Source organism: Lacrimispora sp. BS-2, from assembly GCF_040207125.1.
Classification (GTDB): domain Bacteria; phylum Bacillota; class Clostridia; order Lachnospirales; family Lachnospiraceae; genus Lacrimispora.
Window position 1 is genome coordinate 3,225,788 of the sequence record NZ_CP157940.1, and the last position, 57,671, is coordinate 3,283,458.

51 protein-coding genes, 3 rRNA genes and 1 other annotated feature (2 of these 55 running past the window's edge) are annotated in these 57,671 nt (G+C 46.3%); of the genes, 10 read left to right on the plus strand and 44 right to left on the minus strand.

Annotated features, from left to right (window positions below; all coding sequences use genetic code 11):
- The 7 genes from ABFV83_RS15105 to ABFV83_RS15135 all read right to left on the minus strand — a co-directional run.
- Positions 1 to 595: the start of a phospho-sugar mutase gene (locus ABFV83_RS15105; RefSeq protein WP_349944944.1), read on the minus strand. Its footprint begins 1,142 nt before the window's first position; 595 of the gene's 1,737 nt are visible here — the first part of the coding sequence; the start codon lies at positions 593 to 595; its stop codon lies beyond the left edge, outside the window.
- A gap of 129 nt (positions 596 to 724) precedes the next feature.
- Positions 725 to 1,705 carry a spore coat protein CotS gene (locus ABFV83_RS15110; RefSeq protein ID WP_349944946.1) on the minus strand — a complete coding sequence of 327 codons (981 nt, stop codon included), beginning with the start codon at positions 1,703 to 1,705 and terminating at the stop codon, positions 725 to 727.
- A 93-nt stretch (positions 1,706 to 1,798) separates the two neighbouring features.
- Positions 1,799 to 3,016, minus strand: coding sequence for a CCA tRNA nucleotidyltransferase (locus ABFV83_RS15115; RefSeq protein WP_349948936.1), 1,218 nt, complete (start codon positions 3,014 to 3,016; stop codon positions 1,799 to 1,801).
- Positions 3,017 to 3,054: 38 nt separating this feature from the next.
- Entirely contained in the window at positions 3,055 to 4,488 is a 1,434-nt protein-coding gene (gene proS, locus ABFV83_RS15120) for a proline--tRNA ligase (protein WP_349944948.1), read from the minus strand.
- Between the two features lie 151 nt (positions 4,489 to 4,639).
- Positions 4,640 to 4,846 (minus strand) — a binding site (T-box leader).
- Positions 4,847 to 4,919: 73 nt separating this feature from the next.
- Positions 4,920 to 6,023: an AI-2E family transporter gene (locus tag ABFV83_RS15125; RefSeq protein WP_349944949.1), complete on the minus strand. Its 1,104-nt coding sequence runs from the start codon at positions 6,021 to 6,023 to the stop codon at positions 4,920 to 4,922.
- A 100-nt stretch (positions 6,024 to 6,123) separates the two neighbouring features.
- The gene (locus ABFV83_RS15130; protein WP_349944951.1) at positions 6,124 to 6,825 is read right to left on the minus strand and encodes an RluA family pseudouridine synthase; all 702 of its coding nucleotides are present in this window, start codon (positions 6,823 to 6,825) and stop codon (positions 6,124 to 6,126) included.
- 8 nt (positions 6,826 to 6,833) lie between these two features.
- Complete coding sequence (locus ABFV83_RS15135) at positions 6,834 to 7,571, minus strand: nitroreductase family protein (protein ID WP_349944953.1); 738 nt, start codon at positions 7,569 to 7,571, stop codon at positions 6,834 to 6,836.
- 202 nt (positions 7,572 to 7,773) lie between these two features.
- Here ABFV83_RS15135 and ABFV83_RS15140 point away from each other — a divergent pair, with 202 nt between their 5' ends.
- Positions 7,774 to 8,421 carry a hemolysin III family protein gene (locus tag ABFV83_RS15140; RefSeq protein WP_349944955.1) on the plus strand — a complete coding sequence of 216 codons (648 nt, stop codon included), beginning with the start codon at positions 7,774 to 7,776 and terminating at the stop codon, positions 8,419 to 8,421.
- 49 nt (positions 8,422 to 8,470) lie between these two features.
- Here the strand turns inward: ABFV83_RS15140 and ABFV83_RS15145 are convergent, their stop codons facing one another.
- From ABFV83_RS15145 to ABFV83_RS15220, 16 genes are all read right to left on the minus strand, one after another.
- Positions 8,471 to 8,716 carry a GIY-YIG nuclease family protein gene (locus ABFV83_RS15145; protein WP_089991903.1) on the minus strand — a complete coding sequence of 82 codons (246 nt, stop codon included), beginning with the start codon at positions 8,714 to 8,716 and terminating at the stop codon, positions 8,471 to 8,473.
- A 301-nt stretch (positions 8,717 to 9,017) separates the two neighbouring features.
- A complete protein-coding gene (locus tag ABFV83_RS15150) occupies positions 9,018 to 10,589 on the minus strand; it encodes an SPOCS domain-containing protein (RefSeq protein ID WP_349944957.1) in 1,572 nt (523 codons plus the stop codon).
- Between the two features lie 120 nt (positions 10,590 to 10,709).
- Positions 10,710 to 11,408, minus strand: a complete 699-nt coding sequence (gene cysE / locus ABFV83_RS15155) for a serine O-acetyltransferase (RefSeq protein ID WP_349944958.1) — start codon at positions 11,406 to 11,408, stop codon at positions 10,710 to 10,712.
- A 152-nt stretch (positions 11,409 to 11,560) separates the two neighbouring features.
- Complete coding sequence (locus ABFV83_RS15160; RefSeq protein ID WP_349944960.1) at positions 11,561 to 11,992, minus strand: protease complex subunit PrcB family protein; 432 nt, start codon at positions 11,990 to 11,992, stop codon at positions 11,561 to 11,563.
- A gap of 66 nt (positions 11,993 to 12,058) precedes the next feature.
- A complete protein-coding gene (locus ABFV83_RS15165; RefSeq protein WP_349944961.1) occupies positions 12,059 to 12,265 on the minus strand; it encodes a GyrI-like domain-containing protein in 207 nt (68 codons plus the stop codon).
- Between the two features lie 91 nt (positions 12,266 to 12,356).
- Positions 12,357 to 13,238: an N-carbamoylputrescine amidase gene (gene aguB, locus ABFV83_RS15170; protein ID WP_349944963.1), complete on the minus strand. Its 882-nt coding sequence runs from the start codon at positions 13,236 to 13,238 to the stop codon at positions 12,357 to 12,359.
- A gap of 96 nt (positions 13,239 to 13,334) precedes the next feature.
- Entirely contained in the window at positions 13,335 to 14,429 is a 1,095-nt protein-coding gene (gene aguA / locus ABFV83_RS15175; RefSeq protein WP_349944964.1) for an agmatine deiminase, read from the minus strand.
- A gap of 27 nt (positions 14,430 to 14,456) precedes the next feature.
- Positions 14,457 to 15,578 (minus strand): carboxynorspermidine decarboxylase, encoded by a 1,122-nt coding sequence (nspC, locus tag ABFV83_RS15180; protein ID WP_349944965.1) that lies wholly within the window; start codon positions 15,576 to 15,578, stop codon positions 14,457 to 14,459.
- Between the two features lie 7 nt (positions 15,579 to 15,585).
- The gene (locus tag ABFV83_RS15185; RefSeq protein WP_349944967.1) at positions 15,586 to 16,854 is read right to left on the minus strand and encodes a saccharopine dehydrogenase family protein; all 1,269 of its coding nucleotides are present in this window, start codon (positions 16,852 to 16,854) and stop codon (positions 15,586 to 15,588) included.
- A complete protein-coding gene (gene speE, locus ABFV83_RS15190; protein WP_349944969.1) occupies positions 16,851 to 17,708 on the minus strand; it encodes a polyamine aminopropyltransferase in 858 nt (285 codons plus the stop codon). The genes ABFV83_RS15185 and speE overlap by 4 nt, the downstream gene beginning before the upstream one ends.
- Before the next feature lie 6 nt (positions 17,709 to 17,714).
- The gene (locus ABFV83_RS15195) at positions 17,715 to 19,187 is read right to left on the minus strand and encodes an aminotransferase class V-fold PLP-dependent enzyme (RefSeq protein WP_349944970.1); all 1,473 of its coding nucleotides are present in this window, start codon (positions 19,185 to 19,187) and stop codon (positions 17,715 to 17,717) included.
- 537 nt (positions 19,188 to 19,724) lie between these two features.
- The gene (gene spoIIID / locus ABFV83_RS15200; protein ID WP_054740364.1) at positions 19,725 to 20,000 is read right to left on the minus strand and encodes a sporulation transcriptional regulator SpoIIID; all 276 of its coding nucleotides are present in this window, start codon (positions 19,998 to 20,000) and stop codon (positions 19,725 to 19,727) included.
- Between the two features lie 217 nt (positions 20,001 to 20,217).
- Positions 20,218 to 20,529: a fibronectin type III-like domain-contianing protein gene (locus ABFV83_RS15205; protein WP_349944972.1), complete on the minus strand. Its 312-nt coding sequence runs from the start codon at positions 20,527 to 20,529 to the stop codon at positions 20,218 to 20,220.
- Positions 20,530 to 20,725: 196 nt separating this feature from the next.
- A complete protein-coding gene (locus tag ABFV83_RS15210) occupies positions 20,726 to 20,935 on the minus strand; it encodes a helix-turn-helix domain-containing protein (RefSeq protein ID WP_349944974.1) in 210 nt (69 codons plus the stop codon).
- Between the two features lie 2 nt (positions 20,936 to 20,937).
- Positions 20,938 to 21,117: a hypothetical protein gene (locus ABFV83_RS15215; RefSeq protein WP_349944975.1), complete on the minus strand. Its 180-nt coding sequence runs from the start codon at positions 21,115 to 21,117 to the stop codon at positions 20,938 to 20,940.
- Positions 21,118 to 21,242: 125 nt separating this feature from the next.
- The gene (locus ABFV83_RS15220) at positions 21,243 to 21,470 is read right to left on the minus strand and encodes a hypothetical protein (protein WP_349944977.1); all 228 of its coding nucleotides are present in this window, start codon (positions 21,468 to 21,470) and stop codon (positions 21,243 to 21,245) included.
- 319 nt (positions 21,471 to 21,789) lie between these two features.
- On the opposite strand from ABFV83_RS15220, the gene ABFV83_RS15225 reads away from it, so the two are divergent.
- Positions 21,790 to 22,821, plus strand: coding sequence for an HD-GYP domain-containing protein (locus ABFV83_RS15225; RefSeq protein ID WP_349944978.1), 1,032 nt, complete (start codon positions 21,790 to 21,792; stop codon positions 22,819 to 22,821).
- A gap of 72 nt (positions 22,822 to 22,893) precedes the next feature.
- On the opposite strand, the gene ABFV83_RS15230 is transcribed toward ABFV83_RS15225, so the two are convergent.
- From ABFV83_RS15230 to ABFV83_RS15255, 6 genes are all read right to left on the minus strand, one after another.
- The gene (locus ABFV83_RS15230) at positions 22,894 to 23,964 is read right to left on the minus strand and encodes a Gfo/Idh/MocA family oxidoreductase (RefSeq protein ID WP_349944979.1); all 1,071 of its coding nucleotides are present in this window, start codon (positions 23,962 to 23,964) and stop codon (positions 22,894 to 22,896) included.
- Positions 23,965 to 23,979: 15 nt separating this feature from the next.
- Positions 23,980 to 24,474 carry a low molecular weight protein-tyrosine-phosphatase gene (locus ABFV83_RS15235; RefSeq protein ID WP_349944981.1) on the minus strand — a complete coding sequence of 165 codons (495 nt, stop codon included), beginning with the start codon at positions 24,472 to 24,474 and terminating at the stop codon, positions 23,980 to 23,982.
- A 258-nt stretch (positions 24,475 to 24,732) separates the two neighbouring features.
- Positions 24,733 to 27,625: ribosomal RNA gene (locus tag ABFV83_RS15240) — 23S ribosomal RNA — on the minus strand.
- A gap of 469 nt (positions 27,626 to 28,094) precedes the next feature.
- A 5S ribosomal RNA gene (rrf, locus tag ABFV83_RS15245) occupies positions 28,095 to 28,212 on the minus strand.
- A 97-nt stretch (positions 28,213 to 28,309) separates the two neighbouring features.
- A 16S ribosomal RNA gene (locus ABFV83_RS15250) occupies positions 28,310 to 29,841 on the minus strand.
- The 16S, 23S and 5S rRNA genes sit together here, the layout of an rRNA operon.
- Positions 29,842 to 30,474: 633 nt before the next feature.
- On the minus strand, positions 30,475 to 32,043 hold the full coding sequence (locus ABFV83_RS15255) for a plasmid pRiA4b ORF-3 family protein (protein WP_349944982.1): 1,569 nt from the start codon (positions 32,041 to 32,043) through the stop codon (positions 30,475 to 30,477).
- A 387-nt stretch (positions 32,044 to 32,430) separates the two neighbouring features.
- On the opposite strand from ABFV83_RS15255, the gene ABFV83_RS15260 reads away from it, so the two are divergent.
- The 5 genes from ABFV83_RS15260 to phoU all read left to right on the plus strand — a co-directional run bounded on the left by ABFV83_RS15260 (position 32,431) and on the right by phoU (position 36,732).
- A complete protein-coding gene (locus ABFV83_RS15260; protein WP_349944983.1) occupies positions 32,431 to 33,336 on the plus strand; it encodes a phosphate ABC transporter substrate-binding protein in 906 nt (301 codons plus the stop codon).
- A 98-nt stretch (positions 33,337 to 33,434) separates the two neighbouring features.
- Positions 33,435 to 34,370 (plus strand): phosphate ABC transporter permease subunit PstC, encoded by a 936-nt coding sequence (gene pstC / locus ABFV83_RS15265; RefSeq protein WP_349944985.1) that lies wholly within the window; start codon positions 33,435 to 33,437, stop codon positions 34,368 to 34,370.
- The gene (gene pstA / locus ABFV83_RS15270; protein ID WP_349944987.1) at positions 34,363 to 35,271 is read left to right on the plus strand and encodes a phosphate ABC transporter permease PstA; all 909 of its coding nucleotides are present in this window, start codon (positions 34,363 to 34,365) and stop codon (positions 35,269 to 35,271) included. The genes pstC and pstA overlap by 8 nt, the downstream gene beginning before the upstream one ends.
- Complete coding sequence (gene pstB, locus ABFV83_RS15275; protein ID WP_349944989.1) at positions 35,268 to 36,032, plus strand: phosphate ABC transporter ATP-binding protein PstB; 765 nt, start codon at positions 35,268 to 35,270, stop codon at positions 36,030 to 36,032. The genes pstA and pstB overlap by 4 nt, the downstream gene beginning before the upstream one ends.
- Positions 36,033 to 36,069: 37 nt before the next feature.
- Positions 36,070 to 36,732 (plus strand): phosphate signaling complex protein PhoU, encoded by a 663-nt coding sequence (phoU, locus tag ABFV83_RS15280; protein WP_349944991.1) that lies wholly within the window; start codon positions 36,070 to 36,072, stop codon positions 36,730 to 36,732.
- A 183-nt stretch (positions 36,733 to 36,915) separates the two neighbouring features.
- Here the strand turns inward: phoU and nagA are convergent, their stop codons facing one another.
- The 5 genes from nagA to ABFV83_RS15305 form a co-directional block, all read right to left on the minus strand.
- Positions 36,916 to 38,055, minus strand: coding sequence for an N-acetylglucosamine-6-phosphate deacetylase (gene nagA / locus ABFV83_RS15285; RefSeq protein WP_349944992.1), 1,140 nt, complete (start codon positions 38,053 to 38,055; stop codon positions 36,916 to 36,918).
- A 288-nt stretch (positions 38,056 to 38,343) separates the two neighbouring features.
- The gene (locus tag ABFV83_RS15290; protein ID WP_349944994.1) at positions 38,344 to 40,608 is read right to left on the minus strand and encodes a HAMP domain-containing sensor histidine kinase; all 2,265 of its coding nucleotides are present in this window, start codon (positions 40,606 to 40,608) and stop codon (positions 38,344 to 38,346) included.
- The gene (locus ABFV83_RS15295; protein ID WP_349944996.1) at positions 40,580 to 41,293 is read right to left on the minus strand and encodes a response regulator transcription factor; all 714 of its coding nucleotides are present in this window, start codon (positions 41,291 to 41,293) and stop codon (positions 40,580 to 40,582) included. The genes ABFV83_RS15290 and ABFV83_RS15295 overlap by 29 nt, the downstream gene beginning before the upstream one ends.
- Positions 41,294 to 41,625: 332 nt before the next feature.
- Positions 41,626 to 42,570, minus strand: coding sequence for an HD domain-containing protein (locus tag ABFV83_RS15300; RefSeq protein ID WP_349944997.1), 945 nt, complete (start codon positions 42,568 to 42,570; stop codon positions 41,626 to 41,628).
- 48 nt (positions 42,571 to 42,618) lie between these two features.
- Positions 42,619 to 43,926, minus strand: coding sequence for a PDZ domain-containing protein (locus ABFV83_RS15305; protein WP_349944999.1), 1,308 nt, complete (start codon positions 43,924 to 43,926; stop codon positions 42,619 to 42,621).
- Between the two features lie 257 nt (positions 43,927 to 44,183).
- Between ABFV83_RS15305 and ABFV83_RS15310 the strand changes: the two genes are divergently transcribed.
- The 3 genes from ABFV83_RS15310 (at position 44,184) to ABFV83_RS15320 (ending at position 48,802) form a co-directional block, all read left to right on the plus strand.
- Positions 44,184 to 46,574, plus strand: coding sequence for an endonuclease MutS2 (locus ABFV83_RS15310; RefSeq protein WP_349945001.1), 2,391 nt, complete (start codon positions 44,184 to 44,186; stop codon positions 46,572 to 46,574).
- Between the two features lie 110 nt (positions 46,575 to 46,684).
- Positions 46,685 to 47,395 carry a response regulator transcription factor gene (locus ABFV83_RS15315; RefSeq protein WP_349945002.1) on the plus strand — a complete coding sequence of 237 codons (711 nt, stop codon included), beginning with the start codon at positions 46,685 to 46,687 and terminating at the stop codon, positions 47,393 to 47,395.
- Entirely contained in the window at positions 47,396 to 48,802 is a 1,407-nt protein-coding gene (locus ABFV83_RS15320) for a HAMP domain-containing sensor histidine kinase (RefSeq protein ID WP_349945004.1), read from the plus strand.
- A gap of 95 nt (positions 48,803 to 48,897) precedes the next feature.
- Here the strand turns inward: ABFV83_RS15320 and ABFV83_RS15325 are convergent, their stop codons facing one another.
- From ABFV83_RS15325 to ABFV83_RS15370, 10 genes are all read right to left on the minus strand, one after another.
- Complete coding sequence (locus ABFV83_RS15325; protein WP_349945006.1) at positions 48,898 to 49,392, minus strand: tRNA (cytidine(34)-2'-O)-methyltransferase; 495 nt, start codon at positions 49,390 to 49,392, stop codon at positions 48,898 to 48,900.
- A gap of 5 nt (positions 49,393 to 49,397) precedes the next feature.
- A complete protein-coding gene (locus tag ABFV83_RS15330) occupies positions 49,398 to 50,567 on the minus strand; it encodes an aminotransferase class I/II-fold pyridoxal phosphate-dependent enzyme (protein WP_349945008.1) in 1,170 nt (389 codons plus the stop codon).
- The gene (locus ABFV83_RS15335; protein ID WP_349945009.1) at positions 50,564 to 51,046 is read right to left on the minus strand and encodes an Lrp/AsnC family transcriptional regulator; all 483 of its coding nucleotides are present in this window, start codon (positions 51,044 to 51,046) and stop codon (positions 50,564 to 50,566) included. The genes ABFV83_RS15330 and ABFV83_RS15335 overlap by 4 nt, the downstream gene beginning before the upstream one ends.
- A gap of 119 nt (positions 51,047 to 51,165) precedes the next feature.
- The gene (locus ABFV83_RS15340; RefSeq protein ID WP_349945011.1) at positions 51,166 to 51,738 is read right to left on the minus strand and encodes an AIR synthase-related protein; all 573 of its coding nucleotides are present in this window, start codon (positions 51,736 to 51,738) and stop codon (positions 51,166 to 51,168) included.
- An 18-nt stretch (positions 51,739 to 51,756) separates the two neighbouring features.
- Complete coding sequence (locus tag ABFV83_RS15345; protein ID WP_349945013.1) at positions 51,757 to 53,247, minus strand: VanW family protein; 1,491 nt, start codon at positions 53,245 to 53,247, stop codon at positions 51,757 to 51,759.
- Positions 53,248 to 53,432: 185 nt separating this feature from the next.
- Entirely contained in the window at positions 53,433 to 54,140 is a 708-nt protein-coding gene (locus ABFV83_RS15350; protein WP_349945014.1) for a 3'-5' exonuclease, read from the minus strand.
- A 1-nt stretch (position 54,141) separates the two neighbouring features.
- On the minus strand, positions 54,142 to 54,819 hold the full coding sequence (nth, locus tag ABFV83_RS15355; protein WP_349945016.1) for an endonuclease III: 678 nt from the start codon (positions 54,817 to 54,819) through the stop codon (positions 54,142 to 54,144).
- Complete coding sequence (locus ABFV83_RS15360) at positions 54,819 to 56,579, minus strand: B12-binding domain-containing radical SAM protein (protein WP_349945018.1); 1,761 nt, start codon at positions 56,577 to 56,579, stop codon at positions 54,819 to 54,821. Before ABFV83_RS15360 ends, nth begins: the two co-directional genes overlap by 1 nt.
- 1 nt (position 56,580) lies before the next feature.
- Positions 56,581 to 57,075 (minus strand): dCMP deaminase family protein, encoded by a 495-nt coding sequence (locus ABFV83_RS15365; RefSeq protein WP_349945019.1) that lies wholly within the window; start codon positions 57,073 to 57,075, stop codon positions 56,581 to 56,583.
- Positions 57,076 to 57,128: 53 nt separating this feature from the next.
- Positions 57,129 to 57,671, minus strand: partial view of an L-threonylcarbamoyladenylate synthase gene (locus ABFV83_RS15370; protein ID WP_349945021.1) — the 3' end only. 546 nt of this gene lie beyond the right edge of the window; the window shows 543 of its 1,089 coding nt (coding positions 547-1,089); its start codon lies beyond the right edge, outside the window; its stop codon occupies positions 57,129 to 57,131.

Consider the following 57,671-nt stretch of genomic DNA (forward strand, 5'->3'; position numbering starts at 1 on the left):
ATTTGCCTGATTCCTTTGCAGCTTCCACAGTAATCGTCTTAACCGTTGAAATATCCGTAATATTTAAAACCTCTGCGGTCACCCCTTTGTCATGAGGAGGAGTAAACTGGGCACCATCCTCCCAGTATACCTTGTATCCGTTATATTCCGGAGGGTTATGGCTGGCCGTAATGTTGATGCCGGCAATACAGCCTAATTCCCTTACGGCAAAAGAAAGCTCCGGTGTCGGACGCAAAGATTCAAATTTATATGCTTTTATCCCATTGGCAGCTAAAGTAAGCGCCGCTTCCTCGGCAAATTCCGGAGACATATGCCTGGAGTCATAGGCAATAGCCACGCCCTTGTCGGCACCGCCCTGGCTTATGATATAATTTGCAAGCCCCTGGGTCGCTTTTCTTACTACATAGATATTCATCCGGTTTATTCCGGCGCCGATGATGCCTCTTAAGCCAGCGGTGCCAAATTCCAGATCCTGATAGAAACGCTCCTTAATCTCATTCTCATCATCAGCGATCCTCCGGAGTTCTTCCTTTGTCGCCTCGTCAAAATATGGATTTAAAAGCCATTCCTCATAAATACTCCTGTAATCTTTCATAAGCAAAATACTCCTTCCCTCCTTTTATGTTATGGTTATTATAAATCATAACATGGCAAAAGAAAAGCGTATTTCCATTATTTTGTATCCTAATTGAATCAAGCAGATATGCCTTCATATCCAGTCCTTTCAATTTTGAATCCTTGACAGGAAAAGATTCCGCATGGGCTGTTGAATCTCTAAATCCTTTAGCTTTTCAATATTCCGTGCGGGAATCCAGGCCTTATTGGCGTTATAATAAAAGTTGATCTGCTTCCAGTACTTTTCAGGATATAAAAACAAATAGTAAAGGCATATCCTGTCTGCATCCGAAAGAGGGAGAACCTTTGTATAGGTTTCCAGCATGGCCATACCAAGCTTTAAATTCCAGTCATGCTTTTCCATGGCCTTGCGCATGAAATGATACAGGTCCTCCATCTGCAGCCCCAGGTGCATGCGGTTGAATTCCACGATAGCCACATCATGAAAGCACATCAGGACGTGGTGCTGATTCAAGTCACCATGACACAAATACTCCTCTTCGTTCTCCCGGTTTTCATAAAAGCCTGCCATCCCTTTACAGGCTTCCATGGCCTGTTCGAAAAATATATCATAATTCCCCATGACACATAGTTCAAACTCAGACTTTTTTCTTTTATTCCGGATAAACGTGCGGGCACGCACCAGCTCCCTGTTATGGCGTTCCATTTCCTCAGCCGGCTGCTGTACCAAAATGGATCCCAGATTCCATTCCTCTTTAAAATCGATCCGCCGCAGCACTTTATGTAAAGAAGCAATTTGTTCGATGGCACATAATACCTCTTTGCTATCCTTCAAATTACATTCCCGATCCGCATACCAGTCTTTAACGATCCACCGGGTTCCATCCTCGGCACTGGAGAGGAGCTCACCATCTTTATTCCTGACGTAAGGATCCACTTTTAAGCGGCAGGTTTCTTTCATCTGTGAAAATACCTGATCTTCAAATTCCAGGCGCTTTAAGGTTCCTTTATATTCCCGAAGCAGTTTAAGCCCCTGATTCGTCTCACACAGCCAGGCGCCCCGGCCGCGTTTCACATCAAGAATTTCAAGCTCATACTGCGAAAGCACCTCTGTGTATTTCTCGTTCACAACCACCCCTCCAACTCTTAGCTCATCAGCTACTTCTAGGGTATGAAGAGGTGGAAAAAAATATGCAAAATCCGGCAGAAAGTTATACGTGCCTTAGCCTTGTTCCTTTAAAAAAAGTTGGGCTGATCTCATCAAATATTCCCTGTTATTGCATTCTGGATTTTCCAGAACAAGCTGGAACAGGCGGTTTAGGACTGCCCCCATTTCAGGCCCCGGCTTCATGCCCGCACCGATCAATTCCCTGCCGGTAACGGCCATGTCCTTTAAACAGATACAATCCCCATCCCTTAAGATTTCCTCCAAATACTGTTCCACCATTTTTAACCGGATCTTATAGGATGATTGGCAAAATACCTTCTGAAAGCACAATAGGTCCTGAAACAGCTCCGGGGAAAGTCTGCTCATGACTTCTCTGATGGCCGGCTTATGAGCTGGGATCTCTGTTTTCCACAGGCTGACCAGGGTCTTTGTCTGGTGGATTGTCTCATTATCCAGCTTTAAATCCCTAAGGATTCTCACCGCATCCTCAGATTCCTCCAGCCTTAAAAAACCGGACCAGCGCATGTGCTTTTTAAGAGGCAGCTCAGCTATTCTCTCCGCTTCAAAAAGACGCTTGCCGGCAGCCTCAAAATACTCTGAAATAAAAGGACCGATCCCATTTTCATATACATCCTTAAGCCTTCCCGGATGATCGGAAAGGAGAAGCTTTGTAAGCTCCACCTGAATCCGTTCCTTACTGACCTTAGCCATGTTGGGGGCTATGACGGAAATTGCAGCCCTTGTCTCCTCTTCCATGCCAAAGCCCAGCTGGGCGGAAAAACGGATGGCCCTGAGGATCCTTAAAGCATCCTCTGTAAACCGGTCCAAAGCGTTTCCCACACAGCGGATGACCTGGCCCTCCAAATCCTGGACCCCGTCAAATGCATCCACCAGCCCCTCCCGGTCGCTGTATGCCATGGCATTTATGGTAAAATCCCGGCGTCTCAAATCCTCCAGCAAGCTTCCCGTAAATTCCACAGACTTCGGATGGCGTCCATCTTCATACTCTCCGTCTATGCGGTATGTGGTCACTTCATATCCTTCATGATCAACAAGCACTGTAACCGTGCCGTGCTGGATTCCCGTATCAACCGTTCTATTAAAAATTTCCTTTACCTGTTCCGGCTTCGCTGAGGTCGTGATATCCCAGTCTTCCGGCTGCCGGCCTAACAGGCTGTCTCTCACGCAGCCGCCCACCACATAGGCTTCAAAGCCGCTGGTATTCAGTTGTTCCATGATTCTCCTTGCCGCCTCCGGAATCTGAATCTTTATCACTTCTTTTACCTCCTGTTTTTCTTATCCCGCCGTTTTTAATACGCTCTGCCCCAGTAAACCATTTTTACGGCAGGCTTTCCGCAGCATACGCAGGTATGGGCAAGCGTTTCCTGCTTAAAGGGCATACAGCGGGATGTTGCTCCTGTAAGTTCCTTGATCTTATCCTCGCATTCCTGGGAACCGCACCACATGGCTTTTACAAAGCCCGGCTTTTCCTCCACAGTCTTTACAAAGGTATCCATATCCGTTGCCTCGTACGTATGGCTGTCCCGATGCGCTTTGGCTCGTTCCAGCATATCCTTTTGAATGGCTTCCAGAAGCTCTCCCACCTTTGCATTTAATTCATCTAAGGATACGGTAATCTTCTCATGAGTATCACGGCGCACCAAAACAGCCTGGTTTTCTGAAATATCTCTCGGACCGATTTCCACACGTACCGGAATACCCCGCATCTCTGATTCACTGAACTTCCAGCCCGGGCTCTTATCGGAATCATCAACCTTTACTTTATAATTAGAAAGAATCTCTTTTAACTCATAGGCCTTATCAAGGACCCCTTCCTTCTGTTGCTGAACCGGAACAATGATCACCTGGGTCGGAGCGATCCTTGGAGGCAGTACAAGACCATTGTCGTCGCCATGAACCATGATGATGGCACCTATGAGCCTGGTAGTCATGCCCCATGAGGTCTGATGTACATACTGAAGCTTATTTTCCTTATCAGAATACTGGATCTCAAAGGCCTGTGCAAATCCGCTTCCAAAGTTATGGCTGGTTCCTGACTGAAGCGCCTTACCGTCATGCATCAAAGCTTCAATGGTATAGGTTGCCTCTGCTCCCGCAAATTTCTCCTTTTCGGTCTTCTGGCCCCGGATCACAGGCATTGCAAGGACTTCCTCACAGAAATCCGCATATAAATGAAGCATCTGCTCTGTTCTCTCTTCCGCCTCTTTGGCCGTTGCATGAGCGGTGTGGCCTTCCTGCCATAAAAACTCCCTGGAACGTAAAAATGGCCTGGTGGTCTTTTCCCAGCGTACCACGGAGCACCACTGGTTATAAAGCTTTGGTAAGTCCCTGTAGGACTGAATATCTCTGGAATAAAAATCACAGAACAGGGTTTCAGAGGTGGGTCTGACGCAAAGCCTTTCCTGCAGGGGCTCCAGGCCACCGTGAGTTACCCAGGCCACCTCAGGGGCAAATCCCTCTACATGGTCTTTTTCCTTTTGAAGAAGGCTCTCCGGAATAAACATAGGCATATAGACATTTTCAACCCCTACTTCTTTAAACCGTCTGTCAAGCTCGCTCTGAATATTTTCCCAGATGGCATACCCAGCCGGCTTAATGGCCATGCAGCCCTTTACGCTGGAATAATCAATTAACTCCGCCTTCTTTACAACGTCTGTGTACCACTGGGCGAAATCCACCTCCATGGATGTGATCGCTTCTACTAATTTCTTGTCCTTTGCCATAACAAATCTCCTTTCATCTCCCTGTCCACGCTCTTTGGACATCAAGGGATACCCGTAGGGTGTGTCTTCTTCCCCTTCCATGTTTATGGGTAATGGGGATACTTAAAGAACGGGTGTTTTCATAAAATCAAAAAGAGCCATTCGTTCCCTTAAAAGGGACCGAACAGCTCGGCGGTGCCACCCAATTTAGCCATGGAAATTCCATGACTCACTTTTTATCCGTTAACGCAGGAACTGCGCCGCAGTTTGCTGCGGGACTCCGAGGTAGGTTGGGTCATGAGAGGTATAAAGGCCTTCCAGCAAACGGCCTTCTCTCTGGGATACGTCATCACCTACTGGTCCTCTTCAACGTCATATTACTTCATTATATAAAAGATTGTATGGTTGATTTTACGTTATTTGCAAAAGTTTGTCAAGAGGGTCCGGCTGGCTCATTCCTCTGGCTCTGCCGTTTCCTTTCCATCATGATAGCACAAGAATTCATACACCTCTACAATATCTTCCACAATAAGTAAGCCGATAGGACCAAGAATAAATCCCAAAAGCCCAAAGAGCTGAAGTCCCACATACATGGAAGCAAGGGTTTCCAAAGGCGTTAGGCCAACCTTTCCTCCCATGATCTTGGCTTCTAAAATCTCTCTTAAAAAATAACAGATCACGTAAATGACGATCAGCCCGATTCCATATTTCCAGTTTTTATTGATCATGGAAAAAAGGGCCCAGGGAATGAACACTGTTCCGGTGCCGAAAATCGGAAGCGCATCCAAAAGCCCGATTCCGATTCCAAATAAAAAGAAATAGGGATTTCCCAGGAAAAACAACCCGGCCGAACAAACTACCATAGTAAACATCATGATAGCCCCCTGTGTCTTTAACCAGGCACTTCCCACTGTGGTAAGCCGTCTTCCCAGCATGGCATATTCAAAGCAGAACATGGAATTGTCCCGCCGTTCCCGTATATCATCCATTTCCTGAAGGGACAGGACCGTGGCAATAAGCAATATGATGATGATTACCGTTGCCTGGACGATCCATTTCATAACAGTCATGGAATTCACCATAAGAAAGGGCATGATCCTGCTTTTTATGGCAGTCTGGCCTCCCGCAATAATATCCCTTACTACTTCTACCGCATATCCGTCAGGCAGCTTTAAAAACCGCTCCGCAAAGGAACAGTTATCCATAAGCCAGTGATCCACGCCTTCCAGAATGACGGGAAGATTTTGAAGTAAAAGCCTGGCTTCCAAAAACAGCTTTCTTCCCCCCACGTAAAGAAGGATTCCAAAGGCAATCATAAAAAGTATGACCTCGACTCCTCCGATGACAGCAAGAGGAATGGAGATCACCTTACCCTTTACAATAAAGCGGGTCTTTTTTTCAATCCAAACAGCCGAAGGCCGAAGGGAAAGGGCAAATACATATGCAATCAAAAAGGGAATCACAAGGGGCAGCAGATAACGAAAACTTAAATATACTGCCCCTGTAACTCCCAATATTAATAATGTTTTCTTCAGTTTCCTGCTCGGTTTCACCATGGACTCACCTGTTTCTGATTTGTACTTCTTTTGTACAATCACTATTATGAGCCGTTTGGGAAGAAAATATTCGAAATCTGATTAGTAAAAAATTCCTTCTTTATGCCATTTCCGGCAATGAAAACTTCTCAAAGATTTCTCCCTTTGGTTTCACCGAAAAAGTCATCCATTTCTTTGTGACAGGATGGGAAAAAGATAAGCTGTAAGCAAACAATGCTATATTTCCGCCGGCAGCCCCTCTTTGAATACTGGGATTATACTTCCGGTCTCCCCACAGGGGTGTGCCGTGGCCCGCCATCTGCACCCGGATCTGATGGTGGCGGCCGGTTTTTAACGTAACCTTTGCCAGGCTGCATTCCTCATTTTCTATGTTTCTGTTTTCCACAACCTGATAATGGAGCTCTGCGAGTTTTGCACCTTTTATCCCCTTATCCACAATTTTGGAACAATTATTTTTTCCATCTTTCAACAAATAATCCACGTAGGCGCCAAAGTTTTCCACAGGTTTTCCACAAACCACTGCATAATAGATTTTCTCCGTTTGATGCTGGGATACCTGCCTGCTTAAAGACTCTGCGGCTCCTTTGGTCTTTGCATACACCATTACGCCTCCAACCGGCTTATCCAGCCTGTGGATAACTCCCACATAAGGCTCCCCTTGCTTTGGGGATAACGTGTTGATATGTTTCTTCACTTCGCTGACCATATCCGGCTCAAAGGATCTTGCGGATTGGGATTCCATTCCAACCGGTTTTTCCACCACCAGTATCTCTTCATCTTCGTATAATATGTTAAGATCCATATCTTCTTTTACTCCTTTTTCTTCCATGCAGCCATCATAGCTTCCACGGACCGGCTCATCTCGGCGCTGAAATCAGAATTCCATTTGCGTTTGCAAAATGCCTTTACCCAGCGCTCAAAATCCTCTTCCCTGCCCTGGGTCTTTTTAAGCTCCAGAGAAAATTCTTCAGGGCTTAAACGGCGGTAAGAATTCTCAAACACCACGGCCTCAGGCCTGAGCCGTTCCGGCTTTTTCCTCTCCTGCTGCTGCCTGGTGGGATATCCAAAGACCACCATTGCCGCCGGGACCGCATACTTTGGAAGGCCAAACAAGTCCCTGTGGACTTCATACTGCTCCATAATATCCCCAATGTAACAGGAACCAATGCCCATGGATTCAGCCGCCACAACCGCATTCTGGGCTGCTATAAGGGCATCATCGCTGGCCAGCAAAAGATCTCCCATTCCGGGATGGCGGACCTCTTCTTCATAATGGCAGAACAGCTCATACCACCTCTCATAATCTGCCACAAAAACCAGAACTAACGGTGCTTTTGCAATAAATGGCTGGTTGTCGCAGGTCACTGAAAGGGTTTCCTTCCGCTTCTGGTCCGTCACATCAATGATGGAATACAGAGTCATGTTTCCGGCCGTAGGCGCCTGAAGAGCCGCTTCTATAATAGCCGCCTTTTTTTCCGGTTCAATGGCACGGTCCTCATATACCCGGACAGATTTTCGTTCCATAAGCTCTTTTATCGTCTGATTCATGGGGCGGTTATACCTTCCTTCTCATAAATTTCAATTTATCTATTCATTATATTTTATTGTTCCAATTATGGCAAACCCCTTTTGTATTATATTTAAAAAAGCAGTTGCATTTTTTTCGTTCAGGGTGTATAGTATATAAAAATACAATACATAGTATTCAATACTACATTATAAGTTTCTATTTTCTACAAGGAGGGTTCCCATGAAAATTAAAATTAAAGATCCGGTCAGTGCCATCACTCATTTTATCGCCATGATCCTGGCGCTTATTGCCGCAATACCACTGCTTATTAAGGCATCAGCCGACGGAAGGCTCCATCTGGCCGCCTTAACGGTCTTTATCATCAGCATGGTCTTTCTTTACGCAGCCAGCACCATCTACCATACTCTTGATATCTCACCGAAAATCAACCGTCTGCTGAAAAAAATAGATCATATGATGATTTTTATCCTGATTGCAGGAACGTACACGCCAATCTGCCTGATCGTTCTGGGGGATAAGACCGGCTGGAGCCTATTGGCTCTGGTTTGGGGCATCGCTATTTCAGGAATTGTTATAAAAGCCTGCTTTATCATGTGCCCCAAATGGTTTTCGTCAAGCCTTTACATTGCCATGGGCTGGGTCTGCGTTCTGGCATTCTCAAAGATTACGGAAACCCTTTCATCTGCCGGATTTCTCTGGCTGCTTGCCGGAGGCATCATCTACACCATAGGCGGCATCATCTATGCCCTGAAGCTTCCTCTTTTCAATGCCAGGCATAAAAGCTTTGGTTCCCATGAGATCTTCCACCTTTTCGTCATGGGCGGAAGCTTATGCCATTATATCTTAATGTATCATTTTGTTGCATAACGCCGGAAAAACCGTCAGTCCCGCATACTCGCGGCATTGACGGTTTTTCTCATACAATCTCTCCCATCAGCTTTAACTTGTCCTTCCTGGAAAGCTTTTTAATGGCAGCTTCTCTGCGCATGGCTTCTTCCTTTGTGGAAAACTCCTCCCAGTAGGCCAGAACCACAGGTCTGCGGGCTTTTGTGTATTTGGCACCCTTTCCCTGGTTATGGGCTATTAAACGTTTCTCTAAATGGTTTGTCCAGCCGCAGTATAGGGTATCATCTGCACATCTTAAAATATAGGTATAATTCATGTTCTTTATTCTCCGGTATAAGGAAATTCAGGGTATGTAAACGGTAATAACGCCTTGCAATCACGTCACTACCGTCCAGGGTAACCTGTCATCTATCTAAAGCACCAGCTGGATGCGTTTTGGCGCCATCGATGGTTGAAGCTATAGCTTAGCTATAGTATATTATATAACAGGGCAAGCTGATATGTGAATAGCAATCTTTATCATACCCTTTTTTTTAAAAATCATTCAAACGCATAATCAATTATGCCAGGCAAAAGTGATACCTTCTGCCTGGCACTTCAATGAGGGAAATTTTCGTTTATGCCAATTCCTTTACAAGAATCAGCCGGTCGCCCGGTCTTACTGATTTGTCCGTCAATCCGTTGGTCGCTATGATAGTATCAATGGTCGTATGGAATTTTTTTGCAATATTCCAAAGGGAATCCCCAGGCTGCACAATATATCCCACGATTCCGGGAAGCTTCTGTAAGTTGTTCAAGTCCATGGGCGCTTCCGAAGCGTTTGTGATGATCTGCTCGCGGACCGGCTGCAAGGCCAGTAAGTCAAGGGAAATGGTCGATTTTACTTCAATGGTTCCTCCGCCCATCATAACGGCGCTAAGCTGCTCCAGGCCTGAATTCAGCTGGCAAACCGTCTGCTCATTGATTCCTGGGGCCTCAATCAGGAAATGGAAGGGGATATCCTCTACTGTAGACTGGATAGGCTGGGCATCGTCAGAGGTCATATAAAGGATCTGTACCTCTAAGACGCCTTCCACATGAAGTCCATCCTCCTTGACTTCCGTGTCATCGATTTTAACGATCCCTTCACTGTGGCATATCTGAAGGACCCGGTCCGCCTGATCCAGGCTGATCTTTTCTACAATCTTACACCTGCTCATATTTTTTGTCAGGATCTTATCAAAATAGACTTCCTCTGTCTGCAGCGTCAGTTCCCGATTGGTGGAATATAAATCGCTGAGCAGTTCCATATTCTCTTCCCTGTAAAGCTTCATATCCAGTTCAAGAGCCGAATCCACATCCATTTCCCGCATCTCACCGTCAGAATCCGGCTTTGCCTCTATATCCTTATGTATTATGTGGACCGTAATCAAAGGAACCATATCCTCGGTCATATCCGGAACATCCAGTTCCCCTGAGAACGGAATGCTTTCCTCCACCCACTGGATGGGTGCGCCTTCCCCTTCTCCCTGGTAAATAACAAAGACCATAAGTTCCCCGTCAAGGATCATCTTCCCATCCATGGGCCTGATGGCAACGCCTCTTAACTTCATTTCGGTCCATAAGATATGGTCAATGTTCGGCTTGTTTCCTGACAGGGTAATGGTATCCTTGATCCGGAATGTATCCTTGTGGCGGAGGGCAATGGATGCCACATCCAGATTGCGGCGGAGGGTTTCCACCATGGGTATATCTGTTACCGGGCCTCCCGTGTCCACTTCCACGGCAGCGTTTATATCGCAGGCAGTTTCCACCTTCACCTTAAGCGATACGATTGCCTTAACGCTCAGCTTCCTGGAATTAATGATCCCGGCATTTAAATCCTCAAGCTCCCACCCCAACTGGACAAAATCCTTTTCCTCCAGTCCTGGCACATTGATGGGCTCCTCAAAGTTAATGCTTCCTGAAAGGGTCTGAATCCCTCCTTCCGCTCCCCGGTAGAGGATCATGAAATCCATCTTGCCCCGGACCACGACTCGTTCTGTCTGGACCTTTACAGAATCAATGGTAATATCGCCGGAACTTAAAATAATCTGATCCACATCATCCATACTGTCCGGGACGATGAAGTCATCGTCAAGAGTTATCTGAGATGCGGCATATCCTTTCCAACGATTCATATGTATGTTTTTCTTCACCAGCTCCAACATAAAAAAGCACCTGCCTTACCTTCTTTATTCCTTTAAGAAAGTTTATGCAGGTGCATGTTTCATTATACTTTTTTTGTTATCATTCCCGGACTTCCTGAAATATAAGAGGCTTTTAGCCTTCTATTCCTCAATATTTTCCTCCAAAGAAGCCTCCGTCTGATGGGAATCTTCCTTTTCCCGGAAGGAAGACAGCTCTGTCTGCAGCTTAGACAGCATTTCTTCCAGTTCCCTGACCCGTTCCTCCATCTTGCAGTAGTGATCCATGGTCACCAGATTGCTTTCCCTCTTTGGAAGGGGTACGCCATCTATCTTAACCGGGCGGGCGGGAATTCCCACCGCCGTCACATTGCTTTCCAAAGGCTTTAAAAGCACGGCATTTGCCGCTATGGTACAATTATCCCCTACCTCAAAGGACCCCAGAATCTTAGCCCCTGATCCCACGGTCACATTATTTCCAAGAGTTGGATGGCGCTTTCCCTTATTAAGTCCTACGCCGCCTAAAGTCACTCCCTGGTAAATCGTACAATTATCCCCCACCACCGTAGTTTCTCCAATCACCACTCCGCAGCCATGGTCAATTAAAATCCCATGACCCAGCTGTGCGCCGGGATGAATCTCGATCAGTGTAAAAAATCTTGCCAGCTGGGAAATAAACCTGGCAATAAAAAACATCCTGTGCTGGTAAAACCAGTGGGCAAAGCGATGCCAGATCAGTGCATGAACTCCCTGATAGAGCAAAAGCACTTCAAGCTTGCTTCTGGCCGCCGGATCCCGCTCTTTTACTGCCGTAACATCAAGCCATATATCCTTTAATATCATATTACCCTTCCTCTTCTCCTTACAGCCTATTCCTGTTTGAAGTAGTATATCATATGACGGCTTAAGAAAAAAGGGGAATTTTATGTTTTATTACCGCAAAAACAGCCGTCCCGCTTTTACTGTCTGCGAAACGGCTGTTTCATTTTTCTCTCCTACTGAAACACCACCGGAAGCTCCGACATCTCCGTTCTGATAACGATGAAGGGATAAGAGGCTTCCGTCCCCGTGACCTCTCCCTTTTCCGGTCCGATCAGTTCCGTGTTCAGGACAATGGAATTATCTGTCAGATAAAGATCATTTACTGCGATGCTATATCCCCCGCTTGCCTGCTTTCCGTGACCGACCACTATGTAAAGGTTCTTATCATCGCTGTAGGTCAGCTTAAAGGGCGACTGCTGCTTCTCAGCAATGATCTGTTTAAGTTCCTGCGGAATATCCGCGTCAGCTACCACGGTAAATTCCAGATCCCGCACTTTATCACCATTATCCTTGTTTAAGTTACACCCGCTCAAGGTACGTACCACCAGTACCCACATGGCCAGGCTGAAAAAAATCATCCATTTTCTGCTAAACAGTCTCTTCATAGCACACTCCCCAACTTATTTATTATTACTATATATATGGGGAACTAACGGATTTTATGAAGGGATTTACACCTTTTTACGGACCGGGATCCAAATTTCGCTCCTATATTCCTCAGAGGTGATATCCCCCTCAGGATACCATTCCAGCTGTGGTCCGTCCGTCATCTCATAGCCGGAGGATGGAAACCACTCTGTAAAGATCCGTTTCCATATATTCTGCTGCCCCTCCGGCAGCCTGCCCACGCATTCAAAGATCACGTATTGGCCGGCCAATCCACGCTCTTACCTCCCGCTCTCTTTGATAGCCTCAGTATAATATAGCTTCCGGATATTATGGCAACTTTCCCTGCACAAAAAAGCGGGTTTAAGATTTTCCAGTGATTTCCCCGTACATCTTAGGCCTGCGGTCACGGAAAAGCCCCCAGTTTCTCCTGTCAGCCATCATCTGGTCAAGGTCAAAGGAAGCGCATATCACGCCTTCTTCCTCCCTGTTCATAGAAGCTATGACAGCCCCGGTATTGTCCGTAATAAAGGATGAGCCATAAAATTTAAGGGAAGAACTTTGATTCCCATTGGATTCACATGGAACAACAGATTCCACTCCAATCCGGTTTGCCGCAACGACCGGAATGATATTGGAAGCAGCATGTCCCTGCATGCAGCGTCTCCAGTGCTCCATGCTGTCACAGTCCAGGATCGGTTCGCTTCCAATGGCAGTAGGGTATAAGATCAGCTCCGCTCCCTGTAAAGCCAAGCACCTTGCTGTCTCCGGAAACCACTGGTCCCAGCAGATTCCTACACCTATTTTCCCGTACATGGTATCAAATACCCGAAAACCGGTATCCCCGGGAGTGAAATAAAATTTTTCCTGATAATAATGGTCATCAGGGATATGAGTCTTCCGGTATATCCCAAGATTTGTCCCATCTCCGTCAAGGACTGCCACCGAGTTGAACATGGTATTTCCTGATTTCTCATAAAAGCTGACAGGAAGAACCACTTGAAGTTCGGCCGCAATCCTGGCGAAATGCTTTACAGCCTGGTTCTCCTCTGCCGGTTCTGCGTATTCATAAAAATCATACTGCCTCTCCTGACAAAAGTATTGCCGTTCAAACAGCTCCGGAAGGAGAATGACCTTTGCCCCCTCCCCTGCTGCCTGCCTAACCAGTCTTTCCGCATTTGCAATATTCTTCTGAACGTCATCGCAGCACCTCATCTGAACTGCTGCCACTGTTACCTCTCTCATGAAAATCTCCTTCCGGTATGGTTTCTATAGGGCGGATGCCGGACGTTCATAATTCGGCGGTATTCTGTCCGCTAAATTATGAATGGCATGGCTTAACTACAACGGGATTTGTTGTGTGATGCAGTGAATATTTCCGCCTCCCACAATAATATCTCTGGCATACACCGGATAGATTCTTCTCTCAGGGAAGCATTCCCCTAATATCCGTACTGCCTCTTGATCATGGACATCTCCAAACTGGGGAACAATCACCCCTTTATTGGATATGTAAAAATTCACATAGCTGGCAGCCAGGCGCTCTCCTGCCTCCCTTTCATCCTCTCCCGGCTCAAAGGAAAAGCCTGAAAGCTCCTCTTTTGTAATGCAGACCGGTTCTTTGGGTATGGGAAGCCTGTGAATCTTAAAATACCTTCCCGCTGCATCCGTCTCCTGTTCCAGTATCCTCAAATCAGCCAGGGACATTTCATACTGGGGATCATCCTTATCATCCGTCCAGGCTAACACAACTTCCCCCGGCCGGACAAACGCACAGACATTATCCACGTGCTCATTGGTTTCATCCTGATAGATGCCTGCTTTCAGCCAGATGACCTTAACAGCTCCCAGATAGCTTTTCAGCTGTTCTTCAATCTGGATTTTAGAAAGAGACGGATTCCGCCCGGCGCTTAAAAGGCAGGCTTCCGTCACTAAAATCGTGCCTTCCCCATCGGAATGAATGGAACCTCCCTCCAGGACAAAATGCCCTGCATCATAAACCGGATAGCCGAACCGCTCACAGAAACGCCCTGCAAGAAGGTCATCCTTTTTCCAGTCAGGATACAGCCCGTCAAAGGTTCCTCCCCAGGCATTGAACCGCCAGTCGATCCCCCTGACTTTCCGTTCCTTATTGACCACAAAGGTTGGCCCCACATCTCTTGCCCAGGCATCGTCAGATTCCATGACAACCACCTGGATCCGGTCCGAAAGCATCTCCCTGGCGCTTTCCTTCACATCCGCCTCTGCCAGCATGATCACCTGCTCGCTGTCTGCAATGGCCTCCGCGATCCTGGCAAAAGCCTCCCTGGCCTTTCCTGCCCCAAAGGGCCAGGAGCCGGGCCGTTTGGGCCAGATCATAATACAGCCCCAATGAGGCTCAAATTCTCCCGGCATGTAAAATCCGTCTGCCGCCGGAAGGCTTTTTAATTTTTCCATAGTTTGTCTCCTAATGAATCAAGTGTCCTAGGCCAGCCTGTTCTTAAAGTCCTCATAGCCGAACCTTTTTATGACACGGCAGTCTCCCCCTTTATCCATGATGGCAATGGCAGGAAGGGGCATCCCGTTAAAGGTATTGTTCTTCACCATGGAATAAATGGCCATATCCATAAAATACAATTTATCCCCGGGCTTTATTTCCCTGTCAAAGGAATAATCTCCGATCACATCCCCTGCCAGACAGGTACAGGAAGACAGCCGGTAGGTAAAGGCCTTTTCACCCGGTTTCCCGCTGTCCTTTAAGGGCGGCCGGTAGGGCATTTCCAGCACATCAGGCATATGGCAGGCTGCAGATGCATCAAGGATCAAAGTCTTTATCCCGTTTTCCACCACATCCATAACCTCTGTCACCAGGTACCCTGCATTTAGTGCCACCGCCTCCCCAGGTTCCAGATAAACCTGCAGGCCATATTTCTCCTGCATTCTCTTAATGCAGGCTTCCAGCAGCCCGATGTCGTAATCTTCCCTGGTAATATGATGTCCTCCGCCCATGTTCAGCCAGGACAATCCGGATAAATACTTCCCGAATTTTTCCTCCACCGCATCCAGGGTCTTTTTTAAATCATCGGAATTCTGCTCACACAAGGTATGGAAATGGAGCCCTGATATCCAGGGCAGCCATTCCTCCTTAAAAGAATCAATGGAAACGCCAAGTCTTGAGCCGGGAGCGCAGGGATCATAGATTTCATGGCCCTCCTGGGTGGAGCACTGAGGATTGATCCTGATGCCGGCACTTACCCCATTTAACCCATCCTTATACTTCTCAAGCTGTGAAAAAGAATTAAATACAATGTGATCACAGATCTCTACCAGCTCTTTAAAGTCCTCTTCCTTATAGGCAGGGGCAAAGACGTGGTTTTCAAGCCCCATCTCCTCCCTTCCCAGCCTGGCTTCATAAAGCCCGCTGGCCGTAGTTCCGTCAAGATACCTGCTTATAAGACGGTACTCTGCAAAGCAGGAAAATGCCTTCTGGGCCAGAAGGATCCTGCACCCGGTATTTTCCTTTACCTGCTTTAAGATTTTTAAGTTCTTCTCCAGTCTGGCCTCATCGATCACATAACATGGGGTCTTAAGCTCTTCAATCCTCATTCTTTTCCTATCTCCATACCGTAACAGTTTCCGGGTCCTCACATACCACCCACGGAAGCCCCCATTTGTTTAAAGCCTCCATATAGGGATCCGGGTCAAACTCTTCCACATTAAATACTCCCGGCTTCTTCCACTGGCCGGTTAATACCATCAGGCTTCCGATCATGGCCGGAACTCCGGTGGTATAGGAAATCGCCTGGGATTCCACCTCTTTATAGCATTCCTCATGGTCGCATACGTTGTAGATGTAAATGGTCTTTTCCTTTCCATCCTTTACTCCTGTAAAGATACAGCCAATATTGGTCTTTCCTTTGGTTCTGGGACCAAGAGAAGCCGGGTCCGGAAGAAGGGCCTTTAAAAACTGGATGGGCACGATTTCCTGTCCGTTAAACTCTATGGGAGAAGTAGAAAGCATGCCTACGTTTTCCAGGCACTTCATATGAGTTAAATAGCTCTGTCCAAAGGTCATGAAGAAACGGATCTTCTTTACACCGGGAATGTTCTTAGCCAGGGATTCGATCTCCTCATGATGAAGCAGGTACATGTCCTTTTCCCCTACCTCAGGGAAATTGTATCTGGATTTGATCTCCATTGGCTCTGTCTCGATCCAGCGGCCATCCTCCCAGTAAGAACCGTTAGAGGATACTTCCCTTAAGTTGATCTCAGGGTTAAAGTTGGTTGCAAAAGGATACCCATGATCCCCTCCGTTGCAGTCTAAAATATCAATGGTATGAATCTCATCAAAATAGTGCTTTAAGGCATAAGCAGAAAATACGCTGGTAACTCCAGGGTCAAATCCGGTTCCAAGCAGTGCAGTGATACCTGCCTTCTCAAAACGCTCCTTATAATCCCACTGCCAGGAATAATCAAAAAGGGCGGTAAACCCAAGTTCTTCACAGCGCTTCTCATAGATTGCTCTCCACTGCGGATCATCGGTATTCTCAGGCTCAAAGTTGGCGGTATCAATATAATCCACCCCTGCTGCCAGGCATGCATCCATAATGGTTAAATCCTGATAGGGAAGAGCCACATTTAACACGGCATCCGGCTTATAATCCTTTATAAGGGCAATCACCTCTTCCACCTGATCCGCATCAACCTTAGCAGTCTCAATCCTTGTTTTTGTTGTTCCCGCAAGCCTATTCTTTAAGGCATCACATTTCTCCTTTGTTCTGCTTGCAATACAGATGTCTGTAAACACCTCGCTGTTCTGACAGCATTTGTGGATTGCCACAGAGGCAACCCCTCCACAACCGATAATTAATAATCTGCTCATTCTTTTTCCTCCTCTTTCAGTAAATCTTCCACGTATTTAGGCAGCATGAAAGCTCCCGTATGAAGATTCGTTGTATAATACCAGGTTTCAATTTTTAACTGATTCCATAGTTCAGGCTTAAAATCATTGATGGGATGATACTTTTTTGAAGCAAACCCAAACAGCCAGTACCCTGACGGGCAGGTGGGAATATGGGCCTGATAAACACGGCTTATTGGGAAGGAACGGAATACCTTCCGGTGCATGCTCCGACAGGCCGCCTCATCCTCATCGTAAAAAGGGCTTCCATGCTGATAAACCATGATGCCGTCGCTTCGCAGCGCCTTGTAGCAGCTTCCGTAAAATTCCTTGGTAAAAAGCCCCTCCGTATGTCCGAAAGGATCCGTGGAATCATTGATGATAAGGTCATACTGTTCTTTTTTGCTTCTTAAGAAACGGAGCCCGTCATCGTAATAGACCCTGACCCTGGGATCATTAAGGCCACAGGATACCTCTGGAAAAATATCCCGGCACACATCCACAAACAGCTTATCCGTCTCAACCACATCTATGGACTGAATAAACGGGTACTGCAAAAGTTCCTTTGCCACCCCTCCGTCGCCTCCGCCGATGATCAGCACATCCTTTACATTGGGATGGACTGCCATGGGAACATGTGTTACCATTTCATCGTAAATAAACTCATCCTTTTCTGAAAAAACAATATCTCCATCCAAAGACACAAACTTTCCAAATTCCTGGGAGTCGAATACGTCAATTCTCTGGTACTCACTTTCACCGGAAAAAAGCTGTTTATCGATCCGCACAGAAAGCTTTACATTGGAAGTGTGAAATTTTGAAAACCATATCTCCATCTTTTCCTACCTCTCCCTTTCCTGGACCTGCTCCTTTAATACCATCAGCCGTTCCACTGCCGGATCCTCTGTTCCCTGCATGGAGCAGCCTATTTCCCTGGCATAAATGATGTACTCCACCACCTCTTCCGTAATCATCTCCCCCGGCGCCAGAATGGGAATTCCCGGCGGATAGCACATGACAAACTCGCCGCTTATCCTTCCCGCAGATTCTCCCACCGGTACGGATACCTTTTGGGAATAAAATGCTTTCTGAGGCGTTACCGCCACTTTAGGAGCTATATATTCTCCTGACAGCATTCCTGTCCGGTCCTTTTTATAAAGGCGTTCAATATCTGCCAATGCTCCCACCAGACGTTCAATATCCTGGATCCGGTCGCCGATGGAAATATAGGCAAGAAGATTACAGATATCCCCGAATTCAATCTGGATATCATATTCATCCCGGAGAAGGTCATAAACTTCAATTCCCGCCAGCCCATTTTCCAGCGTGTAAACGGAAAGCTTTGTCACATCGTAATCAAAAATACTGGTTCCATTGATCAGATCCCTTCCATAGGCATAATAACCGCCGATGGAATTGATCTCTCCCCTGGCGTACTCCGCCATTTCCACCACCTTTGCAAAGGACTCTTCCCCCCGCAGAGCCAGGTTCCTTCTGGATATGTCAAGGCTTGACAAAAGCAGGTAAGAAGCGCTGGTGGTCTGGGTCAGGTTTATGATCTGACGCACATAATCCCCATTCACTCCCTTGTTTAAAAGGAGAAGGGAGCTTTGTGTCAGGCTTCCTCCTGACTTGTGCATGGAGACCGCCGCCATATCCGCGCCCGCTTCCATGGCTGAGACCGGAAGACCCTTTCCAAAATAGAGATGGGTTCCATGGGCTTCGTCAGCCAGGACCTTCATCCCATGGGCATGGGCCAGCCGGACAATGGAACGGATATCAGAACAGATTCCGTAATAGGTAGGATTATTAACAAATACTGCAACTGCATCAGGATTTTCCTGAATCGCCTTTTCCACCTGGCTGATTTCCATTCCAAGGGAAATGCCCAGCATGCTGTTTACTTCAGGGTTTACATAAATCGGGACTGCCCCGCATAATACCAGCGCATTTAAGGCACTCCTATGGACATTTCTTGGAAGAATGATCTTATCCCCTGCCTTGCAGACAGACAGGATCATGCTCTGCACAGCCGACGTGGTTCCTCCCACCATCAAAAAGGCATCTGCCGCCCCAAAGGCTTCTGCTGCCAGCCGTTCTGCATCCCGGATCACAGACACCGGGTGGCATAAATTATCAAGGGGCTTCATGGAATTTACATCAAGCCCGACGCACCGTTCTCCCAAAAGCCGGGCAAGCTCCGGATTTCCTCTTCCCCGTTTATGACCCGGCACATCAAAGGGAACTACCCTCTTTTTTTGAAATATTTCAAGAGCTTCATAAATAGGCGCCCTCATCTGATCTTCTTTGTTCATATGGCTCTTACCTCTCCTTGTCACGGGAATGTTACACCCTCTTTTGTCGCTGAAACGTAAGTGGCACCTTATTGGCGCAGATTTTTTTCATAGCAAAAAGGCAGATGATTATTCATCACCTGCCTGCAATTTCATGAATGGTATTTCCAGTAAGGGCATTTTGCCCGTCATTTATTCATGATAATTATCGTCTTCGAGTCTACATAGCAAATATGTTGTCCCTGCTATTATTGATCGTTTCACAAGTGATGTGCAATCGCACGGATTATAAAGTAATCAACTTATAAAATTTGAGCTTTTAACTCAATCAATAATGTGGTTTCCCACGCTCGGCAGCTGACCCGCCTGTCCGTCTGGGCTTAACTTCTTACGAAGTGGTCAATATTTGCATGAAAACGATAATGTCTCTTCATACCGGGGTAAAGAATAACATATTTTACAGCTTCATGTCAATAATAATTTTACTTTTTCTTGAAAAACAGCCGCTGACAGGAATCAGTATCATCCCCATCAGCGGCTGTTTTTCACTTTTTAGTCCTATCCATTCTTTTTGCTGCACATCTGAAGGCGATGCTGATATTTCTCCTTGGTGGCAAGACCGCCTCGTATATGACGCTCGGATTTGTTAATATCAAGAATCACTCTGGCCCGGGCTGCCAGAGACGGATTGATGTGTTCCAAACGGTCCGTAACATCTTTATGTACCGTAGATTTGGATATCCCAAATTTCTTCGCTGTCTGCCTCACGGTCGCATGATAGTCTATGATGTAGTTGGCGATCGCAACCGCGCGTTCTTCAATATATTCCTTCAAGAAAATCCCCCTGCTAGGACGTTTTTACATACTTATGCAGGAGGAGTGGCAAGTATGAATGGTTATCCCCACTGTTTTCAGATGAAATTTTTTCTAAAAAACGTTGTTTCAGACTTCTCAGCCTGCAGACAGCGCCACACACTAATTTATGGAAATGGTTTATATTTTTCTATTTTGTAACTGCCATATATACCTCAGATTTGCATATCCACTTTTGTCAGATACAGCATTTTTCCAGAACGGCACGCTGGTCTACGGATACTGTCATGCATTCCGGCATTTTCCCTGTAAGCTGCTGACTCCTTTTATCAGGCTGCTGTGTTCCCACATACACCTTGTACGTACCGGCTTCCATTACCAGGTCTCCATGTTCATCCCTTAAGGCAAAGGCTTTGTCGGAAAGGGTCACCTGCAATTCTCTTTCCTGCCCTGGCTCCAGCTCTGCCTTTAAAAGTGCCTTAAGCTGAGCGTTAGGCGTCCCCGGTGCGCAGGACTTTACATATACCTGCAGAGTTTCCGCTCCCTTCATAAGGCCTTCGTTCTTTAACACTGCCTTTATGGTTATTGTATCTCCTGCCCCTATCCGTTCCCTGCTTAAAACAGATCAGGCATCCCACTTCTTGCTTCCAATGGCGCATATATTGCTTTAAAATATAAAATCCTCTTACAGGAATGCACCGTAAACCCGGTTTTCCCATAAGAGGAATTGTTTTTTAATTTGTTCCTTAACCTTCCGATTCATATGCCTGGTGTCTGATCTTTCTGTAATTACTTGGTGAACAGTGTTTTATCTTCTTAAAGGTACGGTTAAAGGCGCTCATGGATGAAAAGCCGGAGCCCATGGCAACATCTGTAATGCTCATTTCCCTTGTATTATACAAAAGCTCCTCCGCCCTTTTCACCCGTCTGGAGTTTAAGTCTTCGTAAAAGGTCATATTCATATACTGTTTAAAGATCCGCTGATCCGGGCCCCTTCCCCCAACGTTATATTCTCCATGAAGTGCTGATTAATATAGGTGCAGGCATTCATGACAGCTTCAAAATACTCCTGCTGCTTCATGGTATGGATCTTTTTGCCGGCCCCATCCCGGCACACTTTATTTCTCCCTAATTCCACATAAATCTCAATAAGTGCCGCATAAATGGAAGCTTCCCGAAAACCACTGTTTCCCCCATATTCCTCAATTATTTTATCAAGCTTTTTCTTAATAGACCCATAAAGGGAACCCTTGTCCTTTTTTCTTAAAAATATGAGGAGGGATCATGTGCAGCAGGGTCTCCATCTCCTTTAAATGGTAAACGTTCCTCCCCTATTATGGCCTCATATCCGCCCTTTGTCGGCATGATCATTTCAATTCCTCCATGCCAGTGTTCCGGATAATCCTCAAAATTCGTATTATGATACAGACGAAATCCTAATGGGCATTCATAATGAATGGTCTCATGTATTCCGTTTAATATTTCAATCATAAAATTCCCCTTTTTTAACCCTCTTTTTTAAAGGCTACTCCATGCCCATTCCTCAGTCAATACTATTTTTTGCGATTTGTAGAGATTAAAGAATTATTGCATAAAAAAATGTCTGACTTTTCTCTGATATACTAGTGTTTAAAATTCAAATTCCCATTGACTCATTGGTTAATTCCCACTATAATTTAATATGTCATTGTGCATATATTTCCAACTTTAACATAAAAAGGAATTTGAGGAACAGAAAGAAGAGACTGCGTTTTAGTCTGTTGAGGTGAAAGAATTGATTTATCTTCCTATTGAGAAATTGACTGAAGGTATGGAATTAGCCCGAAACATCCCGGGGTTAAACCCAATGCTTCCTTTTGCGGTAACTGGCTGCAAGCTGAGTGATCGTATAATCAGCCGCATGAAAACCATCGGAGTACAAGGGGCTTATATCTGCACAGCACTTACGGAAGGCATTGAACCAGAAGATTTCGTAGAGCCGGAGCTAAAGGCCAAAATGCTGACAAGCATCCGCGATGTCTTTGACCTGAGTTTACAAAAATTTACCTTTCAGTCCAGCAGACAGGCTTACGAAGAAATCGCTAAAGTGGCAGAATCCGTTGTTATGAATGTTCTGAATAAGGACAAGTATCTTTTTCAGATGATCGATATCAGGGATTACGACGGGTATACTTATTCACATAGTCTTTATGTAGGCATTTTAAGCGTTTTATTAGGAAAATACATCGGACTTTCCATTTCCAATTTAAATGATTTGGCCCTCTGCGGCCTTCTTCATGACATTGGAAAAACGGATATTCCAATTGATATTACCAACAAACCTGGTCCCTTAACCAGCGATGAATTTGAAATCATGAAGCAGCACCCCACCCTTTCCTACAAAAAACTGGGCGAAAATATCATAATTTCCCAAACAGTATTACAAGGAGTCCAGACCCATCACGAAAAATATGACGGAAGCGGATATCCCTTTGGCCTTTCGGGCAAGGATATCCCTCTTTATGCCCGTATCCTGGCCATTGCGGATGTATATGACGCTCTCAATTCCACCAGGCCCTACCGGAAAGCATGGTCTCCCAGAAGGATTTTTGACTATCTTACCAGCTGCTCCAACACTCATTTTGACCCAGAACTGCTGACAGCTTTCCTTCATTGTGTTTCCGCATATCCCATCGGCACCATTGTCCACCTCAGTGACGGGAGTTCAGCAGTTGTTAAAGATAACACGCCCGGATTTGCTCTGCGCCCCATTATCCGTTTCATCAGTCCTGCTGTGAAAGCAGGAAGAGATGTAGACTTGTCCTGCGAAGCTCTCAATCTCACTATTGTCGACGATGACTGATGACGATCCTCTTCCTCCATCAGCATGGGACGGGCTTTTTTTACTTTACGGAAAAAGCCCGCTCTCTTTTAATCAGCTCCAGACCTGTGTTTTAGATTCTACCGTCTGGCCGCTTTTAAGGGCCTGCTCCATAAGTATCCTTACATAGGCATCCTGCAGCCCTTCTGAAAGGGGATAAACCTCCACACCTTCCTCTATAAACCGTCTCATTCCAAGCATAAGAGTTCCTATGGCCGTCTCATCCTGAGGAAGCCCTTCTGTCTTTCCCAACCCATAAAAAGGATTCCGGTAAAGCAGTTCCTGTCCCATGCAGATTTCACTCATTCCACTTCCTGTATCAAAGGGATCTTTCATGATCTGATACTCTCTGAACCGGTTGTCTTCCCCTACATAACGAAGCGTCCAGTCATCCAGTTCCCCTTTCCCTCCCTGAACGTTTAAATGGCGGCTCCTGATCTTGGAATGGTACTGTATGCCGTTAAAATCATAAAAGGCTGTTTTTCCGCCTTCAAATTCAAAGGTCAGCCTGACCCGTTCTCTCTCACTCACCCTGCCATCCTCAATAAACCCGTACCTGGAATCCGTCTCCACCACCGGATACAGAAATTTTTTTCCGTACAGTTTCATATTCTCAAAACCAGTCCCTAAAAGACGACGGATTAAACTGGCTCCATGGTAGTCGTGGACTGCGGAGATATTAACCATATACGGATCTCCAAGATATCCCCGATTCACGATCTCAATAGCCGCATGAAAGGCCGGATATTCAAAATACTGCTCCGCTACCTGGATTCTGGCCCCTTCCTGGGTGCGAAGACGCCAAAGTTCCTGCAAATCTCCTAATTCCATGGCAGCAGGAGTCTCGCAGAGCACCGGATATCCTTTCAGCGCCCATTCTCTTGTCACCTGAAAAATAGAAGCTTTGTTTACAGCCACTACAACAAAATCCGGGTTTTCCAACCGGCATTCTTCCGGGCTTGTCACGGCCCTGATCCCGGTTTCCTCCTGCATTTTCTCCGCCTTTTCTTTTGTCCGGCAAAGAAATGCTGCCAGATTAAAACAATCCGGATAAGCTTTGGCTATCCTGGCATAGAACAGGGATCTCCAGCCGGAACCCACTACAATAAAATTAAGTGGTTTCATAAATAATTCCCCTTACTACCTGTAATTTCCTTTGGTTTCCTGTTCTAACATATATGATAAAAGTTCTTTGCAGCCTTCATAAACATCTTCATAGGTACGGTCAAAATCCCCGGTATACCACGGGTCTGCAATATCCCTCGGATCAGAAGAAAAGTCCAGAAGCCGCTTTACCTTCCCCTCCGGGTCTCCGCCCAGAATCCGAAGCATATTTGTTACATTCCGCTGTTCCATACCAATGAGGTAGTCGTATTTGCCATAATCCTTCCGGGATAACTGCACCGCATATTTTCCATCTGGGGAAATTCCATGTTCCTTAAGCTTTTTTCTCGTTCCAGGATGTACCGGATTCCCGATTTCTTCTGTACTTGTAGCTGCTGACGCAACATAGAAACGATTGCCTAAATGCTCCTTTTCTATCATATCCTTCATAACAAACTCAGCCATGGGCGATCTGCATATATTTCCATGGCAGACCATTAATATACGGATGACATCCTGTTCTCTCTTCATTGCATACATCTCCTTAATTCTTTATAAGGTTATAAAGCTGGACTACCGTCTTAATTTACCCCGGAACACCTTTTGATGCAATATAATTTTTCATATTTTATTTTTAAATTTCATTTACAAATAAAAAAAGCGCAAATCCAAACCTGGATTAACGCTTTAAAATTCCGTGCTATGCACCATTACCTGCTGCATATACCCTCAAAACCACACATTGCTACATATCTATCTTCATCCATTCTTCCTCTTACCTAAACCAACCTGGTTAAGCCCTCGACCTATTAGTGACAGTCAGCTCCACATGTTGCCATGCTTCCACCTCTGCCCTATCTACCTCGTCGTCTTCAAGGGGTCTTACTCTTGCGATGGGATATCTCATCTTGAGGGGGGCTTCACGCTTAGATGCCTTCAGCGTTTATCCCTTCCCGACTTGGCTACTCTGCCATGGCTTTGATAGCCAACAGATACACCAGAGGTCAGTCCATCCCGGTCCTCTCGTACTAAGGACAGCTCCTCTCAAATATCCTACGCCCACGCCGGATAGGGACCGAACTGTCTCACGACGTTCTGAACCCAGCTCGCGTACCGCTTTAATGGGCGAACAGCCCAACCCTTGGGACCTACTACAGCCCCAGGATGCGATGAGCCGACATCGAGGTGCCAAACCACTCCGTCGATGTGAACTCTTGGGAGTGATAAGCCTGTTATCCCCAGGGTAGCTTTTATCCGTTGAGCGATGGCAATCCCACTTTATACCACCGGATCACTAAGTCCTAGTTTCCTACCTGCTCCACCCGTCGGTGTCGCAGTCAAGCTCCCTTATGCCTTTGCACTCTTCGAATGGTTTCCGTCCATTCTGAGGGAACCTTTGAGCGCCTCCGATACCCTTTCGGAGGCGACCGCCCCAGTCAAACTCCCCGCCTGACATTGTCCCCCAGCCAGGTCATGGCTGCAGGTTAGAAATCCAATACCGCAAGGGTGGTATCCCAACATCGGCTCCACAGAGACTGGCGTCCCTGTTTCATAGCCTCCCACCTATCCTGTACATGCAGTACCGAATCCCAGTATCAAGCTGGAGTAAAGCTCCATGGGGTCTTTCCGTCCTGGCGCAGGTAACCAGCATCTTCACTGGTATTTCAATTTCACCGGGTGCATTGTTGAGACAGCGCTCAAATCATTACGCCTTTCGTGCGGGTCGGAACTTACCCGACAAGGAATTTCGCTACCTTAGGACCGTTATAGTTACGGCCGCCGTTTACTGGGGCTTAAATTCAGAGCTTCGCGTTGCCGCTAACCCCTCCTCGTAACCTTCCAGCACCGGGCAGGCGTCAGCCCATATACCTCACCTTTCGGTTTTGCATAGACCTGTGTTTTTGCTAAACAGTTGCTTGAGCCTATTCTCTGCGGCCTGGTTTCCCAGGCACCCCTTATCCCGAAGTTACGGGGTCATTTTGCCGAGTTCCTTAACAATGCTTCTCCCGCCGGCCTTAGGATTCTCTCCTCATCCACCTGTGTCGGTTTACGGTACGGGCACATATCACACAATAGCGGCTTTTCTTGACAGCCCCTACAAAGACTTCCCTACTTATGTTCGGTACGCGTCACACCTTCCTGTTGCTGGGCGGATTTGCCTTCCCAGCCAGTCCAGTGCTTGCCCCGGTCTTTTCATTCCCGGGTTCTTCTTCGGTTCTGTGTCCCCACAGTTCTGATGATATGCGGTACAGGAATTTCAACCTGTTGTCCATCGACTACGTCTTTCGACCTCGCCTTAGGCCCCGACTTACCCAGAGCAGATCAGCTTTACTCTGGAAACCTTAGATATTCGGCCTGGAGGATTCTCACCTCCATCTCGCTACTCATTCCGGCATTCTCTCTTCTTAACACTCCACATCTCCTTACGGTAATGCTTCTGTGCGTTAAGAATGCTCCTCTACCAATGTGTATAAATACACATTCCACAGCTTCGGTGTCGTGTTTCAGCCCCGGACATTTTCGGCGCAGGACCTCTCGACTAGTGAGCTATTACGCACTCTTTGAATGTGTGGCTGCTTCTAAGCCAACATCCTAGTTGTCTGTGAAATCCCACATCCTTTTCCACTTAACACGCACTTTGGGACCTTAGCTGGTGGTCTGGGCTCTTTCCCTTTTGACTACCCAACTTATCTCGTGCAGTCTGACTCCCGTACATCATCTGGCCGGCATTCGGAGTTTGATATTCTTTGGTAAGCTTTGACGCCCCCTAGGAAATTCAGTGCTCTACCTCCGGCAGACTAATACGAGGCTAGCCCTAAAGCTATTTCGAGGAGAACCAGCTATCTCCGGGTTCGATTGGAATTTCTCCCCTACCCACACCTCATCGCCACCCTTTTCAACGGATGTGCGTTCGGTCCTCCATTTCCTTTTACGGAAACTTCAACCTGGACATGGGTAGATCACCCGGTTTCGGGTCTACCTTTACTGACTCATTCGCCCTATTAAGACTTGGTTTCCCTTCGGCTCCACACCTTAAGTGCTTAACCTTGCCAGTAACGGTAACTCGCCGGACCGTTCTACAAAAAGTACGCAGTTCCACCTTTAACGTGGTTCCACAGCTTGTAAACACAGGGTTTCAGGTTCTCTTTCACTCCCCTCCCGGGGTCCTTTTCACCTTTCCTTCACAGTACTATGCGCTATCGGTCACTAAGTAGTATTTAGCCTTGGGGGGTGGTCCCCCCGAATTCCCACAAGGTTTCTCGTGTCTCGTGGTACTTTGGATCCTGCTCGCTGACTATTGCTTTCCCATACAAGGCTTTCACTTTCTATGGCCGGTCTTTCCAGGACCGTTCTGGTAACAAATCGTCTCACTTATTGCAGTCCATAACCCCAGTATGCACGCATACTGGTTTAGGCTCCTTCCATTTCGCTCGCCGCTACTTTGGAAATCGAGTTTTCTTTCTTTTCCTCCGGGTACTTAGATGTTTCAGTTCCCCGGGTTCCCGACGTATGGCTATTTATTCACCATACGACAACTGAGGTTTGCTCAGCTGGGTTTCCCCATTCAGATATCTCCGGATCAAAGGATATTTGCTCCTCCCCGAAGCTTTTCGCAGCTTATCACGTCTTTCATCGGCTCTTAGTGCCAAGGCATCCACCCTGTGCTCTTTATAGCTTAACCAATTCGATGTTCACCTGCGGGTGCGGGCTACTGATCTAAGATACATAGCGTTGTATCTCTGGTCTTAGGTTGTTATTTCACCGTACGTTACGGTTACTTTAACGAGTTTTGTTTGGTTACATCGTTCGATGTAACACCTCGGATGTCTTGATATTGTCTTTATACTTTGACATATAAAAACTTTATCTAGATATATTTCAATATGTGGTTTTCAAGGTACATGCGTGATGCAACATGAAGTGTTATTAACATACTTCATAACAACATCACCTGACTGAAGTTTATCAGTCATTCGCTTGCTCGATGGACTCGAACCCACGAATCACTGGTAAAAACCAGCTATATAAAACAGCACTGCCCTGCTGAATCAGGTTAACATGTTCTTAAACACAGGCTTCGCTTTTCCCTCCGCCCATTGGAACATGTCCGTTCTATATAAAACACTCGCTAGAGTGATTTTTTTTAAGTAATCTGGCACCCACCTGCTCTCCCATGCCGTTTCCAGCATAGTACCATCGGCCGCTTAAGTCTTAACCATCGTGTTCGGGATGGGAACGGGTGTCTCCCCTAAGCGCATCGGCACCAGAAATCTTTTGTCTTTCTTGGTGTTTCTATTATTCTTTTTTATTTCTTTGAAAACCAAAGACTCAACAGTATATAAAACCCTTACTTCTTCTTCCTTAGAAAGGAGGTGATCCAGCCGCACCTTCCGATACGGCTACCTTGTTACGACTTCACCCCAGTTATCAGTCCCGCCTTCGGCAGCTCCCTCCTTACGGTTGGGTCACTGACTTCGGGCGTTACCAACTCCCATGGTGTGACGGGCGGTGTGTACAAGACCCGGGAACGTATTCACCGCGGCATTCTGATCCGCGATTACTAGCGATTCCAGCTTCATGTAGTCGAGTTGCAGACTACAATCCGAACTGAGACGTTATTTTTGGGGTTTGCTTAAGATCGCTCCTTTGCTTCCCTTTGTTTACGCCATTGTAGCACGTGTGTAGCCCAAATCATAAGGGGCATGATGATTTGACGTCATCCCCACCTTCCTCCAGGTTATCCCTGGCAGTCTCCCCAGAGTGCCCAGCTCTACCTGCTGGCTACTAAGGATAAGGGTTGCGCTCGTTGCGGGACTTAACCCAACATCTCACGACACGAGCTGACGACAACCATGCACCACCTGTCTGGAATGCCCCGTAGGGAAGGCCCCGTTACGGACCGGTCATTCCGATGTCAAGACTTGGTAAGGTTCTTCGCGTTGCTTCGAATTAAACCACATGCTCCACCGCTTGTGCGGGTCCCCGTCAATTCCTTTGAGTTTCATTCTTGCGAACGTACTCCCCAGGTGGAATACTTATTGCGTTAGCGGCGGCACCGAAGAGCTTTGCTCCCCAACACCTAGTATTCATCGTTTACGGCGTGGACTACCAGGGTATCTAATCCTGTTTGCTCCCCACGCTTTCGAGCCTCAACGTCAGTTACAGTCCAGTAAGCCGCCTTCGCCACTGGTGTTCCTCCTAATATCTACGCATTTCACCGCTACACTAGGAATTCCACTTACCTCTCCTGCACTCTAGCAACACAGTTTCCAAAGCAGTCCCGGGGTTGAGCCCCGGGCTTTCACTCCAGACTTGCATTGCCGTCTACGCTCCCTTTACACCCAGTAAATCCGGATAACGCTTGCCCCCTACGTATTACCGCGGCTGCTGGCACGTAGTTAGCCGGGGCTTCTTAGTCAGGTACCGTCATTTTCTTCCCTGCTGATAGAGCTTTACATACCGAAATACTTCTTCACTCACGCGGCGTCGCTGGATCAGGGTTTCCCCCATTGTCCAATATTCCCCACTGCTGCCTCCCGTAGGAGTTTGGGCCGTGTCTCAGTCCCAATGTGGCCGGTCACCCTCTCAGGTCGGCTACTGATCGTCGGCTTGGTGAGCCGTTACCTCACCAACTACCTAATCAGACGCGGGTCCATCTCATACCACCGGAGTTTTTCACACCGTACCATGCGGCACTGTGTGCTTATGCGGTATTAGCAGCCGTTTCCAACTGTTATCCCCCTGTATGAGGCAGGTTACCCACGCGTTACTCACCCGTCCGCCGCTCAGTCAATTTTAATTCCGTCCGAAAACTTCCTTAAAATCGCTTCGCTCGACTTGCATGTGTTAAGCACGCCGCCAGCGTTCATCCTGAGCCAGGATCGAACTCTCAAATTTAAGCAGATAGTCTTTGAAAGCGGTCGGTGATTTGTAGAAAAGTCTGTTGAAAGCTTGCTTTCATAAGGACTTTTTTGCGAATCTCCGAACATTTGCGAAGCAAATGGTAGCGAATGAAGCAAAGCTTCATGAGCGTACCGCTTGGACTTGCCATTCGGTTCAATCCGGGGTCAAAATCAACTAACTAGCTAATTTATTTCCCGTTTTACTTGTTGTTTGGTTCGTATACAATTACTTGTATTCGTTCTGAATTTTCTCATTCAAAGTCATCAAACATGACTTGTTTTATTAGAATTTTCAGGGTTTTACATACTGTTCAATCTTCTGTTTTCAAAGTGCTTTTTCCTGTGTCGCTGTCTCAGCAGCAACTTTTATAGAATATCATAACTGGTTGTTTCTGTCAATCTTTTTTTGAATTTTCTTCAAAACTTTTTTCATCGTTCACCGATGTGTCTTAGAAGAAATGTGCCGCCGTTTTCAGCGGCGAGTTATATCATACCAAAGCATTCGACAAAAGTCAACAATAAATTTGATTTTTTTTATTTTTCTTGAAAAATAAAAGTTTCAATATATTTAATATAATTAAAATGGGGTCCGGCCCTTAGAAAAGGGTAGAACCCCAGGTTTAAATCTCTAGCTTCTTTTTCCGCAGCATTTCTTATATTTTTTTCCGCTTCCGCAGGTACAAGGATCGTTGGGATAGATTTTCGGAGGATTCTTGCGCTGGGCAGATACTGTCTCCAAGCCCTTCATTACCATTTCATATGGCTTGTGGCCTCTGTTTAACACCATCCTTGTATGATTCCATACATCAGTGATAATGCTCGTGAACTTTTCCAGATGTTCTTCTGATTCAAACATGATCCCGGCAGCCTCGATTCCATCCACAACTTCCTGAAGCTGTCCTCCCATACTGATCTCCGCCTGAACCTGGCGCAGCAAATATGGAATCCTTTCATCCGGAACGTTCATTTCGTCCGTCAGGAATTTGCTCAGCCGGCTTAATTCTCCGGTCATTAAAAAGCCCTCATTGTCCGCCATGAAACGGATTTCCATCTGGGTAGGGATATAATAAGGAACCTTTTTCTGCATCTGCAGCAATTCTTCAACGCCCTTTTGCTCTGCCAGCGCCTCATCCACAAGGTTTCCATCAATATACCTGACCCCAGGACGGTATGAATGAAGAAGCTCATGGGTATGTAACAGTTCCTCCAGAGAAAGCTTCTTATCTTCATATTTATTAAAGGTTTCCAGCAGAACCGGCGGCGGAGTAACGGCATAGAGGGAATTGGCCGCACGGATATAATCTCCGATTGTGCTAAACCGCTCACGCTCTTCCTTAAATTCCGGTGTATTAGCCTCTTCATATGCTTTTATAACCTCTTCAGCAATCATAAAATGATTATCAGGTCCTGCAGTTACATAGCCTCCTGCGTAAAGATAATCCATTTCTCCCACTTCAAAGGATGGCACCTGGAAATCATCTGCTGCCAATTGCTCAAATAACTTTATTTCTGAATTACGGGCGCAAAGGAAATAACGGCTCATTACCTTCTGATCCAGAATATGAGCTATGGTCCGTTCCGCCAGCTCTTCCTTTTTAAATTTGGAAAGCCCGCTCATACCGTGTCTCTTTGCAATCTCAAGGATGCTGCTTTTATCATAGCAGTCATAAATATCTGCTATATGAACTTCTTCCGATGCAGCATCAAAACCCTGATTCAGAAGTTTATTGACGGCAGACATGTCGTATTCTTTCAGCTCTTTTGAACCAGACTCCAAAAGTTCATAATATCCGGCGATGCCACCGCAGTTTTCCGGAATACAATCTCCTTTAAATTTTACAACCTGAGCCCAGGTTTCCTTATAATCAGCCACCACATCTTCTACCTGGATGGTTAATTCCCAGTTTTTGTCAAGGCCGTAGGTATATGTAAATTTGCCCGTACCGGATACCAGGCTGTCAATGATTTCATCACTTAAATGATATTGAAATTTCTGGGACCAATTCTCTTTTCCCGGAACTACCCGAACCCCTTCAGAACGGAATTCAAATTCATACAGGTGCTCATCGGACCAGCAGAATGCTGTCTGAATCATCTGGTGCAGCTTTCCAAAGGTTATCCCTTCCGGTACCAGAACCCTTCTCCAAATCGGCGGCTTGCTGCCTTTGATCGTGATTTTCAGTTGATATGCTCCCATGAAAACGCCCTCCTGTCTTGTATCCTTTGTATCCGTTCTTAAATTACGGAATGATTTTTATATTTCTACTATAAAATAAGCGCACGTTACAATTTACCATATTTCTTCCTGTTCTGTCCAGTCCATCCCGCTAATTTTTGCAAAGGAAAGGCTGTTTTTTGTAATTATGACAACTTTTTCAGTGCTGAAACAGCTTCTCCTCTTAAATAGAGGAATTTCGTTTTCTCATTCTGCAGATACTAATAAGAAGAAAAAAGGGAAACCGGCAGGCTTTACACAAGCTTTACATTTTCTATACTAAAACATGATATCAGAAAGATTTCCCTGCTGATATACTCCATGATGTAAGCGAAAGCAATTTTAAAGAGAAAAGAGGAGAAAGTAAATATGAAAAAAAACTTTGTTAAGGCAATTGCATTAGCTGGTATGGCAGTTCTAACAATGGGAACTTTAGCCGGCTGCGGCAGCAAAAATACTGAGACACAGGCTCCTGATACAAAAGCCGAGGCTGATACTACAAGCGGGACAACCACAAAAGAAGATACGTCTGCTAATTTAAAAGGCTCTATCAGCATGGTTGGTTCTACCTCTATGGAGAAATTCGCAACCGCTTTAAGTGAAGTGTTTATGGAAAAATATCCGAGTGTTACCGTACAGGCCGAATTTGTAGGATCCGGCGCAGGAATCGAGGCCGTCAGCAATGGTTCTGCAGATATCGGTAACTCTTCCCGTAATTTAAAAGAGGAAGAAAAAGCAAAGGGCGTTGTTGAAAATATCGTTGCAATCGACGGAATCGCCGTTGTCTCTGATCCGGCCAATACCGTTGAGAATTTAACAAAAGATCAGCTGATCAACATTTACAACGGCACAACTACTAACTGGAAGGACTTAGACGGAGCAGATCAGCCGATCGTTGTTATTGGACGTGAGGCCGGCTCCGGTACAAGAACTGCTTTTGAAGAGTTGTTAAAGTTGGAAGATGCCTGCAAATACAGCAATGAGCTGGACAGCACCGGTGCAGTTATGGCAAAGGCCGCTTCCACTCCAGGCTCCATTGGCTATGTTTCTCTGGACGTTCTAGATGACACCGTAAAAACTCTGAAACTGGAAGACAAAGAACCTACACCGGAAAACATCAAGGCAGGTTCCTACATCTTAAGCCGTCCCTTTGTTATGGCTACCAAAGGAGAAATATCAGAGCAGAGCGATCTGGTAAAAGCATTGTTTGACTATATCCATTCTGATGAAGGAAAGGATTTAGTAAAAGCCGTTGGTTTAATCCCGGCAAACTAATTGAAAAGAAACTCTTCTTATACTGCATAACGATAATATTTACAGGGGACGCAGCCAGATGATTATGCTACGTCCCCGTTTTTGAAAGGAGCTGTTATATGCGACCAAAGTCTTATTCCATATTTGGTGGCCACGGAAATAAATCAGGTGTTGAGCATGCTGCAGAGGTTATCTTTACTGTCTGCGGCTTCTTTGCCGTTTTGGCTGTGGCCTCTATCAGTCTGTACATGATCATAAGTGGTACGCCGGCACTTTTTAAGGTGGGAATTCTGGATATTCTCTTTGGAACCATCTGGATGCCGGAAGCCGCTTCCCCAAGCTTTGGCATTCTCTATGTTATTCTGACCTCCATCGTGGGTACGGCATTGGCGATTCTGATCGGCGTTCCCATTGGCGTTATGACTGCCGTTTTCCTGGCTGAGGTGGCGCCTGTTAGGCTTACCAAAATCGTACGCCCGGCAGTGGAGCTGTTAGCTGGTATCCCTTCTGTTATTTATGGTTTGCTTGGAATCCTGATTTTAAATCCTTTGATGTATAAACTGGAGTTAAAAATATTTGCAGGCTCTGACACCCACCAGTTTACCGGAGGCGCGAATCTGATTTCCGCTGTTTTGGTGCTGGCCTTAATGATTCTTCCTACGGTCATCAACATCAGCGAAACAGCACTCCGCGCTGTTCCCCAGCACCTTAGAAGCGCTTCCCTGGCACTTGGAGCTACTAAGATCCAGACGATTTTCAATGCAGTCCTTCCGGCAGCAAAGTCCGGTATTATTACCGCAATCGTCCTTGGAACAGGCCGAGCCATCGGTGAGGCAATGGCCATCAGCCTGGTGTCCGGCAGCTCGGTAAATATTCCTCTGCCCTTCAACTCGGTCCGTTTCCTCACCACTGCGATCGTATCGGAGATGTCATATTCCGCCGGACTTCACAAACAAGTGCTTTTTACCATAGGCCTTGTCCTGTTTGCTTTTATCATGCTCATTAACATTACTCTTAACAACCTGTTAAAGAAAGGAGAAGAAAGCCATGACTAATGATATCCTTATTCCTGTTCAAAAAGATTCTGCAGTAATCCACAGCATTTATAACCGAAAAAACCGGATCTCCGATTCTGTCTTAACGGTTCTGATTTACTTGTGTGCTTCCATCTCCATTCTGATCCTGATCGGGATCATGGGCTATGTGTTTGTCCGCGGTGTTCCCCAGATCAGCCTGGAATTTCTGACCACTGTGCCAAGTACGATAAGAGGAACCTTTGGCATTGCGGGAAACATTGTAAACACCTTATATGTGGTGGCCATTACCCTGTTAATCGCCACTCCCCTGGGCATTGGCGCAGCCATTTACTTAAACGAATATGCAAAAGGCGGAAAAGCAATCCGCATCATCGAATTTACCACAGAGACCCTGGCAGGTATCCCCTCCATTATCTTCGGCCTTTTTGGCTATGTATTTTTCGGCATCACCCTGGGTCTTGGCTATTCCATTCTCACCGGTGCTCTGACCTTATCCATCATGGTTCTTCCTCTTATTACCAGGACCACCCAGGAAGCCTTAAAAACCGTTCCTGAGAGCTACCGCTTTGGCGCCCTGGGCATTGGTGCTACCAAATGGTACATGATCCGGACCATCCTGCTCCCCAGCGCCATGCCAGGCATTGTGACCGGAATCATTCTGGCCATTGGACGTATCGTGGGAGAGTCAGCTGCCCTTCTCTTTACAGCAGGAAGCGGCTATCTTCTTCCCAAGGACTTTTTCGGAAAGATACTTGAATCAGGCGGCACCCTGACGATTCAGCTTTACTTATGCATGCAGAAGGCCAAATATGATCAGGCCTTTGGAATTGCCGTTGTTCTTCTGGTCATCGTACTGGCAATAAACGGACTTGCAAAATATCTGTCTCATAAATTCAATACGGAGGTCAAAGAATCGTGAATACCAATACAGTGAAAATTTCAACCAACAATTTAAATCTATACTATGGCACGAATCATGCCCTAAAAGATGTAAACTTAAATCTCTATACAAATAAAATTACGGCCTTTATCGGCCCTTCCGGATGTGGAAAATCCACCTACTTAAAAACGTTAAATCGAATGAATGACCTGGTTCCAAGCGTAAGAATAGAGGGAGAAGTTCTTTTAGACGAAGAAAACATCTATGATCCACGGGTCGACACTACCCTTTTACGCAAAAAAATCGGCATGGTATTTCAGCAGCCAAACCCATTTCCAATGAGTATCTATGACAATATAGCCTACGGCCCAAGAATTCACGGCATAAAGAATAAATCCGAGCTTGACGATATAGTGGAAAGAAGCTTAAAAGGGGCCGCTCTCTGGGATGAAGTATCTGACCGTTTAAAAAAATCAGCCCTCGGCCTATCCGGCGGCCAGCAGCAGCGCCTTTGTATCGCCCGCGCCCTGGCAGTTGAACCTGAGGTACTGCTTATGGATGAACCCACCTCTGCCTTAGACCCAATTTCCACCCTGAAAATCGAAGACCTGATGGATGAGTTAAAAGAAAAGTACACAGTTGCAATCGTCACCCACAACATGCAGCAGGCAACCCGGATTGCCGATCATACCGCCTTTTTCCTTGTAGGAGAGGTGGTGGAATACACTTCCACAACCGAGCTGTTCACTGCCCCTAAGGACAAAAGAACCGAAGACTACATCACAGGACGCTTCGGCTGATCCATTTTATTAATAGAACAAATAAGGAGAACAAAAAATGACAACGAGAGTTAATTATGAACATGAATTAAGCCTCTTAAACCATGACATAAAAGAAATGGGGCGTATGGTAGAAACTTCTATTGAACAATGCTTTGTAGCATTTGAGGACCAGGATTTTGAGAAGGCAGAGGATATCATTAAAGGAGACCGCACCATCAACGACTTAGAGCGTTCCATCGAGGCCCGCTGCCTTTCCATCATCTTACGCCAGCAGCCTGTTGCAGGAGATTTAAGAGTGGTTTCCAGTGCCTTAAAGGTGGTTACAGACTTAGAGCGTATCGGCGACCACGCTTCCGACATCGCCGAGCTCATCCTGCGCATAAAGGGCGAACACGTTTACCATGTAGTCCGCCACATACCCTCCATGGCCACCGCCGCCCGCGAAATGGTCCGCAGCTCCATCGAAGCCTTTATAAACCAGGATTTAGAAACTGCAAAGCAGATCGAAAAGCAGGATGATGTGGTTGATGAATTATTTGATAAGGTGAAAAATGACGTAGTTGATTTATTAAAACAATCCTCAGAGCATATTGATCAGTGTATTGATTTGTTAATGGTTGCAAAATATTTAGAGCGCATTGGAGATCATGCCGTAAATGTATGTGAGTGGACAGAGTTTTCCAAAACAGGAGCTTTGAAGAATGTACGGATATTGTAAAGCTACGAGCAGTGCGTCTATAAAAGCGAAAGAACCCATAAGAATGCCAGCATTCTTATGGGTTCTTTTGATTTTATGGACATAGGTTGACAGCCGTCAAGCGAGAAGGAGCGCAGCGGATTCGAGCTTGAGCACTGCGGACTCCCGGTCAGCACAATCAAGCTCAATCTTTTCTCTCCCTCCTTACAACATCGCCCCACCTCTACAATAAGTCTGAACCACCTCATAATCATCCCGGAGAACAACAAAATCCGCATCATACCCCGCAACCAGTCTACCCTTCCTATCATCCACCCCCAAACACTTAGCAGGATTAATAGTACAGGAATTCAGCGCGGAATCAAACGGCACCATAGCGTCCTCCACCAAAATCTTCAGCCCCTTATTCATCTTCAGCGTACTACCGGAAATCGTATCCGTCCCCTTCAAATAAGCCAGACCATTCTCCCTAATCTCAATACTATGACCACCCAACTGAAAATCCGTTCCAACAGCACAATGTTTCGGACAAAGAGAATCCGTAATCAAAATCGCATGGTCCCTGCCCTTAATCGTATAATAATTATTAAGCGCCGCCAAATGAGAATGACACCCATCACAAATAATCTCGCCAAATATATCCCTAACCCTAAAAGCAGTACCTACCAATCCCGGATTCCGGTGATGATAAGGTGTCATGCCATTATACACATGAGTCATAGAAGTAGCCCCATTTGCGATCCCCATAAGGGCCTGCTCATAGGTTGCAGACGAGTGTCCCATACTCACTACCACACCATGATCCTTACAATACCTTGTCAAATCAAAATTTTCATCATGCTCCGGCGCAAGTGTAATATATTTAATCATACCCTTTGCCGCTTCCTGATACTCCTTAAACTGTGCAATAGAAGCGGTCGCAATCGCCTCCGGCGGCTGAGCCCCCTTATATGTCATATCCAGATAAGGCCCTTCAAAATGAATTCCAAGGATCTCCGCGCCTTCGTATCCGCTTTCCGCCACAGCTGCCACGTTGGCAACCGCCTTAGTCAGCACATCCGGCATCTGGGTCACTGTGGTCGGTAAGATAGAGGTCACTCCCTCTTCCGGTATCCGCCTCATCCATTCCCGCAGCCCTTCCGGTTCACCGTCATTGGTATCATATCCATAAGCTCCATGGGTATGGACATCAATAAATCCCGGGACAATCCTGTCATCCCCATAATCCTGATCTGCCGCCATCTCACCATACTCATGGACTGCCTTAATCTTTTCATCTTCCACCTGTAGCTGTGCCGGGATGAATTGTCCTGCAATCCAGACCCGTCTGCTCTGTATTATCATAACCGTAACCCTCTCTTTCCTAATTTTCTTCCCATGCGTTTGGGCGTAAAGGTATACCCTCAAAGGGTATTTCCCATTCTTAGCACCCATCTGCCGGTACACTGTTGTGTTTACCTATAGTATAAACAGTTCCTTCTCCCTTTTCAAGATGATTAAGCTCAGATTCCATTCTTTTTCCAGCCATAACCAAATACCCTGCAGCAAGCTGCAGGGCATCTAACTCCTTCATCATTTACCAGATGCAGAAAATACATACATTTTCTTCACCTGTCTTCTTCCATGCCAAAATCAATCCTGAGAAATAGGCCACCGGATAATCACCCGGAATAAATCTGCCTCCACTTCTATCTGAAGCCTGCCGTTTTGCAGCTCCACAAAGCTTTTCGCAATCGCCATTCCAAGTCCGGAGCCTTCCGTGTTCCGTGATTGGTCCCCCCTGACAAACCTTTCGGTTATTTCATCCGGATTAAAGGTAAGCTCTGCAGCCGAAACATTCTTTAAAGTAGTGACCACATAGTCTCCGTCCTTCTTCATATCAATATAAGCCCTGGTATAAGGCATTGCATATTTTATAATATTCGTTAATAAATTATCAAATATTCGGTAGGTCTTCTGACTGTCCAGAGGAAGAACGATCTTTTCATCCGGCAGATTCCATCTGAAATCAATGGTAGATTCCTCTATTTTATCACTAAGCTCCAGGCTGACTTCCTTTAACAGGCTGACAATATCCACATCCTCCAGATTCAGTGTCACATTATTGCTGTTAGCCTTGCTGATTTCAAACAGGTCCTCAATAAGCGCCTTCAAACGCATTGATTTCTGTTCCAGTATATCAATATAAGCCTTCCTCTGTTCCGGTGTCGCCTGGTCATCCCGCAAAAGGTTTACATAAGTTATAATGGCTGTCAAAGGAGTTTTCAGATCATGGGACATATTGCTGATCAAATCCGTTTTAAGCTTCTGGCTTTTTACCTCTTCGCCCACTGCCACCTTAAACCCGCTTTGTATCTTCTGAATCTCCTTCTTAAACGGCTCAAACACACTTAAGTCCTCTTCTATGGAAACCTCCAGATTTCCCTCTGCGATCTGGTTTGTGGTCCTTAAAAGGATCTGATATTTATCACTTAGATCCTTGTAATATTTTCTCATCACAATAAACAAAATGATAGAATAAAGGATCAAAGCGCCGATTCCAAAAAACCACAGGCTGCAGAGAACAGACAGAATAATAAAGTTCACTCCCACGATCCGGAAAATAGTCCGGTCCGACCGTTCCTGAAGGTTTATATTCCCTACAAAATTATAAACTTTACTGCAAAGGTTTCTCACCCATTGCCAAAACCAGCCGCATAAGGTCCGTTCACGAATATAACGTTTCAGACCGATATGAATGACATCCCGCACGCATAAAACCGCCCAATAGACGATGGCAAAGGGGATAGACCACCACATCAGGTTCCAGAGCTTTATCATAATACCCGCCACCAGAGGCAGGAAATTAGCCCGCATAAGAGCATCATATAAATCACCCCGGTTTGTCACTGCCACAAGATTTGTAAGCCCTGTTCCGAAAAGTACGGCACCGCAGATGACTCCCGCAACGACTTCCAAAGGCGTTCGTAAAATCCTGCTGCACTCCGGAAGGCCCGGGTCAAAAAATGAAAAGATAAAGGCTGCAATCGCTACAGCGCAGACCAGGCCAATAAATATCCTGGAAACACTGCCTGAGTAATTATAGGCATTCCAGACAGTCTCTCTCTCATCCTCGTATGCAGCGATCTGCTGAGGCCTCATTCCATAAGCAAAGGTAACATTTCTTGGATTTTTCAGCTTTAAATCTGCCTCATAACGAAACTGTTCCCAATAATAATCACTCATGGGATCCTTGTCTCCTAACATCCCCAGGGTATTCAAAAGCCTGACCGTATTATCTCCGTTTACTGCCCCGGCCTGCATACGCCCCAGATCATCATAACGAAGTTCAGCCGTAAATGTATATTCACCGCTTCCTCCAATGGAGCGGCCTCCTGCATGATCGGACAAAACCTTGCCGTTCTCATCAAGGATCTGATAATCCACGAAATTTCTTATGCCATTAAAATTCCGGCTCCAGGATTCATATTCCCGGACACAATTTTGACGCAGCTCCTTTAAATACTCACAGCGCTCCTCCTGGTCAGGCAATTCACTGAATTCCTCCCCGGCAGCGGCAACGGTATCCACTCCTTCCACGGCTTCCGTCTCTCCTTCCGAAGCCGCCGCCCGGTTGTTCATACCATTCTTTAATTCTTCCTCTGCCAGGGGGAAATAGAACTGGAAGGGAGAAATGACACTGCCCTGTTCATACTGGGCCTGTTCCAGGTAAAGCACATAATTGCCTGACAACAGACGCTTAAGGAACCCATCCTGCCCATAAACAGGCTCCTCATATCTGGCTGATTCATTTTTAAAAAACGGATAAAGCCCCACCATGACCGAGGCCGCCGTTAAAATTACGATCACCGCCAGAAGTATGCTGATTCTATGCCTGTTTTTCAATTTTATATCCAACGCCCCACACCACCTTTAAATATTTCGGCTCCTTCGGGTTGATCTCGATCTTTTCCCTGATTTTCCTTACATGAACCATGATCGTATCCGTGTTGATGGCCCGTTCATTCCAGACCCGCTCATAAATCTCTTCTGCGGAGAACACTCTTCCCGGATTTTTCATAAGAAGAGCCAATATCTTAAATTCAATGGGAGTCAGCTTCACCGGCTTTTCATCAACGTTCACTTCCACCGTATCCTCATTTAACTCCAGCCCTCCGATAGAATACACATTGCTTTTTTCCCTCTGCTCCTTTGCTTCCAGCATATCCATATATTTTTTATAACGCCTGAGCTGGGAATTCACCCTTGCCAACAGCTCCATGGGGGTAAATGGCTTTGCAACATAATCATCGGCACCAATATTAAGCCCCATGATCTTATCCACCTCCTCAGACTTTGCCGACAGGATGATCACAGGAAAATCATAGTTTTCCCTTAATTTCACGGTCATGGTAATGCCATCCATTCGGGGCATCATCACATCCACAATAGCCAGATGAATCTCTTCCTTCTCTAAAATCTTAAGGCCTTCCACACCGTCCGCCGCCTGGAATACCTCGTATCCCTGGCTCCTTAAATATATCACAATTCCCTCTCTGATCTCTTTATCATCCTCAACCAATAAAATGTGGTTTGCTTCCATGTTTTTTCTCCTTTCCTTTTTTCTGTCCATTCTATCCGGACATAGAGGTATGCCTGTAAGGCGTTCCCTATTCCTGCCCGGTTTTTAGGCAAAAAGGTATACCCATATAGTGATACCTGACAAGTGACAGGGCTTGCTGCCTGCAGTATCTCCATTTATGATACCACATTTTCTATCTTTTTACTTTAATTAAAGGATACGGGAGCAATCTTAAATGGAAGGGCACAGAAAACGAAAGAAATTCTAAAATTTCCTTCTCCTTCTTTATAAGGCATTTCCATAAAAGAAAAGACGCATCAGGATTTCCAAAATCCTTAATGCGCCTTTCCTAGTTATTCCGATGTCTTCCGTATATTGCTTTCCATCAGCCGGTTATATCCCAGCCAGCCGTTGTTGTCGCCTGCACCCTTTAACACCTCGATCATGGTCTCCATCTTGGCATCCGTATTATCTGCGAAATTCAAAGCCAATGCCTCAATCAAAGCCGGTTTTTTGGGAGAACCATATTCCAGCTCCCCATGATGGGCCAGAATGCAGTGCTTCAGCTCAGAAGCCGTCTTTTCCGGAAAGCCTGCAATCGTCCGGATCCTCTCTCCCAGCATTTCCGTTCCAATGATGATATGGCCTAAAAGCTGCCCGTCATCGGTATAGTCGTTCTCCGGAAATGTGGAAAGCTCCCTGGTCTTTCCGACGTCATGGAACATGGCAGCGGTTATGAGCAGATCCCGGTTAATGAATGGGTAGTAGCCGGCATAATAGTCACATAGCTTTACAACACTTAAGGTATGCTCCAAAAGACCGCCTACAAAACCATGGTGAACGCTTTTTGCCGCAGAGTGAAACTGAAATGCTTTAGCAAAAGCAGCATCCTCTACAAAAAAGCTTTCTGACAGCTTTCTTAAATACGGGTTCTTAACCGTACGGATAAAGCCCAGAAGCTCCTCAAACATAAGCCCGATATTCTTAGAGGAAACCGGAAGATAATCGCCGGGGGTAAATTCTCCCTCATCGGCTTTCCGGATCCGTTTGATATTCAACTGGTTGGAATTCTGGAAAACGGTCACATCTGCATCTATGTATACATAATCCAGAGTTTCAAAATTCCCGATTCCCGGTGAACCCAGATCCCAGATCTTGGCATCCACGGTTCCAGTCTTGTCCTGAAGAATCAGGTTTCCATATTCTTTACCTGATTTCGTCAGGGCAATCTGCTTATTTTTACATAAATACACATCTGACACATGCATTCCTTCACGGAATGAATCTACATACCTCATTGTTTTCCTCCACATTCTTAGCCCCAGGCAACACGGAAGCCAGGAAGATTACCTGGCTCCAATGGTTACCTGATACTGTATCTTTTTATATTCTTCCCTTCCATTGCGGGAAACACTCACAGTAATCACATCTCCTGGATTGGAATCCTCAAGTACTGCCTGAAAATCCTTCATGGTAACAATGGTTTCATCTCCCATGGTCCTTATGATATCGCCGCACTGGATCCCGGCATTATAGGCAGGACTATCCGCATTCACATCAACCACATACACCCCAAGAGGCATACCGTTGCTATTCATAACGGCGCTTACTTCCTGTCCCTTGATGCCGAAGTATGGGAATGGCACGCCATTGCTCATCTTTCCCAGAATACTCTTATAATCGGATATGGCCATAGCTGCCGTCATATCTTTATTACCGTCATTTTTATGTTCATCCGTTACCCAGCCGATGATCTGGCCTGACGTGTTCATAAGGAATGTACCGGTCCCGGCATTTCCCTTCACATCAGAATACAGGATCCGTGTCATACCATCGGTAATCTGCACATTTTTCGTTATATACGATATAAATCCATATCCAACAGAATGGACCATGCCGGCAGGGCCGCCAATGGCCACAACCAGATCCCCCTGCTTCACGGAATAGGAATTTCCCAGCTCGATAGCTTTAATCTCCTCTAACAAAGCTCTTCCAAGATCAGCCGTGGAAACGCTTACGATGGCCATTCCGGAAAGCTTATCGGTCTGCTTGATGGTTCCCTGGACTTCTGTCCCGTCGGAAAATGCCACACGAATCGCCTCCGCATCCTCCACCGCTCCATCCGGTGTCAGTACCAGAAGTTCTTGATTTGCAGTAGCAATAATCACTCCTGAAAACAGGCTGGAGTTTTCCACAGGGTTATTAAACCAGTCTGTCTGGGTTTTTACGGAATGGACCGTTACAATCCCCTTGTCCGCATTTTGGACAAGAGACCTTAAGTCTCCATACAGGGTATTTAAATCATCTACTGAAAACGGATATTTCTCCATAGCGGACTTTAAAATATCCTCGATCGGTTCTGTCTCAGCCACAGACCCGGTTTCAGCCTCAGAAGGCATGGTTTCAGGATCATCTTTCGGTATGGTCACAGGAACGCTTTCACTGGTGGATCCTTTTGCAAAAAATCTTTCAGCTACAGGTCGGGATATGGCAAATGTAACAGCTGCAACAATTCCGAAAATAACCGCAGTCGCAATAAGGCCCAAAGCCCTTTTTAGCATATCCCTTTTTGACATGGGCTGTCTCACTATCTTTTCATTGATAAACTGACGCGGCTCCGTCTTTCTATCATCTGGCCCGTTATTTTCCGGCATACTTACCCTCCTTTGCAGAAGACCTAAATACTATTATAAGGTTGTTCGCCCCTTAATGCAAGAAAAACCTACAGAAATGAGACTCTGCCCGGGAACTCAAAGAATAATTTCCATAAATCCAGAAACATTATCATTATCACCCCGGGAGGAAAAACAACCTGAGGATTGCAGTTTTTGTCCCATATATGCTATACTGTAACAGATACCATTATCATCGGACCACAATGCAGAGAAAGCAGAAAAACAAGGAATAATATATGAATCAGAAAGCATTAAAAACTTTAGAATATCATAAAATCATTGCACAGCTTACGGAATACGCTTCCAGTGATTCCGGCAAGGAACTGTGCCGGAACCTGGTCCCGTCAACGGACTTCCATGAGATCGTAAGAGCCCAGAGCGAGACAACCGATGCCGCCACAAGAGTGCGCCAGAAAGGCAGCATCTCTTTTGGAGGCGTTAAAGACATCCGGCCTTCCATAAAGCGCCTGGACGTAGGAAGCTCCCTGGGAATCGTGGAGATTCTTTCCATCAGCTCCCTTCTTACCGCCTCAGCCCGGGTTAAAGCTTACGGACGCCATGAGGATTCAGAACTGCCGGAAGACTCACTGGAGGAATCTTTTCGGATGCTGGAACCATTGACCCCGGTAAACACGGAAATCAAACGCTGCATCCTCTCCGAAGAGGAGGTCAGCGATGACGCCAGCCCCGGACTTCACCATGTAAGGCGCTCTATGCGTTCCATTAACGATAAGATCCACACCCAGTTAAACTCCATATTAAATTCCAACCGGACCTACCTACAGGACGCAGTGATCACCATGAGAGACGGACGTTACTGCCTCCCGGTGAAATCCGAGCATAAATCCCAGGTACCGGGCATGGTTCACGACCAGTCCTCCACCGGTTCCACACTCTTTATCGAACCAATGGCCATCGTGAAGCTTAATAATGACTTAAGGGCCCTGGAAATTCAGGAACACAAAGAAATCGAGATGATCCTGGCCGATTTAAGCAACCAGCTGGCTCCTTATCTTGAGGAGCTGGAAACGAATTTTGAGATTCTTACCAAACTGGATTTTATCTTTGCCAAAGCCACCTTGTCGAAGCATTATAATGCCAGTGAACCAAAATTTAACACAGACAGGATCATAAACATTAAGGATGGCCGCCATCCCCTTCTTGATCCAGCCCGGGTGGTCCCCATCAGCATCCATCTGGGCCGGGACTTTGATCTGTTAATCGTAACCGGTCCCAATACCGGAGGTAAGACAGTTTCCTTAAAGACAGTGGGCTTATTCACCCTCATGGGACAGTCCGGACTTCATATACCGGCATTTGACGGTTCCCAGCTTGCAGTATTTGATGAAGTGTTTGCAGATATCGGAGATGAACAGAGCATTGAGCAGAGCTTAAGTACCTTTTCCGCCCATATGACCAACATCGTCCACATCCTGGGCCAGGCAGACAGTAATTCTCTCTGCCTGTTTGACGAACTTGGAGCCGGAACCGATCCAACGGAAGGAGCGGCCCTTGCCATCTCCATCCTGTCATTTCTCCACAATATGAAATGCCGCACCATGGCCACCACTCATTACAGTGAGCTAAAGGTGTTCGCCCTCACGACCCCAGGCGTGGAAAATGCCTGCTGTGAGTTTAATGTAGAGACCCTCAGGCCTACCTACCGCTTACTAATCGGTGTGCCGGGTAAGAGCAACGCCTTTGCCATATCCAAAAAGCTGGGACTTCCTGATTATATTATTGAGGATGCAAAGACCCATCTGGAGGCAAAGGATGAAACCTTTGAGGACCTTTTAACCCATCTGGAAGAGAACCGGGTCACCATTGAAAAGGAACGGATCCAGGTCGCTTCCTATAAGCAGGAGGTAGAACAGTTAAAAGCCCGGCTTACCAAGAAGGAAGAACGGCTTGATGAGCGCCGGGATCAGATGATACGGGCAGCCAAAGAGGAAGCCCAGAAAATCCTCCGGGATGCCAAGGATACGGCAGACCAGACCATACGTAACATTAATAAGCTGGCAGCAGATTCAGGCGTTAACAAAGAGCTGGAAGAACAGCGGAGCAGGTTAAGAAGCAAGCTTCAGGATGTGGATTCCTCCCTTTCCCTGAAAAAAGAGAAAAAACAGCCTGGAAAGCGGATCGATCCCAAAAAGCTGAAGCTGGGAGACGGGGTTAAGGTCTTAAGCATGAACTTAAACGGGACTGTCAGTTCTCTTCCCAATGCAAAAGGCGATTTATACGTTCAAATGGGAATTCTCCGTTCACTGGTCAACCTTTCGGATTTAGAGCTTCTCCACGAGGAGTCTGTTTCCACTCCCGCAACAAGCGGTTCCAAAAGATCAGGAAGCGGCAGCAGTTCTACACGCATATCCAAATCCTTTTCCATCTCTCCGGAAATCAACTTGATCGGAATGACCACTGATGAGGCCATTCCCCAGCTGGACAAATATTTAGACGATGCCTACCTGGCACACCTTCCGCAGGTACGGGTGGTACATGGACGGGGAACGGGAGCCTTAAAAAATGCAGTGCACAAGCACTTAAAGAAATTAAAATATGTAAAGGAATTCCGGCTTGGCGCCTTTGGTGAAGGGGATTCCGGCGTAACCATCGTTACATTCAAGTAAAATACCTCGCAGCAGGCTGGAAGGTATTTTATGGGCGGCCGCCAAATGGATATGCAAGCATATCCGCCTGACTTACCGTCTCGCGTAAATAATTTAAGAAAGGGGCCATTATGGCAGAAAAACAGCGGATATTGATCGTAGACGATGACAGCAACATCGCAGAATTGATTTCCCTATATCTATTAAAAGAATGCTATGAAACAGAAATCGTTGGCGACGGAGAGGAGGCGCTCCGGGTATTCCCGGAGTTCCGTCCCCACCTGGTGCTTTTAGACTTAATGCTTCCCGGCATGGACGGCTACCAGGTCTGCCGGGAGATGCGTTCCTCCTCCCAGGTTCCCATTATCATGCTCTCCGCCAAGGGAGAGGTCTTTGACAAGGTTCTGGGCCTGGAACTGGGTGCTGACGATTATATGATCAAACCCTTTGATTCCAAGGAACTGGTGGCCCGGGTAAAAGCTGTATTAAGGCGTTACCAGACGGCTCCTGTTCCTGCCGCTCTTCATACGGACCATCAGGGAGACTATGTGGAATATCCGGACCTCATTGTCAACCTGACGAATTATTCGGTTATCTATATGGGCCATTCCATTGAGATGCCGCCCAAGGAACTGGAGCTTCTTTATTTCCTTGCTTCCTCACCAAACCAGGTGTTTACAAGGGAGCAGCTATTGGACCACATCTGGGGCTATGAATACATCGGTGATACCAGAACCGTTGATGTCCATATCAAACGGCTCCGGGAAAAGATCAAGGATCACGCAGGCTGGGCCCTGACAACGGTTTGGGGAATCGGATACAAATTCGAGGTGAAGCGTTAGATGACACATTCTCTCTATTATAAATTCATCCTGGGCTATCTGCTGTTCGGCCTCCTTGGATTTGTAACCATTGCCACCTTTTCTTCTGAGATCACGGACCAGTATCTCCTTGGCCGCCATTCTGAAACCCTGTATGACGAAGCCAATCAGATCGCTTCTTCTTACAGCGGCATGTATCAGGGCAAGGACATGAAGCTGACCTCCTCCTATCCCGAACTGATTAAAGAAGGCAATTATCTCCATGCACAGATATGGATCGTAGACCGGCAGGGAAAAGTGGTGTCAGACAGCGCACAGTCTGACAAACAGGGACAGGTCATCGAAAACTTTGACCCCACCTCAATGGGCAACAAGTCCTACATCATCGGCGATTACTATCATCAGTTCTCCCATGATGTCCTCAGCGTCCACGCTCCCATTACAGGGAACTATAACACCTATGGCTATGTAGTGATCCACTTACCCTTATCCTATTTGAAAATGGAGAGGGAAGGGATTTTAAACATCGTTTATATCACATCAGCAGTGGTGTTTGGTCTTTCCCTTATCATCCTCCTGGTTTTTACTAAAAATGTTTATTTTCCTCTTAAAAAAATCACGGCAGGAGCAAATGAATACGCTCAGGGGAACCTGGAGCATCACATTGAGGTAAATACAAGAGATGAAATGGGCTATCTGGCCGCTACCCTTAACTATATGTCCGCCGAGCTTGGGAAGATGGAAGAATATCAGAAAACCTTTATTGCCAACGTTTCCCATGACTTCCGCTCTCCCTTGACCTCCATTAAGGGCTATCTGGAAGCCATCCTTGACGGAACCATACCGCCGGAGATGTATGAGAAATATTTAAACAGGGTCATTTCAGAAACAGACCGGCTGAACAAGCTGACCCAGGGACTGCTTACCCTTGATTCCCTGGACTGTAAGGGGTATTTAAACCGCACAAGCTTTGACATCAACCGAGTCATTAAGGATACCGCCGCTTCTTTTGAAGGAACATGCAGCGAAAAAAACATCACCTTTGATCTGACCTTTTCCGAAAGCATTCAGATGGCTTATGCGGACCTTGGGAAGATCCAGCAGGTGCTCTATAATCTGATAGATAACGCCATAAAGTTCAGCCATGCAGATTCCACCATCTACATACAGGCTTCAGTAAAGTATGAAAAGATCTTTGTATCCATTAAGGATACGGGAATCGGCATCCCAAAGGAAAGCTTAAAAAAGATCTGGGACAGGTTCTATAAATCAGACTTGTCCAGAGGAAAAGATAAGAAGGGCACCGGACTAGGCCTTGCCATTGTCAGAGAGATCATCCAGTCCCACGGAGAAAATATTGATGTGGTCAGCACAGAAGGGGTGGGATCAGAGTTCATTTTCAGCCTGCCAAAGGCGGGAGCGCCGTAACACAGGCAATTTTCCTGATTACAGCGGAAAATGGTTAAAAATAAAAAAACGGTACAGTTTCTTTTGTCTGTCCAGACGAAAACTGTACCGTTTTTTTATTCCTTCCACTGAAGGTGATGAAGCTCCCCCTTCATGGTCATACGTTCAAATCCGTTCTGCTTTAATGCCTCATACAGCACAATAGAAACAGAATTGGATAAATTTAAAGACCTGATATCTCCCCACATAGGGATCCTGACACATTGATCCTGATTCTCCAGAAGGATCTCTTCCGGAATCCCGGCACTCTCCTTTCCAAACAGGAGAAAGCAGTCTGGTTCATATTCCACATCAGAATAGACATGAAGTCCCTTTGTGGTAGCCATGTAGATCTTCGCTCCCGGGTTCCGGTCCAGAAAGTCCTGATAGTCGCTGTATACCGTTACATCAAGCTTGTCCCAGTAATCCAGCCCGGCCCGTTTAATCAGTTTATCATTCAGCCTAAATCCCAGAGGTTCGATCAGATGCAGCTTCGTCCCTGTAGCCACACAGGTCCTGCCGATGTTCCCGGTATTGGCAGGCATCTCCGGTTCCAATAATACAATATTCATAGCCCTTACGCCTTTCCATCCAGTTTCTTGACAAATCGTTCCATACGGCTTAAGGCTTCCTTAAGGTTCTTTAGAGAATAGGCATAGGAAATACGAAGATATCCTTCTCCGCAGTCTCCAAAGGCCGTACCCGGCACCACAGCCACCTTTTCTTCCCGAAGGAGCCTGGTAGCAAACTCATCAGAGGTCATTCCAAACCGTTTGATGGAAGGGAAGGTATAAAATGCCCCATGAGGCTCAAAACACTCCATTCCCATTTCCTTAAATGCATGGATCAGATAACGGCGTCTCTGGTCATAGGATTCCCTCATCACCTGAACATCCTTATCTCCGTCCCGCAGGGCCGCTACCGCAGCATACTGGCTGGTAGTCGGTGCACACATGATGGCAAACTGGTGGATCTTTAACATCTGCTCCAGGATCATTCTTGGAGCTGCGGCATAGCCAAGACGCCATCCAGTCATGGCGTAGGATTTTGAAAAACCGTTAATGAGCACGGTCCTGTCCTTCATTCCGGGCAATGCAGCAATGGTAACATGATCGCTTCCATAGGTAAGCTCTGCATAAATCTCGTCTGATATTACAAACAAATCCTTCTCTATTACGATTTTAGCGATCTCCTCCAGCTCCTCTGCCTTCATAACCGCGCCTGTAGGATTATTGGGAAATGGAAGCACCAGCACCTTTGTCTTTGGAGTGATCTTCTCCAGCAGCTTTTCTCTAGTCAGCTTAAATTGATCCTTTGCTTCCAGATCAATGATCACCGGAACACCGTTTGCCAGAATGGTGCAGGGAACGTAGGAAACATAGCTGGGTTGGGGAATCAGCACTTCATCTCCTGGATTTAACATGGCACGGAGAGCAATATCAATGGCCTCGCTGCCGCCCACCGTTACCATAACTTCATGGTCCGGATCATATGTAGCAGCGAAACGCCGGCTTAAGTAGCTGCATATTTCGTTTTTCAATTCTTTCAGTCCTGCATTGGAGGTATAAAAGGTACGGCCCTTTTCCAGGGAATAGATGCCCTCTTCCCTGATATGCCAGGGCGTATCAAAATCAGGTTCTCCAACACCTAAGGAAATAGCATCCTTCATTTCACTTACAATATCAAAAAACTTACGGATTCCGGAAGGCGGAATCTCTACGATTCGATCTGATAATGGATTTCTCACGGCGTAATCAACATCCTTTCATCGGTTGTCCCTTCAGCAAGAACGGTTCCATGATCTTTGTATTTCTTTAAGACAAAATGGGTGGCCGTACTTAGTACCGATTCCATGGGAGACAGCTTTTCCGATACAAACTGTGCCACCTGCCTCATGGTCTTGCCTTCTATAAAAACTGTAAAGTCAAAGGCACCAGACATGAGATAAACGGCGTTTACTTCACTGTACTGATATATGCGCTCCGCGATCTTGTCAAATCCCATGCCTCTCTGGGGAGTAACCTTAACCTCAATCAGTGCCATAACCTTTTCATCACTGGTATTATCCCAGTTAATCAGGGTGTGGTAGCCGCATATGATATGTTCTTTTTCCATTTCGGCGATCTCATTGGCAATGGCGGTCTCGCTTTCACCTAAAAGAATCGCCAGATCCTTTAAATCAATCCTGCTGTTTTTTTCAATAATTGCCAATATTTTTTCTCTCATATCCTGCCTCCTGATTTCCTAATTATTGTCCATGCCTTCTGGACATAGAGGTATGCCCGCAGGGCGTTCCTTATTATTGTCCATGTTTTTGGACATTGAGGTATGCCCGCAGGGCACTCCTATTTATGTGATAAAACCTTATAAAGCTCATCCTCTGAGGGCCTGTCAAGGAAACCTATGCTTTCCCCATGGTCAATGATCCGTTTAATGCCTCCGGTGACTTTCCCGATCACAGCGGCATGGATTCCCTGTTCCTTTAAGGCGTGCACTAAATCCCCTCCGTTATCCGCTGAAAAAAGGAGACAGCCTTCTCCGAAAAGGCGGTATGGATTTAAGTCGTACCGTTCACAGATCTCGATGGTTTCCTGCTTCACCGGAATTTTAAGAAGAGAAAACCGGATTCCCGTCATATAAGCCCCGGATAAATCCCAAAGAGCCTTTAAGACCCCGCCCTCTCCTGTTGGTTCACATTCAGTTGCACCGAATTTTTTCCACTTTTCCAAATCTCCTTCCAGAGCCGTGTTCCCGGATTCTATAATCCGGTCTACATAATCCCTGGAAAACCATTGATACAATTCTTCTTTTTTATTCTTTACGATTTCTACCGTTCCGGAAAGCCCGGCATATCCTGCAATAACAAGATCCTGGCCGGGCTTTATGATTCCGGTATTCTCTCTTTCAATCCGTCTCATGTATTTACCTGCCTACGCTCACGGTCCTGCCTCTAATGAAGCATCATCCGTTATCTGGGGACCTTCCGGCACCGGGATCTCAGGCTCGGCCGGGGCTGTTTCCGCAGGTATTGTAACCGGCGGCGTCTCCACCGGAATTCCGGGAGTCTCAGACGGTATGGCAACTGCAGGAGCAGCCGGCCCCACCTTTACGATAGCCTTTGATGGATTATAGGTATCCGTATGAAGGAGCTCACGGCTCTGCTCAACACCATCCACATATACAACCTTCCAAAGCCTGGACTTCATTCCCCTGTGTGCAGACTGAACCTGTTTTCTGCTTCCAGGAGGCATAGCAGGATCCACAACCTCCTTTGGCGCACCCGGGTCCGTCACGCTTAAGGTCTCAGAAACAAACTCAAAGGTCCTGTTTGCAGGCCTGGTCTCCTTTCCATATATAGTAAAGGTAAGAGTTTTTCCGGAAGTATAGCCTTCAACATAAATGGGCGTGCTGTAATTGTTGGTAAATTTAATATCCTTATACGTGCCGGCAATAGCCGCATCCTCAGAAGGCTTCACATAACCTACCACCATGGAGTGATTCTGTCTCTGGGCCACTGCCAGCTCTGCTCTAAGTACCGTATTATAAAGGGTAGTCGCGATCTGGCAGACTCCTCCGCCTACGCTGTCTACCACCTGGCCATTCTCATAAGCTGATGCTGTTGCATAGCCGTTTGCCAGGGTAAACGGATGCATGCATTCATAACCAGACAGGGTTTCCCCCGGCATCAGCACATGGCCGTTGATCTTGCCCGCGCCTACCTGCAGATTCTTGGATCTGGAAGCGCCGCTGGTGGAAAAGCTGGTAGAAAAGGTTCCAAGCACATCCTTTATGGTGGATAAATCTTCCGTGGTAATTGCAGGCTTTACCTCTGAAACCACTGCCGTAGCTGATACTGGTTCCTCAAGTCCATTGGCCAGAGCCGCATCCAGGGCCTGCTTTGTAGCCGCCAAATCCACAGCCTTTCCAATGGCAGAAGGAGTCACAATAAATACTCCCTTGTCACGGACAATGGTGGCATTCTTTGGTTCCATTACCGCCTGTGCACATTTCTCTGCAACAAAAGCCCCCACGCTTCCGTCGTCAAGAGCTGTTTCCAGAGGGATGATCACATGGTTCTGCTCAATGTCCTTTTTATTCAAATATCGTTTGATCAGGTTACCTCCCTGCCAGGAAGATGCGGCCTGGGACACAGCCTCCGGGTTGCTCCAATGAAAACCCAGCTCTTTTGCAGTGGTTTCCACCGGCTGTCCGTCAACGATCAATGTTATTTTCTGGTTTTCCATTTCATTAACCAGACTCTGTATTTTCTGACTGGCTTCTTCTTCCGTCATACCTCCCAGATTATATTCTCCCACATATATCCCATCCGGAAGGGTATCAGCCATGGCATACGTGGGAGCAAAAAATCCAATTCCCAACCCTATTACAATCGCTGCCAGGCCTATGGACAAAGTTTTCTTTTTCATATTCATTCCTCATGCTCTGCTGTGCCTGTATGCTGCCAATACACCTCCTTGCCCGCTTATAAAAACGAAAGCATCATAGGAAGCACCATAGCAGTAATCAGTAAAATAACTACCAGGATCAAAACTACTGATAAAAATTTTCTGTTGTTTTTATTGTTAAAGTTAATCATATCGTATCACCTCTCTTATATTCTTCCATACTGTGCTATGATTTTATCCGTGATTCTTGATATTTCATTTCTGGACAAATGTTCCGTTTGCACAGATAAAACTATTTTATGATATTTTAATAAATCCTGCAAGTGTTCTTTTTGCCTTTTTGACGCCGGCTGTTCCTTTTTTACCTTATAAATCAAAGCCTGTGAATTAAAAGCTTCCGGTGAGTCATTCCCATACCGCACCGCCAATTCCTGATACAGCTCGTGGGCAGCTTTTGCATCCGCAAGGGCACGGTGGCTTAAGGTCTGGACAATCCCAAAATATCCGCAGGCTGCCGTTAAATTTTTTTTCTCATCAGGAGGCATAAACCTTCTTGCAAGCTTAAGGGTATCGATTCCCTGACGCTCAAAACCAAAACCCTCATTGATTGCGGCACGCTTTAAAAAACTGTAATCAAATATCACATGATGTCCCAGGACCGGCAAGTCTCCGGCAAATTCCAAAAATCCGCCGATCACCTCTCCGATTCCCGGAGAAGTCTCCAGCTGGCGGTCGGTGATGCCGGTAAGCATGACCACCCGGAACTCCAGCTTCCTGTATGGATTAACAAAGGTTTCGTAGTTCTCTGTTACCTGTCCTTCCACAACCTTCACCGCTCCGATTTCAATGATTTTATCCTGCTTTGGGTCAAGACCGGTGGTTTCCAAATCTACCGCAATATAGGATGATACCAAATTAAGCCTCCCTCTTCTGATCCGGCTCCACCTGGCTGCTGGGACAAAGCTCCTGCAAAAAGCACTGGCCGCACTTGGGATTTCTCGCAACACAAATGGATCTTCCAAGGGTAATAATCTGGATATTCCATAAAATCCAGTGTTCCTTTGGAAGTACCTTCATCAGTTCATATTCAATTTTCTCCGGATCCTCTTCCTTTGCAAAACCAAGCTTTTTGGAAATCCGCTTTACGTGGGTATCCACTACAATGCTGGGCTCGTGATAAACATTCCCCAGAATAACATTGGCGGTTTTACGCCCCACTCCTGCAAGGGAGGTCAGTTCTTCTATTGTCCGCGGAACTTCACCCCCGAATTTCTCTACCAGGTCCTGACAGCAGGATATGATGTTTTTCGCTTTCATATGATAAAAACCAAGAGAATGGATATCTTTCTCCAATTCCTTTAAATCCGCCTGGGCAAATTTCTTTGGGGAATCATATTTCTTAAACAGACCCGGTGTCACCATGTTCACCCTGGCATCGGTGCACTGGGCACTTAAAATGACCGCTATTAAAAGCTGCCATGGGTTTTCATGGTTTAAATAGCATACATATGACCTTCCATATTCCCGGTCAAGGGCCTCAAGCACCTTTAATACCCGATCCTTAAGTTCTGCTTTTGTCTCTCTCTTTGCCATTACTTCCTCCACATGCCGATTTCATAAGCCGCTGCATTATGAGACAGGGCATCCCGCTTTTTGTAATCAAAAAGAACAGCCCTTCCGTCCCGGAACACCTCCACATGAGCCATCTTTATAAGCTGTCTGGCCTCGTAACCTGCATATCCTTCCTTTAAATACCGGAAGGCCGCCGCCTCTGATTCAAAAAAGGCCCTCACCTGATCCTTAAAAGGCTCCTGGTCTGCCGCAAAGAACGGCCTGCTCTTTAAATTCTCTCTCAGGTAAAGATCATACACCAGAAGGTCCCGGTACATGGAACGCTTTTCCGGCACCAGACCGCAAATGAACTCTTCCAGTATCTCATACCTGGCCATGCGGTTATGGTTGATTTTTAAGTACCCCCGTTTATCATAATATTCAGCCAATGCTTCAAACATATCAAAAGGTGTTTCAAATTCCTTATAAAGTTCATTTAAGGTCGTCCGGAACTGTCCGCTGTTTCCGTAAACCTCCAGCATTTCCTCTAAAGCCTTCAGTTTTAAAATCCCGCCGTAGTCCAGCCATCTGGTTGACAGCACCTCATAAGGCGCCTTCTGTTTAAACTCCACGCCATATTCCCCGGCTTTTTCCCACAGATAGGAGCCTTTCAGCACCTTTAAGAATCCAAGCTGAAGCTGCTCCGGCTTCATCTCATATACCTCATTAAAGGAATTACGGAAGCTTTGGTAATCTTCACCCGGCAGTCCGGCGATCAGGTCCAGATGCTGATGGATATTTCCAAAGCTGTTGATTTTGGCAACCCTTTCTTTCAAACGCCTTAAATCCATGGTCCTGTTGATTTCCGTAATGGTTGACCGGTTGGTGCTCTGGACTCCGATCTCAAGCTGGATCAGTCCCGGCCTCATGCGGGACATAAGCTCCAGTTCCTCTTCGTTTAAAAGATCTGCGGAAATCTCAAAATGAAAATTGGTCACCCCATTATCATGTTCTATGATATGGCGCCAGATATCCATGGTATGCTTTCTGCTGCAGTTAAAGGTCCGGTCCACAAACTTCACCTGGGGAACCCGGTTTTCAAGGAAAACATCCAGCTCCTTTAAAACCAGGGAACTGTCCCTCAGCCTCACAGACTTATCCAGAGAAGAAAGGCAGTAACTGCAGGAAAAAGGACAGCCCCGGCTGCTTTCATAATAAATGATACGATTCTCAAAATTCTTTAAATCTTTATATAGGAAGGGAATGGAATTCATATCCACCACTGTTTTTCGCGGATTCAGGACCACATTTCCTTCCTCAGCTCTTACAGCAGTCCCTTCTATGGATTCAAAGGATGGGGTTCTGCCATTAAGGCTTTCCCTGCTCCGTTCCAGATAGCAGCGCACCACTTCAGAAAAGGTTTCCTCCCCTTCTCCCATCATGATCCCATAGACCGACCGTTCCCGGCAAAGGATCTCAGAGGCATCATAAGACACCTCGGGACCTCCCAGCCAGATCTCCACATGAGGGAGAACCTTCGGAAGGTCCCGGACAAGCTCTAATACGTAGGAAATGTTCCAGATGTAGCAGGAAAATCCCACTGCATCCGGTTTCCTTAAGAAAATATCCTTCAGAATTTCATCGGGCTGATTATTAATGGTATATTCCTGGGTTTCGATCTGAAACCTTCCGTTCTCCAGTTCCGGTTCTCTTACATGAGCTTCTGTATAAGCCTTTAAACTGTAAATCGCCGGATTGGAATGGATATATTTGGCGTTAAGCGCAACCAATAGAAATTTCATCTCAAACCTCGATCTCTATCTTTCTTCCGGTAGGCTGATACTGGTAATACCGTACCCCTGCCGCATTGAGCATCCGCTTGGAGGCATTGACTGCCGGGGTGCCGTCATACTTGTCCGAACCGTATACGATGGTTTTAATTCCGGCCTGTATGATAGCTTTGGCACATTCATTGCAGGGAAACAGGGTTACATAAAGCTTACTGCCTTCCAGGCTTCCCCCTCTGTAATTAAGGATAGCATTTAATTCACTGTGAGTGGAATAGAAATATTTGGCATTATAAGGATCAGACTGTTCATTTTCCCTGTCCCATGGAAATTCATCATCCGAGCAGCCCATGGGAAATCCATTGTAGCCCATGGACAAAATCTTATTATCCTGACTCACAATACAGGCTCCCACCTGTGTACTGGGATCCTTGGAACGCCTTGCGGAAAGAGCCGCTACTCCCATAAAATATTCATCCCATGTAATATAATCTTCTCTTTTTCCCGCCATTTATCTTCCTCCTCTTAATCGGGAAAGCGGATATTCCCAATCCGCTTCGCTCCTTAGTCATGAACACAGTCTGCATTCCTGCCTGCGTTTAAAATATGGTATCCTGCCGCTTTGGTCAGCCTGTTCATAATAGCCTGTCCCAGATGGTCTCTGGAGAAGCTTTCGGAAAAAATAAAATCCGCTTCCAGGTCATCAAATTCCCTCAGCACTCCATAAAGGTTATGGGCAATGGTCTCCTCCCTGGCACGTAATCCCATGCTTCGTACCATTCCCTCAGGATACTTCTCTTTCGTTTCTTCGGTACAGATGATTCCCACCCGAAACCCCTTAGAAAGCTTTTCTTCTGCCAGCCGGTTTATGGTGCGTATTACATTCTCTGTTTCGCCCTCCACCAAAGTCAGCTCCGCCTTAGGGGCATAATGCTTGTATTTCATTCCAGGGGCCTTGGGCCTTACATCCGCTTTCATAGGACCGGAGACTATGGCAGGGTCAAGAGGAACCTCTTTACCAAGAACAGCAAACGCCATTTCCTGCGTTATGGCTCCCGGCCTTAAAATCACAGGTTCGTCCCCTGATACATCGATGATCGTGGATTC

Bases quoted from the DNA above. Each gene is read 5' to 3' on its own strand.
- ABFV83_RS15335 (WP_349945009.1), bottom strand. From the start codon at position 51,046: ATGAGAGAAAAAATATTGGCAATTATTGAAAAAAACAGCAGGATTGAT.
- nspC (WP_349944965.1), bottom strand. From the start codon at position 15,578: ATGAGGATTGAAGAGCTTAAGACCCCATGTTATGTGATCGATGAGGCC.
- ABFV83_RS15140 (WP_349944955.1), top strand. From the start codon at position 7,774: ATGAAAATTAAAATTAAAGATCCGGTCAGTGCCATCACTCATTTTATC.
- ABFV83_RS15255 (WP_349944982.1), bottom strand. From the start codon at position 32,043: ATGGGAGCATATCAACTGAAAATCACGATCAAAGGCAGCAAGCCGCCG.
- ABFV83_RS15230 (WP_349944979.1), bottom strand. From the start codon at position 23,964: ATGAAACCACTTAATTTTATTGTAGTGGGTTCCGGCTGGAGATCCCTG.
- ABFV83_RS15360 (WP_349945018.1), bottom strand. From the start codon at position 56,579: ATGAAATTTCTATTGGTTGCGCTTAACGCCAAATATATCCATTCCAAT.
- ABFV83_RS15130 (WP_349944951.1), bottom strand. From the start codon at position 6,825: ATGGATCTTAACATATTATACGAAGATGAAGAGATACTGGTGGTGGAA.
- ABFV83_RS15320 (WP_349945004.1), top strand. From the start codon at position 47,396: ATGACACATTCTCTCTATTATAAATTCATCCTGGGCTATCTGCTGTTC.
- ABFV83_RS15185 (WP_349944967.1), bottom strand. From the start codon at position 16,854: ATGAGCAGATTATTAATTATCGGTTGTGGAGGGGTTGCCTCTGTGGCA.
- ABFV83_RS15365 (WP_349945019.1), bottom strand. From the start codon at position 57,075: ATGGCGGGAAAAAGAGAAGATTATATTACATGGGATGAATATTTTATG.
- ABFV83_RS15300 (WP_349944997.1), bottom strand. From the start codon at position 42,570: ATGAGGTATGTAGATTCATTCCGTGAAGGAATGCATGTGTCAGATGTG.
- ABFV83_RS15295 (WP_349944996.1), bottom strand. From the start codon at position 41,293: ATGGAAGCAAACCACATTTTATTGGTTGAGGATGATAAAGAGATCAGA.
- ABFV83_RS15210 (WP_349944974.1), bottom strand. From the start codon at position 20,935: ATGACCTTTTACGAAGACTTAAACTCCAGACGGGTGAAAAGGGCGGAG.
- ABFV83_RS15325 (WP_349945006.1), bottom strand. From the start codon at position 49,392: ATGAATATTGTATTATTGGAACCGGAGATGCCTGCCAATACCGGGAAC.
- speE (WP_349944969.1), bottom strand. From the start codon at position 17,708: ATGGAGATATGGTTTTCAAAATTTCACACTTCCAATGTAAAGCTTTCT.
- ABFV83_RS15235 (WP_349944981.1), bottom strand. From the start codon at position 24,474: ATGAAGAGAGAACAGGATGTCATCCGTATATTAATGGTCTGCCATGGA.
- ABFV83_RS15305 (WP_349944999.1), bottom strand. From the start codon at position 43,926: ATGCCGGAAAATAACGGGCCAGATGATAGAAAGACGGAGCCGCGTCAG.
- aguA (WP_349944964.1), bottom strand. From the start codon at position 14,429: ATGGAAAAATTAAAAAGCCTTCCGGCGGCAGACGGATTTTACATGCCG.
- nagA (WP_349944992.1), bottom strand. From the start codon at position 38,055: ATGATAATACAGAGCAGACGGGTCTGGATTGCAGGACAATTCATCCCG.
- ABFV83_RS15135 (WP_349944953.1), bottom strand. From the start codon at position 7,571: ATGAATCAGACGATAAAAGAGCTTATGGAACGAAAATCTGTCCGGGTA.
- ABFV83_RS15260 (WP_349944983.1), top strand. From the start codon at position 32,431: ATGAAAAAAAACTTTGTTAAGGCAATTGCATTAGCTGGTATGGCAGTT.
- phoU (WP_349944991.1), top strand. From the start codon at position 36,070: ATGACAACGAGAGTTAATTATGAACATGAATTAAGCCTCTTAAACCAT.
- proS (WP_349944948.1), bottom strand. From the start codon at position 4,488: ATGGCAAAGGACAAGAAATTAGTAGAAGCGATCACATCCATGGAGGTG.
- cysE (WP_349944958.1), bottom strand. From the start codon at position 11,408: ATGATATTAAAGGATATATGGCTTGATGTTACGGCAGTAAAAGAGCGG.
- ABFV83_RS15145 (WP_089991903.1), bottom strand. From the start codon at position 8,716: ATGAATTATACCTATATTTTAAGATGTGCAGATGATACCCTATACTGC.
- ABFV83_RS15150 (WP_349944957.1), bottom strand. From the start codon at position 10,589: ATGTTGGAGCTGGTGAAGAAAAACATACATATGAATCGTTGGAAAGGA.
- ABFV83_RS15225 (WP_349944978.1), top strand. From the start codon at position 21,790: ATGGAATTAGCCCGAAACATCCCGGGGTTAAACCCAATGCTTCCTTTT.
- ABFV83_RS15310 (WP_349945001.1), top strand. From the start codon at position 44,184: ATGAATCAGAAAGCATTAAAAACTTTAGAATATCATAAAATCATTGCA.
- pstC (WP_349944985.1), top strand. From the start codon at position 33,435: ATGCGACCAAAGTCTTATTCCATATTTGGTGGCCACGGAAATAAATCA.
- ABFV83_RS15160 (WP_349944960.1), bottom strand. From the start codon at position 11,992: ATGAAGAGACTGTTTAGCAGAAAATGGATGATTTTTTTCAGCCTGGCC.
- ABFV83_RS15345 (WP_349945013.1), bottom strand. From the start codon at position 53,247: ATGAAAAAGAAAACTTTGTCCATAGGCCTGGCAGCGATTGTAATAGGG.
- ABFV83_RS15205 (WP_349944972.1), bottom strand. From the start codon at position 20,529: ATGAAGGGAGCGGAAACTCTGCAGGTATATGTAAAGTCCTGCGCACCG.
- ABFV83_RS15315 (WP_349945002.1), top strand. From the start codon at position 46,685: ATGGCAGAAAAACAGCGGATATTGATCGTAGACGATGACAGCAACATC.
- pstA (WP_349944987.1), top strand. From the start codon at position 34,363: ATGACTAATGATATCCTTATTCCTGTTCAAAAAGATTCTGCAGTAATC.
- ABFV83_RS15195 (WP_349944970.1), bottom strand. From the start codon at position 19,187: ATGAACAAAGAAGATCAGATGAGGGCGCCTATTTATGAAGCTCTTGAA.
- ABFV83_RS15220 (WP_349944977.1), bottom strand. From the start codon at position 21,470: ATGATTGAAATATTAAACGGAATACATGAGACCATTCATTATGAATGC.
- ABFV83_RS15340 (WP_349945011.1), bottom strand. From the start codon at position 51,738: ATGAGACGGATTGAAAGAGAGAATACCGGAATCATAAAGCCCGGCCAG.
- aguB (WP_349944963.1), bottom strand. From the start codon at position 13,238: ATGAGAGAGGTAACAGTGGCAGCAGTTCAGATGAGGTGCTGCGATGAC.
- nth (WP_349945016.1), bottom strand. From the start codon at position 54,819: ATGGCAAAGAGAGAGACAAAAGCAGAACTTAAGGATCGGGTATTAAAG.
- ABFV83_RS15125 (WP_349944949.1), bottom strand. From the start codon at position 6,023: ATGGTGAAACCGAGCAGGAAACTGAAGAAAACATTATTAATATTGGGA.